Source organism: Streptomyces sp. NPDC033180 (assembly GCF_055577645.1).
The window spans coordinates 219,246-276,916 of the sequence record NZ_JBVIPU010000009.1 but is presented as its reverse complement, the minus strand read 5'-3'; the positions used below and the strand labels follow the sequence as shown (position 1 = coordinate 276,916).

The window sequence follows — 57,671 nt, the reverse complement described above, 5'->3', positions numbered from 1 at the left end:
TCGGAATCGTCCTGGCGGGCGGTGAGGGAAAACGCCTGCAGCCCCTCACGGCCGACCGGGCCAAACCAGCGGTCACGTTCGGCGGCACGTACCGCCTCGTCGACTTCGTGCTCTCCAATCTCGTCAACGGCGACATCCTGCGGATATGCGTACTCACCCAGTACAAGTCGCACTCCCTGGACCGGCACGTCACCACCACCTGGCGGATGTCCAGCCTTCTCGGCAACTACGTCACTCCGGTCCCGGCGCAGCAACGCCTCGGCCCGCGCTGGTACTTGGGCAGCGCCGACGCGATCCTGCAGTCCCTCAACCTCGTCCACGACGAACAGCCCGACTACATCGCGGTGTTCGGCGCCGACCACGTCTACCGCATGGACCCTCGGCAGATGCTCAGCCAGCACTTCGAGAGCGGCGCCGGGGTGACGGTCGCCGGAATCCGCGTGCCGCGCTCGGAGGCGTCGTCCTTCGGCATCATCAGGCCCGCCCGGGACGGCACGCGCGTCGACCGCTTCCTGGAGAAGCCCACCGACCCGCCCGGCCTGCCCGGATTACCGAACGAGGTGTTCGCGTCCATGGGCAACTACGTCTTCACCACGAAGACCCTCGTCGACGCCATCCAGCAGGACGCCGAGGACGACAACTCCAAGCACGACATGGGCGGTTCGATCCTGCCCATGCTCACCGAGCGCGGCCTCGCCCAGGTGTACGACTTCGACGACAACCGCGTGCCGGGGGAGACCCCGCGCGACCACGGCTACTGGCGGGATGTCGGCACGCTCGACGCGTACTACGAAGCGCACATGGACCTGATCTCCGACCAGCCGGTCTTCAACCTGGACAACAGGCGCTGGCCCATCTACACCCACTCCGACGGCCTGCCGCCGGCCAAGTTCTGCGCGGCCGGCATCGCCAGCGAGTCCATCGTCAGCCCCGGCTGCGTCATCCGGGGGCAGGTCACACGCTCCGTGCTCTCGCCCGGCGTGACGATCGAGGACGGGGCGGTCGTGCAGGGATCGGTCCTGCACGACAACGTCCGCGTGGGCAGGGGAGCGGTGGTGCGGGGCGCTGTGCTCGACAAGAACGTGGACGTCCCGCCCGGGGCGACGATCGGGGTCAACCCCGAGCGGGACGAAGAGCTCTACACGGTGTCGAAGGGGGGCGTGATCGCCCTGGGGAAGGGGCAGGTCGTGCCCATGTAGTGGGCCCCTGGCAGTGTCCTCTACAGCACCCGGCGTCTGCGGCCCAGCCAGGTCTGCGCGATCACGACGAGCGCCAAGAAGGCGCCGCTGACCACCTGTTGGTAGGCGGAGTCGAGCGAGCCGATCTGGTTGATGACGTTCTGGATGACCTTCAGGAGCAGCACACCGACGAGTGAGCCGCTGATGAAGCCGAATCCGCCGGTCAGCAGCGTGCCGCCGATGACGACCGCGGAGATCGCCTCCAGTTCCATGCCCGAGCCGAGGATGGTGACGCCCGAGACCAGCCACGCCGCGTTGAGCGCGCCCGCGAGGCCCGCGCAGAGGCCGGAGAGGGTGTAGACGGTGACCTTCGTGCGGGCCACCGGCGCACCCATGAGGGCCGCCGCGTCCTCGTTGCCGCCGACCGCGTACACGTACTGGCCGAAGCGGCTGCGGCGCAGGACCACCGCGCCGGCGACGAAGAGGCCGAGGGTGATCCAGACCGGGGCTCCGACGCCGAGGATCTTTTCCTGGCCGAGCGTCGCGAAGAAGGAGTCCTTGTCGACCAGGTAGGTCTTTGAGCCCTCGTCGGTGATGGACAGGAGGATGCCGCGCGCACCCAGCATCGCGGCCAGCGTCACGATGAAGGGGGCAAGGCGGGAGCGGGCGATGAGCAGGCCGTTGACCAGGCCGATGAGTCCGCAGACGGCCAGGGGCAGGAGGAGGGCCACCGCTGTCCCGTACTGCGAACCCCAGGCCGCGAGGACCCCGCCGAGGGCGAAGAGTGAGCCCACGGAGAGGTCGATGCCGCCTGTGATGATCACGAACGTCATGCCGAGCGCGACGACCGCGAGGAAGGCGGACGAGACCGCCATGTTCTCCAGGTTGTCGCCGGTCAGGAACGTGTCGAAGCTGAGCGACGCCGCGATGACGGCGACCACCAGGGTCACCAGGGCGCCGTGCTGCTGGGCGAGTGCGCTGACGCGCTCGGAGCGGCTCGCGCCGGTCTGCTCGTCCGCTGGCTTCTTCATGGGCTTGGCCTCGGATAGGACGGTGCCGGTCACCGCTTGCCCCTCTCCCGTGCCGCGTAGACGGCGAGAATGATCACTACGGCCTGGGCGATCTGTGTCCAGGAGGGCGGCAGATCGTGCTTGATGAGCGTGGCGGTGAGCAGTTGGATCAGCACGGCGCCGGCTACGGTGCCGCCGATGCGTACGCGTCCGCCGCTGAGCGGAGTGCCGCCGACCACGACCGCCGTGATGGCGGACAGTTCCATCAGGTTGCCGAGTGAGGTCGGGTCGCTCGCGGTGAGACGGGCTGTTGCCAGGACGCCCGCGATGGCGGCAAGCGCTCCGGAGCAGACGTAGACGAGGATCAGGACGCGGCGTACGGGGAGTCCCGCCAGGCGCGCGGCCGGGCGGCTGTCTCCGATGGCGAGGAGCTGGCGGCCGAAGGTGGTGCGTCGTACGACGAAGGCGACGAGGAGTGCGAGTGCTGCCGCGATCAGGACGAGATAGGGGATGCCGAGGACGTCGCCCGAGCCGAGCGATGCCATCGTCGGGTCGCGTACGTCCTTGAGCTGGGGGAGGAGCACCAGGGCGAGGCCCCGGCCGGCGACCATCAACGCCAGGGTGGCGACGATGGGTTGGACGCCGATGAAGGCGATGAGGGAGCCGTTCGCGATGCCTATGGCCGCGCCGCCTATGACCGCGACGATCAGGGCGATCCACGTTCCGTAGCCGAGGTAGAGGGAGAGGAGGGACGTGGAGAGTGCCATGACCGAGCCCACGGAGAGGTCCACGCCCTCGCTGCCGATGGCCAGTGCCATGCCGAGCGCGACGATGAGGACCGGGGCTACCTGGACTGCCTGGGTGCGGAAGTTCTCGGCGGAGAGGAAGTGCGGGGTGAGGGCGATGTTGAGGAGGAGCAGGACGGCTACGCCTGCGTAGACGCCGTAGTTCTGGAGGAGGCGGAGGTATCGCTCGCGGTCTGCCGCCGAGCGGCCCAGGGCGAGGTCAGTCATGGGAACTCCGGGTGCTCCGGGTGCTCCGGGTCAGGTGTCGGGTGCGGGTTTTCGCCTCTGGTCCGGTTGTGGGGCGGGGCCGCGCCGGTATGTCCGTCCTTGCTTCGGAATGGCGGCTGCAGGCCGTCGTCGGGTGTCGGTCACTCACCGGGGACCCCTGTCGTTGCTATCGCTCGCATCAGGGCGTCCTCTGTGACTGTGGAGCCGGTCAGTTCCTCGATCACGGTGCCGTCCTTGAGGACTACGACTCGGTCTGATCCCTCTATGAGTTCCTCCATGTCGGAGGAGATGAGGAGGACCGCAAGGCCGTCGTTCGCCAACTCGTCTATGAGCTTTTGGACTTCGGCCTTCGCGCCGATGTCTATGCCTCGGGTGGGTTCGTCCAGGAGGAGGACCTTCGGGTTCATCGCCAGCCAGCGGGCCAGGAGGACTTTTTGCTGGTTGCCGCCCGAGAGTTCGCCCACCTTCTGATGGGGGCCCGACGCCTTGATGCGCAGGCGCTTCATGAAGGTGTCCACGATGGAGTCGATCGCGGCCTCGTTCACCAGGCCGAGGCGGGAGAGGCGGGGGAGCGCCGCGAGTGCGATGTTCTCGCGGACCGAGAGGCCGGGGACTATTCCCTCGGCCTTGCGGTCCTCGGGCAGGAGGCTGATCCCGGCTCGGATGGCGGCCGGGGGTGAGCCGGAGCGGACCGGGCTACCGGCCATCAGTACGTTGCCCGAGTCGGTCGGCAGCGCTCCCGCGATCGCCTTCGCCGTCTCGCTGCGCCCCGAGCCGAGCAGGCCGCCGAGCCCCACGACCTCGCCCGGGCGGATATCGACGGACACGCCGTGCAAGTGGTGGCGCATCGTCAGGTCTCTGGCCTGGAGGACTGGTTGTGTATCGGGGGCGTGTTCTCCGGAGAACTTGGTCACGCCCTCTTCGCGGACCTCGCCGATCTCGCGGCCCAGCATGAGCGAGACGAGGCGTAGCCGGTCGAGCTCCGCGATCGGCCCCGTGTGCACCCGCTTGCCGTCGCGCAGCACGGTGACCGTGTCGCACACCTCGTAGAGCTCCTCCAGGCGGTGGCTGACGTAGATCACCGCGATGCCGCGGTCCCGCAGCATGCGGATGACGCCGAACAGGGTCTGGACCTCGCGCGGTTCGAGGGACGACGTCGGCTCGTCCATGATGACGACCTGCGCGTCTACCGAGACCGCTCGGGCCAGGGCCACCATCTGCTGTGTTCCGACGCCCAGTTCGCGCAGGGGGCGGCGTACGTCGACGCCTATACCGAGCCGTTTGAGGGCCTCTTCCGCCTCGCGGTGCATGCGGCGGAAGTCGATGAGACCGAGGCGGCCGCGCGGCTCGCGGCCGAGGAAGAGATTGCGGGCCACGCTCATCAGGGGGACGAGGTTGACCTCCTGGTAGATGGTGGAGATGCCCGCGTGCTGGGCCTCGAGCGGGGTGGCGAAGGCGACCTGGCGGTTGTTGTACGTCAGCTTGCCCGTGTCCGGTGCGTACACGCCGGTGAGGACTTTGATGAGCGTGGACTTGCCCGCGCCGTTCTCGCCGATCAGGGCGTGCACCTCACCGGCGCGCGCGGTGAAGTCGACCGAGTCGAGGGCGCGTACGCCGGGAAATGTCTTGGTGAGGTCCGATACCGAGAGGACGTCCGGCATCTCAGTACGCCTTGCCGAGGTCCGCCTCGGCGTTGGTCTTCGTGTAGGCGCTGTCCTTGATGACGATGTCCTGCGAGACCTTCGTGCCCTGGGTGAAGGTGTCCAGGGTCTGGAAGGCGAGCGGACCGAAGCGCGGGTTCGACTCGATGACGCCGTCGATCCAGCCGTCGACGATGCCCTGCACGGCGTTGCGCGTGCCGTCGACCGTCACGATCTTCACGTCACCGGCCTTCTTGCCCGCGCCCTTGAGGGCGTTGACGGCGCCGAGGCCCATCTCGTCGTTCTCGGCGTAGATCCCGGTGATGTCCGGCTTGGACTGGATGAGCTGCTCGGTGACCTGCTGGCCCTTCTCGCGGGCGAACTCGCCCGTCTGCTTGAAGACGACCTTCAGGTCGGGGGCCTTCTCCTTGATGCGGTCCTCGAAGCCCTTGGTGCGTTCGGTGGTGACGTTGTTGCCCGCGGCGCCGAGCAGGATCGCGACCTTGCCCTTGCCGCCGGTCGACTTGATCATCTGGTCGGCCGCGCGCTTGCCCTGCTCCACGAAGTCCGAGCCGATGAAGCTCACGTAGTCCTTGCAGGGCTTGGCGTTGATCTTGCGATCGATGGTGACGATCGGGATGTGCTTGGCGGAGGCCGAGCGAAGCACCGGCTCCCAGCCGTCGGAGTTCAGCGGGGCGATGACAAGGAGGTCGGCGCCCTTGGCGATGAGGTCCTGGACGTCGCTGATCTGCTTGGAGAACTGCGACTGGGCGTTGGCGGTGAGCAGCTTGACGCCGCGCTTCTTCGCCTCGGCCTTGATGGACGCCGTCTCCGCGATGCGGAAGGGGTTGGCCTCCTTCTCGGACTGGGAGAAGCCCACGGTGGCGCTCTTGAGATCGAGCTTCTTGCCGCCGTAGGCGTCTATCGCGCAGGTCGGGCCGCTTCCCTCGCTCGGTTCCGACACGACCTGGCCCGAGTCGCCCTGATCCTGTGACGCGGAGCTCTTGTCGCCGTCATCCTCGGACTTGGCGCATCCGGTGGCGAGCGCGAGGCTCGCGGCGAGGCCGGCGGCGAGGAGGGTCCTGGCTGAGGTGCGGCTAAGGCGTGTGGTCGGCTTCATGGAGTCCCCAAAACGGCACGGCCCCGGCGCTGAGAGCGCGCACGGGAGGATCGGCTCTTACGGTCAACTCGGCGGTACGGGGAGCTTTTTACATCGTTGGAAGAGGGCTGTAAACCCTCCGCGCAAGCGGAGCAGGCCGACGGCTCAGCGTCGGCCCAGCGTGCTCTCTCGCTCCACCAGGCGGAACTCCGCGGTGAGTTCACGCCCTTCGGGCTCTCCCGAGCCCTCCAGACTCCGCAGCAGCGAGGCCACCGCGAGGCGTGCGATGGCCTGCTTGTCCGGCGACACCGTGGTCAGCGTGACCGCCCCGAACTGCCCCTCGGCGATGTCGTCGAAGCCGACCACCGCCACGTCCCACGGCACGCGCAGGCCGCGCTCGTGCAGCACGCGCATGGCGCCGATCGCCACCAGGTCGTTGTACGCGAACACCGCGTCGGGCCGTACCCCCGCGTCCAGCATCCGCGCCATCGCCTTCGCTCCGTCCCAGCGGTTCCAGCCGCCGACCGGACCCACCAGGTTGTCCGGCGCGGCGATCCCCGCCTGCGTCAACTCCTCGCGCCAGCCCTGGAGTCGGAGATTCGCCGGCTGGTTCGCGGAGTCCGTGCGGGCACCGAGATACGCGATGCGGGCGCGGCCGCGGCCGATGAGGTGGCGTACCGCCGTGCGTGCTGCCGCGACGTTGTCGATCGCGATGTGGTCGTAGGGCAGGTCGTACTGGCGCTCGCCGAGCAGCACCAGCGGAACGTCGCCCTCGCGGCCGAGCAGGTCGGCCGATTCGAGCTCAAGCGGGCTCAGGATCAGACCGTCGATGACCCGGGCCCGGAAACCCTGGCTGACCAGGACCTCCTGCTCGCGTTCGCCACGGGTGTGGTCGAGCAGGACGGTGAAGTCGTGCTCGGCCGCCGCGTCGATGACCGCGCCCGCCAGTTCGGCGAAGTACGGGTTGCCGAGCTCGGGAACGGCGAGGGCGATGATCCCCGTACGGCCCTTGCGCAGGTGACGTGCCGTCAGGTTCGGTCGGTAGCCCAGCTCGTCGATGGCCTCCTGTACGCGCGCCCGCATCGCCGGGGTGACGTGCTGATACTTGTTCACCACGTTCGAGACGGTCTTGATGGAGACGCCCGCGCGCTCCGCGACGTCCTTGAGGCTAACCCGCACGTGCAGCTCCCTGCGTCGAGGTGCACCCCTGTCCTGGGGTGTTCGTCATGGCCCTGGACAGCGCGCCGGAGAGCGTGCTGTCATGCCAACTGCCGTTCCTTCCAACGTTGTACAGATTCGTTGTACAGACTGCGGCGGTCAGCCGCCACCCCCTTCCTCAGCCTTCAAGCACCGCTTCGAGCTACGGAGGATCTGTGCGCCCCATCCGACCCGGACGAGTACGGCAGCGACTGATTTTGCTGCTCACCGTCGCCCTCGCCTTCGCCGGACTCACCGCGGTTCCGGCCGCGACAGCCGCCGACGAACCCCCCGAAGTCCACGGCCTGAAGGGCGAGTACTACACCCAGTCCGCCCCCGGAGCCTTCGACTTCCACGAGCTCAAGGCCACCGGCTTCGACCAGAAGATCGACTTCGACAACCTCGACCCGCGCCTGACCTTCGCCACCGGAAAGGCCGACGACGCCACTGTCCGCTGGACCGGCAAGGTCGTCCCGGAGAAGACCGGCCCCCACACCTTCTCCATGATCGGCGACAACGGCTTCCGGCTCTGGGTCGACGGCAAGCTCGCCATCGACCACTGGGTCGACGACTGGGACAAGGAACAGACCGCCCAGCCACTCGAGTTGACGGCCGGCAAGGCCTACGACATCAAGGTCGAGTACTTCGAGCACTACGGCGGCTCCAACCTCCACCTGCGCTGGACCGAGCCCGGCGGCACCAAGGAAGCCGTCCCGCAGTCGGCCTTCCGCCTCCCCGACGGCTTCGACTATGACGGCGCCACCTCCGCGACGGTGCTCAAGGACGGCCGCACCCTGAGGCTCGACTTCGCGCAGAAGCTGACCGCGCCGCCGAGCGGCCTCGCGGACCACATCGAAGCCGTCATCGGCGGCGCCAAGTGGCCGATCAGCACGGTCAAGGCCGACCCCAAGGACTCCCGCGTGCTCCTCGTGGGTCTCAAGGAGCCGGTGGTCGGCAACAAGGAAGGCAACGCCAAGGGCACCGCCGATCTCCGCTACGACGGCAAGGGCGGCCTGGCCGGCGACGACGGCAAGGAGGTCGCAGCCTTCTGGAGCAGCGGCCCCAACCACTCCGAGCACCAGCTGCGCACCAAGTTCGCCGACGACGTGAGCCCGGACAACGCGCTGCCCGAGTACCCGCGCCCCCAGCTGACCCGCGACGCCTGGCGCAACCTCAACGGCTCCTGGCAGTTCGCGTCGGCCAAGGCCGGCGAGAAGCCCCCGTTCGGCCAGAACCTCGGCGAGAAGATCCTCGTCCCCTACCCCGTGGAGTCCCAGCTCTCCGGCGTGGAACGGCACGAGGACCGCATGTGGTACCGCAGGACCTTCACCGTCCCGCAGGGCTGGAAGGTCGGCGACGGCAAGCGCCTCAAGCTCAACTTCGGCGCCGTCGACTGGCATTCCGAGGTGTTCGTCAACGGTAAGAAGGTCACCGAACACAAGGGCGGCTACGACAAGTTCAGCGCCGACATCACCGACGCCCTGAAGCCGGGCAGGACCCAGGAACTGATCGTCGGCGTCTATGACCCGACCGACTCCAAGGACGGCGAGAACCCGCCCGTCGGCAAGCAGCGCCTCGACCCCAGCGGCATCTGGTACACCCCGTCGTCCGGCATCTGGCAGACGGTGTGGATGGAGCCGGTCGCGGTCGATCACGCCGACTCACTCAAGATCACGCCCGACGTCGCCACCAAGCAGGTCACCGTCGAGCCCAAGGGCGTGCGCGACGGAGTGCCGGTCAAGGCGGTCGCGTACGAGGGGAAGAAGAAGGTCGCGGAGGCGAGCGGACGCACGGGCACACCGCTCACGCTGAAGATCGCCGAGCCGCGCCTCTGGTCGCCGGACAACCCCTTCCTCTACGACCTGAAGGTCACAGTCGGCCGCGACAGCGTCAGGAGCTACTTCGGGATGCGCACCATCGCGGTGGAGAAGGTGAACGGCACCCCGCGCACGATGCTCAACGGCAAGCCGCAGTTCCTGATGGCCACGCTCGACCAGGGCTTCTGGCCGGACGGCCTGCACACGGCGCCGACCGACGAGGCGCTCGCGTACGACCTGAAGATGCACAAGGAGATGGGCTTCAACTCGGTCCGCAAGCACATCAAGGTAGAGCCCGACCGCTGGTTCTACTGGGCGGACAAGCTGGGCCTCATGGTCTGGCAGGACATGCCGTCGATGCGGTCCGACCGCAATCCGAGCACGTCGGCGCGCGCCCAGTACGAGCACGAGATGAAGCAGATGATAGACGAGCACGCGAACCACCCGTCGATCGTCATGTGGGTCACCTTCAACGAGGGCTGGGGCCAGTACGACGAGGGCCGCATCGCCACCCAGGCCAAGTCCTGGGACCCGACCCGCCTGGTCAACGGCATGTCGGGCCTCAACCTCGGGCGCGACGGCGGCACCGGCGACATCATGGACGAACACGGCTACCCGAGCCCGGCACTCCCGCCCAAGCCCGACGGTGAACGGGCCCTGATCAACGGGGAGTACGGCGGCCTCGGACTCGCGGTGCCCGGCCACGCGTGGTCCGTCCAGCAGAGTTACGTCGACGTCGATCCGGCGACGTACACGGACGACTACCTCACCAAGCTCGACGAGGTGCACGCGCTCGCCTGCAAGGGCGGCAACGGCGCCGTCTACACCCAGATCTCGGATGTGGAGGGCGAGTTGAACGGCCTGCTGACGTACGACCGCAGGGTCGTCAAGCCCGACGTGAAGCGGCTCAAGGCAGCGCATGAGGCCTTGATCAGCGACGCTTCGCGGCCGGACCCGGCGGGGTGCCCGGGTTCCTGACCCGGGTGCGAGGGCGCTCCGGTCCGGTCGGCGGACCGGAGCGCTCATCCCGTGGACGCTTATCCCGTGGACGCGGCCCCTTCCGCTTGGCACCATCAGCTCGTGATCACCGAGAGCGAATGGGCAGCGGCCGCGGCCCGCAACAACGCCGAGTGGTGCGACGCGGTCTGCCGCGCGCACGGCCTGGCGGGGGAGTTCGGCGCAGGGGCCTGGACCAGCGCGCGGCGGACGCCGCCGCTGTATCCGGATGCCGTCTCGCTCACCCCCGACGTCTCGCCGGGCGACCTGGTGGCGCGGATCGACACGGCGTCACCGGGCTGCTCCGTCAAGGACAGCTTCGCCTGCCTGGACCTGGAGCCGCTGGGCTTCGAGGTGCTGTTCGAGGCCCAGTGGATCCACCGGGAAGCGGGCGCACCCCCCGCTGCTGCGCACCTTGGCTGGGAACCGCTCAAGAACGCCGAGACCCTGCCCGCGTGGGAGACCGCGTGGAACGACGGCGAGGAGAGCACGGGCCTGTTCCGCCCGGGGCTGCTCTCCGACGGCACGACGTTCCTCGCCGCCTACGCCGAGGGGCGGATCGTCGCGGGCGCCATCGCGAGCCCCGGTGAGTCCGTGGTCGGCATCTCCAATCTGTTCGCGGCGGACGACGCACCGGGCGGGGAGGAGTCCGCCTGGGCCGGCTGCCTGACGGAGGCCGCCCGGCTCTGGCCCGGCCTGCCGGCCGTCGGATACGAGAGCGGCGAGAGCCTGGAAGCCGCGGTCAGCCAGGGGTTCACCCCGATCGGGCCACTGCGGGTGTGGCTGCACACCGGCTGAGAGCCGCCGTCGTCTCGCCCCCTCCCACCCCTTGACTCATGCGACGCGCGCCCCGAAGAATGATCGCGTTCCGCGCTTTGACAACGTTGTCCAAGGAGGCGTTCCCACCCATGAGATGGACCCAACGGCTACGCGGTACGGGGGTGGCGGTGGCCGCGGCCACGCTCCTCGGGGGAGCCCTCGCCATCCCGGCGGCGCAGGCCGCTCCGGCAGCGGACAGGACGGAAGCAGCGGACGGTCAACTGACCGACCTGGTCAACCCGTTCATCGGCACCGAGAACGAGGGCAACACCTACCCCGGAGCGGCCGTGCCCTTCGGCATGGTCCAGTTCTCGCCCGACACCGGGCACAACACCGGCTACGACCACTCCGACACCCACATCCGCGGCTTCTCGACCGTCCATCTCTCGGGCGTGGGCTGCGGGTTGGGCGGCGACCTGCCGGTGCTCCCCACCACGGGTGACGTCAAGGAGACGGACTACGCGAAGTACGCGGCGGAGTTCAGCCACGACGACGAGAAGGCGAGCCCCGGCTCCTACAAGGTGGGTCTCAAGTCCGGCATCGAGGCCGAGCTGACCGCCACCAAGCGCACCGGCGTGCAGCGCTACACATTCCCCGCCACGGACAAGGCCAACGTCCTGCTCAACGCGGGCCAGTCGCTGCACAGGACGGGCTCCACCAAGGTCGAGATCCTCGACAGCCGTACGGTCCGCACGGCGATCACCGGCAGCGGCTTCTGCCAGGACACCAAGCCGTACACGGTCTACACGGTCACCCGCTTCGACCGCCCCTTCACCACGTCGGGCACCTGGAAGGGCGACACCGTCACCGCGGGCTCCGAGGAGTCGTCGGCGGGCGAGGAGCGCAACGGCGCGTACGTCCGGTTCGACACCTCGAAGGACCGCACCGTCGAGGCGACCACCGCGCTTTCGTACGTCGATGCCAAGGGCGCCGCGCTCAACCTCCGCGCGGAGGGCGGGCGTTCGTACGACCGTGTGGAGAAGGCGGCCCAGCGGGCGTGGGAGGACCGGCTCGACGACGTGAAGGCCAAGGGTGGCAGCGAGACCGTGCGCCGCACCTTCTACTCGTCCCTCTACCGCTCGTTCCTCGCGCCGAACATCGGCAGCGACGTCGACGGCCGGTACACGGGCTGGGACCAGAAGATCCACCGGGCCAAAGGCTTCACGTACTACCAGAACTGGTCCCTGTGGGACACCTACCGCACCCAGGCCCAGCTACTCGCCCTGCTCGCGCCGCACGAGTCACGCGACATGGCGCTCTCCGTCCTGAAGATCGACGAGGAGAGCGGCTGGCTGCCCAAGTGGGGCTACGGCACGGTCGAGACGAACATCATGACCGGCGACCCTGTCACCCCTTTCCTCACCAACGCCTACCAGCAGGGCCTGCTCAAGGGGCACGAGGAGGAGGCGTACCGCGCGTTGAAGAAGAACGCGGACGGTGTGCCGCCCGCCGACTCCGCGCCGGTGGGCCGCGAGGCCAACAAGGAGTATCTGAGCGAGGGCTTCGCGCCCTACATCAAGGGCCGCCCGCACGCGAAGCCCGGTGACTCGGACTACGACCACGGCGCTTCCGCGACGCTCGAGTACGCCCTTTCGGACGCGATGCTGGGTCAGATGGCCGGCGACCTGGGGCACGAGGCCGATGCCGAGCGGTACGCGGACCGTGCGCGGAACTACCGGAAGATCTTTGACAGTTCGACCGGCTTCTTCCGAGCGCGGGACGCCGAAGGCGCCTTCACCGGACCCGCGGACCCGGCCAAGAGCGAGGGCTTCCACGAGGGAACGTCCTGGCAGTACCAGTGGCTCGTCCCGCAGGATCTGCCCGGCATGGTGGACCTCATCGGCGGCAAGCAGGCCACCAACGACCGCCTCGACTCCTTCTTCGCCTACGAGCAGCTCCTCAAGGACCCGGCGAAGACCGCGCGCGAGGTGTGGGTCAACGGCCCCTACGACTACTACAACGCGGACAAGTACAACCCGCAGAACGAGCCCGATCTCATCGCCCCGTACACGTATCTGTCCACGGGCCAGCCGTGGAAGACCACCGACGTGGTGCACGCCGCGCTCACCCTCTTCACGGACACCCCGACCGGCATGACAGGAAACGACGACCTCGGCACCATGTCCGCCTGGAACGTGCTCTCCTCGATCGGCATCTTCCCGGTCCAGCCCGGTACGGACACATGGGGCCTGTCGACGCCCGTCTTCGAGCGCGTCGACCTCGAGCTCGACCGCCGCTACTACCCGAAGGGGCGCCTCACGGTGAAGGCGCCGGGAACCTCGGACACCGACCGGTACATCCAGTCGGCGCGCACGGACGGCGCCGACTACGGCAAGACGTACCTGACGACCGACGACATCCGAGACACCCGCGAACTCTCCTTCAGGGTGGGCGACAAGCCCTCGGAGTGGGGCACGTCCAAGGACGCGGCGCCGCCCGCGCTGAAGTGATGTACCCGCCCGCGCTGAAGTGACGTAACCGATACGCCACTTGCGCACCATCAGGCCCGCCTCTCCCGGAGAGGCGGGCCTTCATCTGTTGTTAACTGTGCGTAGCTTGATCGTACTTGACCGTAGTCGGGCAACGGCGGTTGACTGCACCCTCATGCCATCCCCCGCATCGTCCTCGACGCGAGAGCAGCCCGTTGAACCCGTTGAAAGCGCAGACCGCTGAGTCCTCCGACCTGCTCGCACCTCTCGACCTCGCCTTCTGGAACATCGAGTCCGCCGAGCACCCCATGCACCTGGGGGCCCTCGGTGTCTTCGAGGCCGACTCGCCGGGCGCGGCCGAGCGCGCCGCCCAGCTGCTCGCCTCGCGCGCGGCCACCGTGCCAGGACTGCGGCTGCGGATCCGTTCCGTCTGGCTGCCGGTCGGCGGGGCCGTCCGGGCCGCCGCGCCCGCCTTCGACCCGCTGGACCACGTCCGCCTCGCCGCACCCGCGCGGGACTTCCACTCCGCGGCGGGCGCTCTCATGCAGCGGCCCCTGGAGCGCGGCAGGCCCCCGTGGGAGGCGCATGTCCTGCCGGGGGACGACGGCACATCCTTCGCCGTGCTGTTCAAGTTCCACCACGCCCTCGCCGACGGGCTGCGTGCCCTGATGCTCGCCGCCGCGGTCATGGACCCCACCGATCTGCCCGCCGCGCGTCCGGGGCCCACCGGGTCCGAGCCCTCCGGGTGGTCCTGGCCGGACCCCCGCAATCTGCCGGGCCTTGTCCGCGACACCGTCAGCGATGTGGGGCAGGCCCTGGACATCGGCTCGTCCGTCGCCCGCGCCACCTGGGGCGTACGGTCATCGGCCGCCCTCACGTCCCAGGCCACCGGCACACGGCGCACCGCGGGGGTGCTGCTCGATCTGGACGACGTGCACCGCGTGCGCAAGACCGTGGGCGGCACCGTCAACGACGTACTGATCGCCGTGGTCGCGGGGGCCCTGCGCCGCTGGCTCGACGAGCGGGGCGACGGCAGCGAGGGAGTGGAGCCGCGCGCCCTGGTCCCCGTCTCCCGGCGCAGGCCGCGTGGCGCGCAGCCGCCGGGCAACCGGCTCTCCGGGTATCTGGTCCGGCTGCCCGTCGGTGACCCCGACCCGGTCGCGCGGCTGCGGGCGGTGCGGGCCGCCATGGACCGGAACAAGGACGCGGGTCCCGGGCGTGGTGCGGGGGCGGTGGCCCTGCTCGCCGATCACGTGCCGCCGCTCGGGCACCGCATCGGCGGTCCCGTCGTCGCGCAGGCCGCCCGGCTGCTCTTCGACATCCTCGTGACCAGCGTCCCGCTGCCCAGCCTCGGCCTGAGCCTCGGCGGCTGCCCGCTCACCGCCGTGTACCCCTTCGCGCCGCTCGCCCAGGGGCACGCACTGGCCGTCGCGGTGTCGACGTACCGGGGCCGGGTGCACTTCGGTCTGGTCGCGGACGCGGCCGCCGTACCCGACCTGGACGTTCTCGCGCGGAGCGTGCGGGAGGAGCTCGCGGGGCTCGTCGAAGCGTGCGTAAACCGTCCGCGTTTGGTAGAGGGGGCCGTCGCTACGTAAAGTTCTCTTCTTTGGAGCTTCCGCGGTCACTCAGACGAGCCGCGGCATGAGTGACGCGAGGACAGCGGCGATGACGGTGACAGAGGACAGCCTGGAGGCTGCCGGTTCGGCCGAGCCCCAGGAGGCCGAGTCTGCTGACTCCGCCGAGACGCCGGCGTCCGCGGACTCCTTCGGTCCCGGCGTCGACCCCGAGCGGCTCGCCGTCTGCCTCAGCGTGCTCGACGAGCTCGACAAGCTGGACGTCGACCACCCCGACGCGATCGCGGTGCGCCGGGCCACGGCCGGGATCTACCGCACCGTGAAGCAGCGCCGCCGCCAGGAGCGCCGGGCCGCCAAGACCGCGCACGACAAGGCCGTCACCGAGGCCACCGCCACCGGCTCCGCCGAGCGCATCGACGACGAGACCGAGGGGCTCCTACCCTCATCGCAGACCGAGGAGGGCAGGATCGCGGGGATACTCCAGCGCCCGCGCTCCTGCTACACCTGCAAGACCCGGTACGTGGAAGTCGACTACTTCTACCACCAGCTCTGTCCCGACTGCGCCCTTCTGAACCGGTCCAGGCGCGACGCCCGCACCGACCTCACCGGCAAGCGCGCGCTGCTCACCGGCGGCCGCGCCAAGATCGGCATGTACATCGCGCTGCGGCTTCTTCGCGACGGCGCCCACACCACCATCACGACGCGGTTCCCCAAGGACGCCATCCGCCGCTTCAAGGCGATGGACGACTCGGCGGAGTGGCTGCACCGCCTGGAGGTCGTCGGCATCGACCTGCGCGACCCGGCCCAGTCCGTCGCGCTCGCCGAGCGGGTCGCCGCCGCGGGACCGCTCGACATCCTGATCAACAACGCGACGCAGACCGTACGCCGCCTGCCCTCCGCGTACGCCGCCCTGGTCGACGGCGAGGGGGCGCCGCTGCCCGCGGGGGAGCTGCCCGCCCACTCCGTCATCGGCGCCTTCAACTCCGGCGCGGTGGACGGCCTGGCCGCACTGCCCGTCGGCACCAGCGGCCTGGACGCCCAGCAGGTCGCCGACCTCGCCCTCGTCGCGGGCAACGCCAGCGTCGCCCGGCACCTGGACGGCACCGCCATCGACGCGGGCGGCCTGGTCCCGGACGTCGTCGACAGCAACACCTGGGTGCAGACCATCGAGCAGATCTCCCCGGTGGAGCTCCTCGAGACCCAGCTGTGCAACTACACCTCGCCGTTCATCCTGATCAGCGCGCTGCGTCCGGCGATGGCCGACGCCGCGAAGAAGGCGTCGAGCGGCCGCTCCTACGTCGTCAACGTCTCCGCGATGGAGGGCGTCTTCGGCCGCGGGTACAAGGGCGCGGGCCACCCGAACACGAACGCCGCCAAGGCCGCGATGAACATGGTGACGCGGACCAGCGCCCAGGAGATGTTCCAGACCGACGGCATCCTCATGACCTCGATCGACACCGGCTGGATCACCGACGAGCGCCCGCACTACGACAAGCTGCGTCTTGCCGACGAGGGCTTCCACGCCCCGCTCGACCTGATCGACGGCGCGGCGCGGGTCTACGACCCCGTCGTGCGGGGCGAGGCGGGCGAGGACCTGTTCGGCGTCTTCCTGAAGGACTACGCACCCGGCAAGTGGTAGCCGCGCGCGGGCGGCGTCAGGCCCTGTCCGTGGCCTCGCCCGCCGCCCGCAGCCGCTCGTGCACGGCATACGGGGAGGGTCGTATCGGCGGCGGCCCGCACCCTCGTCCCGCCGTCCACGAGGATGTCGGCACCTGTCACCGGCCCCCATGGCCCTAAAGGCATGGGAGGTGCCCCCACGGCCGCGTCCGAGATCAACCACGCCACGGCCCGCGCCACGTCCTCCGGTTCGCTGATGCGGCCGAGCGGCAGGCTCTCGGCGAGCCGCTCCTCGGCGCCGGCCCACACGAAGCGGGCCATCTCGGTGCGGACGAGGCCGGGGACACGGAATTGACGCGTACCCAAGGGGTCCAGCTCACCCGCGAGTTGGGCGGTCAGGTGCAGGAGCGCCGCCTTGCTGGTTCCGTACGCGCCCACGTTCGGGCCCACATGGGACGCGCCCTCGGTACACGTCACCGGGTGGGGTCGACGTCCATCAGCGCGCCGTAAGGGGCGTTCGTCGCGGCGTTGTTCACCAGTACGTCGAGCCTCCCGAACTCCCGGACCGCGAGAGCCGCGCATGCCTCGGCCCGACCGGAATCAGCCACGCCGCCCGCGCAGCCGACGGCCCGCGCGACGGCGAGCCCGATCCCTCGCGGGGCTCCGGCCACCAGGGCCACCGCGCCCTCCCGTGCCTGCGCAGAAGTCATCCCCGTACGGTCCCATGGAGATCTGGAAAGGCGCATGGGCTCGACCCGCTGGGGCGTTTGCGGCCCTCGGGCCACCCCCACAGCGTGATCAACTGTCCGAAATCCACTCCTTCGGCCGACCCCATAGAGCGCGGGCCCGCTCATTTGGTTAATGTGAGGCGAACGGACGGTCTCCAGGGGTCCACAAGCGCCCCTCTGCCGCCCCGGGACAGGCTCGCCACCACGGCCGCGCTCCCGCCCGAACAACGGCGCCACCGCGACCGAACAGCCCTTGTCCTTCCGTTACGCGACACAAAGGAGTGCGCGGTGACACCAGATCTGACGAAGCAGGAAAAGCGACCGGCGGAACGCAGCAGCGAGCGGGCCGGCAGACCACGCAAGCTCAGCAACCTGGACTCGTGGGCGAAAGCCGCCCCGATCCGCCTTGCGGGCTACGAGGACGACCTCGCGGAGCCGCACATCCTCCCCGGTATCGACTGATCCTTCGCCGCGTGCCCCCTGCCGACCCCGGCCGGCCGGGGGCACGCGGCGTTTTGGACCGGTCGCGCATGGCCCGGCGGTTGCGGGTTACTCCGGTGAGCATGGACGGAACATCGGATGCCGAGCGCAGCGTGGACCGCGCGCCGGAGGAACCGACACAGTTGCCCAAGCGGTCCTGGCGGGCGGTGCTCACCGGGGTGGTCCGGGAGTTCCAGGACGACGAGCTGACGGACCGCGCGGCGGCGCTGACCTACTACGGAGTGCTTTCGCTGTTCCCGACTCTCCTGGTGCTGGTCTCGCTGCTCGGAGTGGTCGGGAAATCGGCGATCGACTGGCTCCTCGAGAACCTGGAGGAGCTCGCGCCCGGCTCGGCGCGGGACATCATCAGCGACGCCGTGCGGCAACTGGAGGGCCGGGGCGGTGTTGGCTCGCTGATGGCGGTGGTCGGCATCGTGCTCGCGGTGTGGGCGTCGTCCGGGTACGTGGGGGCCTTCATCCGCACCGCCAACGCCGTCTACGACATGCCCGAGGGGCGGCCCATCTGGAAGGTGCTGCCGGTGCGGGTGGGAGTGACGGTGGTGCTGCTCCTGCTTGCGGTCGTCAGCGCGCTCATCGTGGTGTTCACCGGCGGTCTCGCCCGCACCGTCGGCTCGGCCCTGGGGTTCGGCGACGCGGCCCTGACGGTGTGGTCGATCGCGAAGTGGCCGGTCCTGGTCGTCCTGGTGACCTTCATGATCGCGCTGCTGTTCTGGGCGACGCCGAACGTGAAGGGCCGCGGCTTCAGGTGGATCACCCCCGGCAGTGTGATCGCCCTGGTGATCTGGCTGATCGCCTCGGCCGGATTCGCCTTCTACGTCAGCAACTTCAGCTCCTACAACAAGACGTACGGCGCGCTCGCCGGAGTGATCATTTTCCTGGTGTGGCTGTGGATCAGCAACATCGCGATCCTCCTCGGCCTGGAGTTTGACGCGGAGCTGTCCCGTCAGCGTGCCATCGCCGGCGGCCTTCCCCCCGACGAGGAGCCCTACGTACCGCCCCGCGACACCCGCGCCTGGGACGAACAGGACCGTCGCCGCATGGACGAGTGACGACGCGAGACGACGAGGGACACCGCCCGCCATGGCCGCGGCCCTCGACCATGTGCCGATGCCGGAGATCGGGGTACTCGGCCGCCGAACAGACAGGAGGTTGATGACGATGGCCCAGACAGGCCCGCACGCCACCGGCCATGACAGCGCCGGACACGGCGCCCCCCACAACAACGAGCCGGTGGGCGAGTTGGTGCAGCGCGCCTCACAGCAGCTGACGGAGCTGGTGCGCGGCGAGATGCGCCTGGCGCAGGCGGAGATGAAGGAGAAGACCAGGCGCTACGGCAAAGGCAGCGGGTTGTTCGGCGGAGCCGGTCTCGTAGGCTTCCTGACCCTGCAGGCCCTCGTCGCCACCGCGATCGCGTCGCTCGCCGTGCCGCTTCCGGTGTGGGCCGCGGGGCTGATCGTCACCGCCGTCCTCGGTCTGATCGCCGCGGTACTCGCACTGACCGGCAAGAAGGAAGTCGGCCGGGCCGCCCCGCCGATCCCCGAACAGGCCATCGGCGGCGTGAAGGCCGATGTCGCAGAGATCAAGGAGAGTGCACAGCGATGAACCAGCCCCACGACAAGCACACCGCGGGCGCCGGGGAACTGCGCGCGAAGGTCGAGCAGACCCGCCAGGACCTGGGAGAGACGGTCGAAGCGCTGGCGGCCAAGGCGGACGTCAAGGCCCGCGCCCAGGAGAAGGCGGTCGCCATCAAGGGACAGACGGCCACGAAGGCCGCGGAGCTGGGCGAGCAGGCCAGGGCGAAGGCCACCGAGGCCGCCCATGTGCTGCAGGACAAGGTGCCCGACCAGGTCAAGGACAAGGCCGCCGCCGCCACCGGCCAGGTGAAGGCCGCTGCCGGACAGGCCACCGAGGTGTGGCAGGACAAGGCCCCGGAACAGGTACGGAGCCGCCGCACCGGCTTCGTCGCGGGCGGCGCGGCGCTGGTGGTCGCGTACGTGCTGGTGCGACGCAAGAGGAAGCACGGGAGCGCGGTGTGAAGGCGTCGAAGATCGCGTACAAGCCGGTCGGGATGGCGCTCGGCGCGCTCGCGGGCGTGGCCGCCGGCGGACTGTTCAAACAGGCGTGGAAGATGGCCGGCCACGACGAGGACGCGCCCGACGCCACTGACGAGGACCGCGGCTGGGGCGAGATCCTGCTCGCGGCCACGTTGCAGGGAGCGATCTTCGCCGTGGTCAAGGCGGCCGTCGACCGCGGTGGCGCTGTCGCGACGCGTCGGATGACGGGCACCTGGCCGGGTTGACTGGAGGCGGGTCGTAATTCATCCGATGGATCGGCGAGAGGCATCGCAAATGTCCAAGTCCCCGCTGCGGCCAATGCATTGACACCCTTCAGGGGCGCTTGAATCATCGGATGTCATGACTGACATGCGCATGATGCTCGCGCCCCGCGCGCGGCTACGCCGGTTGAGAGGCGCCGCGGTGGCCCTGCTGCTCCTCGCGGCGCCCGTCCCGGCGGCTCAGGCTGCCGGGACGTCGCAGTCCGCCGCGAGTCCGCAGTCCGCCGCGAGCCCGCAGCCCGCCACGAGTCCGCAGTCCGCCGCGGACCCGCCCCGCACCGTCCCGGCGCTCGCCGACTGGACGCCGGGGAAGGGAAGTTACTCCTACGGCCCCGGCACCCGGCTCGTCGCCCGCGGGCAGGCGGCGCGCGAAGTGGCCCGCACCCTCGCCGACGACCTGCGCGCCGCGGGCGAGGGCAGCGTGCCGGTCACCGGAGGCGCCCCGCGCGACGGCGACATCGTGATCGCCGTCGCACCCGCGCGAAGACCACTCGGCGCCGAAGGATACGAACTCCGTGCGGGCAAGCGCCTGGAGATCACCGGCGCGACCGAGGCCGGCGCCTTCTACGGCACCCGCAGCCTTCTCCAACTCCTGGCCCAGAGCGACCGCGTACCGGCGGGACGCACGGTCGACGTGCCCCAGTACAAGGAGCGCGGAGTCGGCGTCTGCGCCTGCTACATCCACATCTCGACGCCCTGGCTGGAGAACCTCGTACGCGACATGGCGTACAACAAGCAGAACCAGCTGCTCCTCGAACTCAAGGTGAAGAGCGAGAAGCACCCCGAGGCCAACAGCTGGGGCTACTACACCAAGAGCGAGATACGTCGCCTTGTCGCCCTCGGCGAGAAGTACCACGTCACGATCATCCCGGAGATCAACTCGCCCGGCCACATGGACCCCTGGCTGGAGAAGCGCACCGACCTCCAGCTCACCGACTCCGACGGGAAGCCGCAGCCGTCGCGCCTCGACATCACCAAGGACGAGGCCTTCGCCTACTACACGAGCCTCATCGACGAGTACGCCGAGGTGTTTCCCGCGAAGTCCTGGCACATGGGCGCCGACGAGTACATGCTCGGCTCCGACTTCGCCAAGTACCCCCACATCCTCGAATTCGCGAAGAAGAAGTACGGCGAGAAGGCGACCCCGCAGGACGCCTTCGTCGACTTCATCAACCGGGTGCACGCGTACGCGACCGGCAAGGGCAAGCAGCTGCGCATCTGGAACGACGGCCTGACCGGCGCGAACACGGTGCCGGTCGCGGCGGGGACGAGCGTGGAGCACTGGCTCGACGTGAAGACGAAGCCCAGCCAACTCATCGCCCAGGGCTACCCGTTGCAGAACGCGGCCTACTCCCTCTACCTCGTCCGCGGCGGCTTCCACACCGACACCAAGGCGCTGTACGACAAGGCGTGGGACCCCCGCAGCTTCGAGGGCGAGAAGCTCGGGTCGCGGGCCGGCATCACCGGGGCGAAGATCAGCCTGTGGCCCGACAACGGCCGGGGCGAGACCGAGAACGAGGTCGCGGCCTCCATGGCGATGCCGCTCAGCCATGTCGCCCAGGTCACCTGGGGCGCCGCGCACCCGGACCCGACGTACGCCGACTTCAGCGCGCGCGCCAAGTCCGTCGGACACGCGCCCGGTTGGCGGGACCTGACGAAGGTGCCGGTGGCCGATGGCACGTACACCCTGCGGGACACCGAGGGGCGCGCGGAACCCGTCGACCACGAGATCAAGCGCACCGCCGACGGCTACGTCACGCTGAAGTCCACGACTGACGGCACCTGCCTGGAGACCCGCGGCGGAAAACTCACGCTCAACGTGCCGCTGGAGCCTGGAAGTTCGGTCACGGGGCAGACCTGCGACGCGGCGAACACCTTGCAGCGCTGGCAGTTGACGAAGGCGCCGGACGGCTACCTGCTGACGAACGCGATCACGCGGATGTCCGTGTACGTGGCGGACGACGGGCGGCTCCAGCAGTACCCGGCGGATCAACAGCGCCCGGCCGCATGGACCTTGACCGCCCACTGACCCCCGCTCCAGGCCCGAGACCCTAGCCCCGACAGGGAGACCCGCCCACCCATGACTGTCAGCAGACGTCTCTTCGTGACCGCCGCCGTCACCACGGCCGTCGCCGCGTCGAGCAGCTCCCTCGCGCTCGCGGCGCCCGGCTCCATCGGGACGGCCGCCGCCGCTCCCGAGCCGCCCTACCGCATCCCGATCAGCCCCAAGGACTCCCCGGACGAAGTCGTTGCCAAGGCCTCCCAAGTCCGGCCGACAGAACGGCAGATCGCCTGGCAGCGGCTGGAACAGACCGCGTTCCTGCACTTCGGGGTCAACACCTTCACCGGCCTCGAATGGGGCACGGGTGACGAGGACCCCGACGTCTTCCAGCCGTCGGGCCTCGACACCGACCAGTGGGCACGGGCCCTGCGCGACGGCGGATTCCAGCTCGCCATCCTCACGGTCAAGCACCACGACGGCTTCGTGCTCTACCCCTCCCGCTACACCGAGCACAGTGTGGTGAGCAGCAGTTGGCGGGACGGGAAGGGCGACGTGCTGCGCTCCTTCGCCGACTCACTGCGCCGGTTCGGGATCAGGGTGGGCGTCTATGTCTCGCCCGCCGACGAGAACCAGTACCTCCACGGCGTCTACGCCAACGGCAGCGCGCGCTCGCGGCGCACCATCCCCACGCCGGTCGAGGGCGACGACCGGGCGGATGCCGCAGCCGCGCGGTCGTTCACCCTCGACGCGACCGACTACGGCGCGCACATGCTCAACCAGCTGTACGAGGTGCTCACCGAGTACGGGCCCATCGACGAGGTGTGGTTCGACGGGGCGCAGGGGCGCATCCCGCCGGAGAAGGTCGAGACGTACGACTGGGACAGCTGGTACGCGGTCATCCGCGCCCTGGCTCCGAACGCGACGGTCGCCGTGCGCGGCCCAGACGTCCGGTGGGTCGGCAACGAGGGCGGACTCGCGCGCGAGAACGAGTGGAGCGTCGTACCCGTCAAGGACTCGGGGAACGGCAGCATCGACTACGCCCTGAAGTACGACGCGCCCGATCAGGGAAGCCGGGAGGCGCTCGCGGAGGCGAGGGCGGTCGCCCAGTACGTGCAGTGGTGGCCGGCGGAGTGCGACGTCTCGATCAGGCCGGGCTGGTTCTACCACGAGGACGAACAGCCCAAGTCCGTCGAGCAGTTGACGGACATCTGGTTCCGTTCGGTGGGCCGGAACTCCGTGCTGCTGCTCAACATCCCACCGGACGGGCGCGGCCTGCTCCCGGAGGCGGACGTGGCACGGCTGCGAGAGTTCCACGAGCGGATCGGGCGCGAGCTGCCCGAGGACTTCGCCCGGGGAGCGCGGGCCCGCGGCGACGGCCGCCGCCCGTCGCACGCGGTCGACGGTGACCCCGACACGGCGTGGGCATGCCCCGCGCCTTCCCGGGGGACGCTCACCGTCGACCTCGGCAAGGCGCGCGAGATCGACCGCATCCGGCTCGGGGAAGACATCCGGCGAGGTCAGCAGCTGGAGAAGGCGGTGATCGAAGCGCGGATCCCCGACAGGTCCGGATGGTCGCTCGTGGCGGAGGCGGACACGGTGGGAGCAAGCCGGGTCCTGACGCTGGCGGCGCCGGTCCGTGCACGGGAGTGGCGGCTTCGGGTGACGGGGTCGCGCGGGACGGTGCGGCTCGCGGAGTTCGGTCTTTATCGGTCGCGGGTGTAGGGGTTCCTCCGGGATCCGCGCGGACGGAAGCTCCCGCATCCGTCTGCGCGGCCCCTGGCGCCGGGGGCCCCGCACCGCGGCCCGCGAAGTCCTGCGTACCGCCCCGGTGTTACCGTCGCGGCCATGTCCAAGAGCGAGATAGACGCCGTGACCGCCGAGTTCTTCGGCGCCTTCGACAACCGGGGTGGCAGGACTGCCGACGTGGCCCGCATCCGCCGGCTGCTGATACCAGGTGGCGTGATCGTCGTGACCGGCCCCGACTTCAGGGTCTACACGGTGGGGGAGTTCATCGAGCCCCGCCAACGGCTCCTGACCGAGGGCAGGTTGGTGGACTTCTCCGAGTGGGAGACTTCCGAACGGACCGAAGTCGAGGGCGACATCGCCTCACGGTTCGGCACGTACCGCAAGGCAGGGACGCTCGACGGCACGGCGGTGCAGTCGCCGGTGCGGAGGGCCTGTTCAGAAACAGAAAGGCTGTGGCCCCTGCTGTGGCCCCTGCTGTGACCACTGTCGGGATGGGACATCGTGGGCCTTCTCGCTCGCGGGTGAGGTGGTGGTTCAGGAACGGGAAGTGAGGGGCAGACCCGCGTCGCCCGCGGCGCGGAACCCGTCGTCGACCGCGACGACCTGCCGGCCGGCGGCGTCCAGGAGCGAGGCGGCGATCGCGGCGCGCATCCCTCCGGCGCAGTGGACCCACACCGTGCCGTCCGGCAGCTCGTCCATCCGCAGACGCAGTTCGTGGACCGGGATGTGCACCGAGTCCGCGATGTGCCCGGCGGCGCGTTCGGAGGCGCGGCGCACGTCGAGCACAAGCGTGCCCGAGCCGCACCGGCGGGCCTCGGCGAGGTCGGCGAAGGTGGCGCGCGGGAACGACGCCGGCTGTTCCCCCTCGCGGAGCCAGCTCGCCGGGCCACCAGTGGCGGCAGCGGCCGGGCGGTCGATGCCCACCCGTGTCAGTTCGCGCTGCGCGTCGGCGATCTCTTCGGCCGTCTCGGCCAGCAGCGTGACGGGCTTGCCCCAGGGGATCAGCCAGGCGAGATACGTGGCGAGCTTGCCCTCGCCCTCGAAGTTGAACGACCCGGCCACGTGTCCCTCGGCGAAGGCGATCCGGTGACGGAGGTCCACCACCCACTCCCCGGCAGCCAGCCGCTCGGCGAGCTGTCCTGCGTCGGCGGGCGCGGGCGGGACCTCAGCCCCCGGCGACCCGCCCCGTGCTCTCCCGTTCGATGAGGGTCGGCAGTGGCACCTGGACCGTGGCCGCGGGGCCGTTGTCCAGGAGGGACAGGAGTGCGCGCGCCGCTGTCCGGCCGAAGGAGACCGTGTCGCGGGACAGGGCCGTCAGCCATGGGTGGACCATCCGGCACAGGGCCGAGTCCTCCCACGCGATCACCGACACGTCCCCCGGCACGGTGAAGCCGAGCGAGGCCGCCGCGGCCACCCCGGCGACGGCCATCACGTCGTTGTCGTACACGAGAGCCGTCGGCGGTGTTCCGTCGGAGAGCACCCGCCGGGTCACCGCGGCGCCCTCCGCGTCCGAGTAGTCCGTGGTCACCGAGCGGACCTCGGACAGGTCGCGCCGCTCAGCCTCGGCCCGCAGCGTCCGGATCCGCCGCTCCGTGTGGGCGAGGCCCGGCAGTCCCGCGATGTGCACGATGCGGCGGTGGCCGAGGGAGTGCAGGTGGTCCACGACCGAGGCCATCGCGCCCGCGTCGTCGGCCCACACGGTGGAGAGGCCGACATGGTGCGCCTTCGGGTCCGGCACGCCGCCCGTCACCACGGCGGGCAGCCCGAGATCGTCGAGGAGCGCCGGGCGGGGGTCATCCGTGCGGGGGTCCACGACGAGGACGCCGTCCACCCGGTGCTCGGCCCACCACCGCTGATAGACCGCGCACTCGGCGGCCACGTCCTCCACCACCTGGAACAGCAGGCCCAGTTGACGCTCCGCCAGGACCTCCTGGATGCCCGAGATCAGCTGCAGGAAGAACGAGTCGACGCCCAGCGTCCCGGCGGGCCGCGCCACCACGAGACCCACGGTCGCCGAGCCCTCACCGGACAGCGCGCGCGCCGCCGCGCTCGGGTGCCAGCCCAACTGCTCGGCGACCCTGCGCACCCGGTCACGGGTGACGTCGGAGACTCCGGGCCGGTCGTTGAGCGCGAAGGACACGGCGCTCTCGGAGACTCCGGCACGGCGCGCGATGTCCTTCATGGTCGGCCGGCGTGCCGGGGACCGCTTGCCTTGCACCGGTGTTGCCCCTTTCCCGTGAAGCGCATACTAATGCGCTTGAGCCAGCACACTCTAAAGCGCATTAGTCGATCGCCGCAAGAAGTTCAACGCACCCCGTTGACCTGCATAGTTGGCGAGGTGGGCAGGATTATTCAACGAATCCATTGACTTTTTACCGGAGTTCCATGCAGGGTCTGCCTCACGCTGGGCCGAGCAAAGGAGCCGTTTCACCGTGCGCATCTCCCACCACCCCCGCATCCCCAGAAGGGCAGCCGCCGCTGCCGCCGTCCTCGCCGTGCTCCTGCCGCTGAGCGCCTGTGGCGACGGAGGCGACGGCGGCGGCTCGACCGACGCGTCCGGCAAGATCGAGGGCGAGATCACCTTCCAGACCTGGAACCTGAAGGCCAACTTCAAGTCGTACTTCGAGGGCGTCGTCGACGGTTTCGAGAAGAAGTACCCGGGCACGAAGGTGAACTGGGTCGACCAGCCCGGTGAGGGCTACGCCGACAAGATCAGCGCCGACGCCGCGGCCGGCACCCTCCCCGACGTCGTCAACGTCTCGCCCGACCTGGTGGCCCCGCTCGCCAAGGCCGGTCTCGCGCTGGACCTCGACAAGGCCGCAGGGAAGTACGAGAAGGAGTATCTGCCGGGGGCGTGGAAGAGCCACCAGATACCGGGCACCGAGGGGACGTACGCCTTCCCCTGGTATCTGAACACCGGGCCGCTCTTCTACAACAAGCGGATCTTCAAGGACGCGGGGCTCGACGCCGACAAGCCCCCGACGACGTACGACGAACTCTTCGACAGTGCACTGAAGTTGTCGAAGGAGAGCAACGGCAGGACCGCCACACTCGCCAACATTCCCGCCATCGAGGACTTCGGGCGCTACGGCGTCCCGCTGATGGACAAGGAAGGGACCCGGTTCACCTTCAACGGCCTCAAGGGCGTCGAACTCCTCACCGAGTACAAGAAGTTGTACGACGCGAAGGCCCTGGACGGTCAGGCACTCAATGCCACGCCCGAGTCGACGGGCAAGAAGTTCCTCACCGAGGCCGTCGCCATGAACCCCGGGAGCGCCCTGGACCTCGGCAAGTTCAAGAAGGAGGCGCCCGGGCTCTACAAGAACATCGGGATCACCCCGCAGATCACCAACACCGGCAAGGACAACATGTACGTGATGGGTGTGATGGTGAACACCCGCACCAAGCAGACGCCCGCCGCCGTGGCCTTCGCCCACTACGTGACGGACGCTCAGCGCCAGATGTCCTTCGCCAAGAAGGTGGCGATCTTCCCCAGCACGGAAGGCTCGCTCGACGACCCGTACTTCACCAAGCAGGACGGCGCCGATGACACGCGCGTGCGGGTCGCCGCCGCCAAGTCCATCAAGACCGCGGTGAACTACACACCCGTCCTGTTCAGCGAGCAGATGAAGATCGAGCTGCGCAACGCCGTCGCCCGTGCGCTGCAAGGCAAGGAGAGTCCCGAGGAAGCGCTTGACAACGCTGTCAAGAGCTGCGACCGGCTGCTGAAGCAGAGCTGAGAAGACGACACGGGACCACCACCATGAAAAGCTCCAGCGCCGCCGCCGCCGTCCCCCGCGCCGCAGCCGACCGCGGCCCTCGCAGCCGCATCAGGCGTCAACTTCCCGCCAGCCCCTGGCTGTTCGCCGCCCCAGGGCTGCTGGTCGTCGGCATCTTCATCCTCTATCCGTTCGTCAGCACGCTCATCAACTCCTTCACCGACAAGCGGACCCTGATCCCGGGGGAGTACGTCGGGCTGGACAACTTCCGGGAGCTGCTGCACGACGACATGTTCTGGATCGGGCTTCGCAACTCGACGCTCTACATCGTCGGGGTCGTGCCCGCGCTCGTCCTGCTGCCGCTGCTGCTCGCGATGCTCGTCCAGAAGCACATCCCCGGCATGACCTTCTTCCGGTCCGCCTTCTACACGCCGGCGGTCGCGTCCATCGTCGTGGTGGGTCTGATCTGGGTGTGGATGCTGGATGAACGGGGCCTGGTCAACGCGGTGTTGGAGGCAGTGGGCGTCGGCTCGGTCGGCTTCCTCAGCGACCAGTGGCTGCTCCTGCTGAGCGCCATGGCCGTCACGGTCTGGAAGGGCCTCGGCTACTACATGATCATTTATCTGGCGGCCCTCGCCAATGTGCCGCGCGAGCTGCACGAGGCCGCCTCGGTGGACGGCGCGGGCGCGGTGCGCCGCTTCTTCACCGTCACCGTGCCCGCCGTGCGTTCCACGATGGTCCTGGTCGCCGCGCTGTCCTCGGTCGCCGCCTTCAAGGTGTTCTCCGAGGTCTATCTGATGGCCGGGCCCAACGGCGGCCCGGCGGGCGAGGACACCACGCTCGTGATGCTGGTGCAGCGCGTCGGCACCGGCCTCACCGGCCGCGTCGGGTACGCGTCGGCCATCTCGGTCGTCGTCTTCGTCGTCACCGTCGCGCTGATGCTGCTCGTGCTGCGCGCGGACCGGAAGGAGGACTGACCCGTGAGCATCGCGACCGACACGCGCAAGACCGGCCGAGCGGCGGCAGGGAAGACGGAGGGGCAGGCGCAAAAGGAGGGCTCCCGCGGGCGGGGCCGGATCACCGACGAGAACGGCCGCCGGATGCCCGTGTGGGAGATCGTCCTGCGCTACGTGCTCCTGCTCGCCGTACTGGCGTTGATGATCGGACCCATCCTCTGGCAGCTGTCCACATCCCTGAAGGGGCCGCACGAGAACATCTTCAGCTCCCCGCCCGAGTTCCTGCCGAGCAGCCCGACCTTCCACAACTACGAACGGGTCGCCGACACCATTCCCGTCTGGGACTACGCCTTCAACTCCCTGAAGGTGGCCGTCGCCAACGTCGTGACCAACTGCGTGGGTGCCACCCTCGCCGGCTACGCCCTCGCGCGCCTGCGCTACCGGGGACGCAGGGCGGCCACGCTCGTCTTCATCCTCGCCATGCTGGTGCCCGTGGAGGGCATCATCATCGCCCAGTTCACGACGATGCGGGAGCTGGGCCTGAACAACACCCTCATCGGGGTGCTGCTGCCCGGCTGCGTCTCCGCGCTCAACGTCCTGCTGATGCGCAACGCCTTCCTGAACCTGCCGTACGAGATCGAGGAAGCCGCGTACGTCGACGGCGCGAACGTCTGGCAGCGGTTCCTGCGGATCGCCCTGCCCGCGGTCAAGGGCACGCTCGCCGTGGTGGCGATCTTCGCCTTCATGGGCGCCTGGGACGACTTCCTGTGGCCGCTGATCGTGCTGAGCGATCCGGACCGGTTCACCCTGACCATCGGCCTGAACTATCTGCACGGCACCTTCGCCAACGACGAACGCCTCGTCGCCGCGGGCACGGTCATCGCGGTGCTTCCGCTGATCGTGCTGTTCGCCTGTCTCCAGCGGTACTTCTTCCGCGGGGTGGGCGAGGGAGCGGTCAAGGGCTGAAGCCCGCATCGCCCTGCCCGTCGCCGTGACCAGTACACCCCCACACTTCCGAGAACCAGGACTCGCATGCCCCGTATGACTCATGTGCCTCGTGTGTCTTCCGACGCGCCGCGCTTCGGAGCGAACTACACCCCCAGCCAGGGGTGGTTCCACCACTGGCTCGACTTCGACATCGACGCCGTGCGTGCCGACCTCGACGCGATCGCCGGACTCGGCCTCGACCACATCCGGGTCTTCCCGATCTGGCCGTACTTCCAGCCCAACCGCGGCCTGATCAGGCCGCGCGCCGTGGAGCAGCTCGTCGCCCTCGCGGACGCCGCGGCCGAGCGCGGGCTCGACGTCAACGTCGACGGACTGCAGGGGCACCTGTCGAGCTTCGACTTCCTGCCCGCGTGGACGCAGACGTGGCACCGGCGGAACATCTTCACCGACCCCGATGTGGTGGAGGGGGAGGTCACGTACCTGCGTACGCTCGCCGCCGCGCTCGCCGACCGGCCGAACTTCATCGGCATGACCATCGGCAACGAGGTCAACCAGTTCTCGGCGGGCCCGCACCCCGATCCGGACCGCATCACGCAGGACCAGGCGGGGGAGTGGCTGCGACGTGTCCTCGCCGCGTGCGAGGAGGGCGCTCCGGGGAAGCTGCACCTTCATGCCGAGTACGACGCCGCCTGGTACCAGGACGACCAGCCCTTCACTCCGGCCCAGGCGGCGCGGCTCGGCGGCGCGACCGCCGTGCACTCCTGGGTGTTCAACGGCACGGCACAGCGACACGGGCGGGAGGGACTCGCCACCGCGCGGCACGCGGCGTACATGATCGAACTGTCCAAGGCGTGGGCGGACGATCCCCACCGTCCGGTGTGGCTCCAGGAGGTGGGCGCACCCGCTCCCCTCATCCCCGCCGAGCACGCGGCGTCCTTCACCGAGGCGACGGTGGAGGCGGCGCTGGACTGTGCGGATGTGTGGGGCGTGACGTGGTGGTGCTCGCACGATGTGTCGCGTTCGCTGGCGGACTTCCCTGAACTCGAGTACAGCCTGGGCCTGTTGACGAACGGGGGTCAGGTCAAGCCGGGGGGCGAGGTGCTGGCTCGGCTCGCGAAGGAGTGGCGGGGGCGGGAGTACGCGCCTGCCGTTCGGACGACTGCGGTGGTCGTGGACGACGCCACCTCGCGGCGGTCCGCGTGTGCACCCGGGGGTGCGGTGTTCGACGCCTTCATGGGTCTTGTCGCGGACGGGGTCCGGCCTACGACGGTCCTGGCGAGCCGGGCGGGGGACTCGGCGCACTTGGCTGCGCGGGGCATCACGGAAGTCGTGCGGCCGGGGGAGGTCGGCTAGGCCCGAGACCTGCCCCCGACCCCGCCCCTTCCCGGCTGTGTCTATTGGTGGCTCCGCCGCGCAGGGGGCTCCGGCCCCAGACCCCCCGGTCCTCAAAGCCGGACGGCTGAAAGATTTCCCCGTACCGGCGGGCGTCTCAGCCTGTCCGGCGTTTGAGGACGAACTCGGCGGAGCCGGCGATTGACGGTACGCAAAGCCTCCGTACAGCCCACCCCGATCAACCCTCGGAGAGAACATGCACGACGACCGCACCCTCATAGAAGCCCGGCTCAAGCGCGTCCTCGACGAGCGCATCAGGCCCGCCGTCCACCCCGAGTCCGTCCCCCTGGACGTCGCGGTGTGGAACGCCCCCGGCGAACCCGTGCCCGTCGAGGAGGGGCTCGCGGCGCACCCCGAGCCGACGGCGGTCGGCGCCCCCTGGGGCGCCCCCTGGGCCACCAGCTGGTTTCAGGTGAACGGCACCGTGCCCACGGAGTGGGCGGGGAAGACCGTCGAGGCCATCCTCGACCTCGGCTTCGACGAGAACATGCCCGGCTTCCAGTGCGAGGGCCTGGTCTACCGCCCCGACGGCACCCCGGTGAAGGGCCTCAACCCCCGTAACCAGTGGGTGCGGATCGCCACGTCGGCGACCGGCGGCGAAGACGTCCACCTGCACATCGAGGCAGCCTCCAACCCCGTCATCCTCGACTACCACCCCTTCCTGCCCACCCAGCTCGGCGACAAGGAGACGGCCGGCAGCGAGCCCCAGTACAAGCTCGCCCGCATGGACCTCGCGGTCTTCGACGAGACCGTGTGGCAGCTCGTCATCGACCTTGAAGTGCTCGGGGAGCTCATGCACGAGCTCCCCGAGGACTCCGGTCGGCGCTACGCCCTCGTCCGTGCCATCGGCCGCGCCCTGGACGCCGTCGACCTCCAGGACGTCAACGCCAGCGCACCCGCGGCCCGCGCCGAGCTCGAGGCTGTCCTCGCCACCCCCGCCGAGCCCTCGGCCCACCGCATCAGCGCCGTCGGCCACGCGCACATCGACTCCGCGTGGCTGTGGCCGCTGCGCGAGACGGTGCGCAAGGTCGCGCGTACGACGTCGAACATGACCGCGCTCATCGAGGACGAGCCGGACTTCGTCTTCGCCATGTCGCAGGCGCAGCAGTGGGCGTGGGTCAAGGAGCACCGGCCCGAGGTGTGGGCGAAGGTCAAGAAGGCGGTCGCCGACGGACGCTTCGTGCCCGCGGGCGGCATGTGGGTCGAGTCGGACACGAACATGCCGGGTTCGGAGGCGATGGCCCGTCAGTTCGTGCACGGCAAGCGGTTCTTCCTCGACGAGTTCGGCATCGAGAACGACGAGGCGTGGCTGCCCGACACCTTCGGCTTCGCCGCCGGACTGCCGCAGATCATCAAGGCGGCGGGCTCCAAGTGGCTGCTCACCCAGAAGATCTCCTGGTCGCAGACCAACCGCTTCCCGCACCACACCTTCAACTGGGAAGGCATCGACGGCACTCGCATCTTCACGCACTTCCCGCCCGTCGACACCTACAACTGCTCGATGAAGGGCAGCGAGATCGCCCACGCGGCGAAGAACTTCAAGGACAAGGGAGTCGCCAGGCACTCCCTCGCGCCGACGGGCTGGGGCGACGGTGGCGGCGGCACCACCCGCGAGATGATCGCGAAGGCGGGACGGCTCCGGAACCTGGAGGGCTCGGCGACCGTCGAGTGGGAGACCCCCGCCGCGTTCTTCGAGAAGGCCGAGGCCGAGTATCCCAACGCCCCTGTCTGGGTGGGCGAGTTGTACCTGGAACTCCACCGCGCCACGCTCACCAGCCAGGCGGGCACCAAGCAGGGCAACCGCCGCAGCGAGCACCTGCTGAGGGAGGCGGAGCTGTGGGCGGCGACGGCTGCCGTCAGGTCGCCAGAATTCACGTATCCCTACGAGGAGTTGGACCGCATCTGGAAGACGGTGCTGCTCCACCAGTTCCACGACATCCTGCCCGGCTCGTCCATCGCCTGGGTGCACAGGGAGGCGCGCGCGACGTACGCGAAGGTCGCCGAGGAGCTGAACGGCATCATCGACGCGGCCCAGCGGGCGCTGGCAGGGGAGGGCGGCGGCGCGGGCGTCCTCGTCTTCAACTCCACCCCGCACACCCGGGACGGAGTCCCAGCGGGCGGCGCACGCCCTGCCGCCATCGACGGCCAGGCGGCGATCGCCTCCCGCGCGGACGGTGGCTACGTCCTGGACAACGGCCTGCTGCGGGTCGAGATCGACGCGCGCGGACTGATCGTGTCGGCGTACGACATCAAGGCCGACCGGGAGGCCGTCGCACCCGGCCAGGCGGCGAACCTGCCGCAGATCCACGCCGACTTCCCGAACATGTGGGACGCGTGGGACGTCGACGAGTTCTACCGGAACACGGTCACGGACCTCACGGAGGCGGAAGCGGTCGAACCCGCGGAGGACGGCGCGTCGGTCCGTGTCGTACGGACCTTCGGCGGTTCGCGGCTCACCCAGGTGCTGTCCCTCGCCCCCGGCTCGATGAGCCTGGACATCGACACGGAGGTCGACTGGCACGAGACGGAGAAGTTCCTGAAGCTGGCGTTCCCGCTGGACATCCACGCGGAGCGGTACGCCTCGGAGACGCAGTTCGGCCACTTCTACCGGGCCACGCACACCAACACGAGCTGGGAGGCCGCCAAGTTCGAGGCGTGCAACCACCGCTTCGTGCATGTGGAGGAGCCGGGCTGGGGTGTCGCCCTGGTCACCGACTCGACGTACGGCCATGACGTGACGCGCACGGTGCGTTCCTCCGACGCCGGCACGACCACCACGGTCCGCGCCTCGCTCCTGCGCGCCCCGCGCTTCCCCGACCCCGAGACGGACCAGGGTGTCCACCGCTTCCGGCACGCGCTGGTCCCGGGTGCCGGGATCGGCGACGCGGTGCGGGAGGGCTACCGGATCAACCTGCCCGAGCGGCGGATCGCGGGCGGCGCCGAGGTGGCCCCGCTGGTGACGGTCGACAACGACGCCGTCGTCGTCACGGCGGTCAAGCTCGCCGACGACGGTAGCGGTGACGTGGTCGTCCGCTTCCACGAGGCGCGAGGCGGACGCGCGAAGGCGACGCTGGCCGCGGGCTTCCCGGTCGGCTCCGTCGAGGTGACGGACCTGCTGGAGCGGCCCCTCGCGGATGCCGCGGCTCCGGAGCGCTCGGGCAACGAAGTCGCCCTGACGCTGCGTCCGTTCGAGCTGGTGACGCTGCGGCTGACACGGGGGTGACGGTGCTCTGCTGCTGAGCGGATGCCGTACCTCTTGGTGGAGTGCAGTGATGAAGTGAAGTGACGCCTGGTTTGGTCGGGTTGGAGGTGAGAGGGGACGGCCCACCTGACCAGGTGTCACATGACGCGTCCTTGAGACTGCCGACGATCAGGCTGACAGCGTGCCGCGTCCGCCCTACCGTCACTCTGCGTCCGTCACGCTCCGTCCGCCACTGTGCGTCCGTCACCGTTCGTCCCGCAGCCGAAGCAGGTACGTCGCTGTCAGCGCGACGGCGCGGTCCACGTCCTGCGAGAGCTTCACGAGGGCGGTTGACGCCGTCGGCCCGGGGACGCCCGCCAGCGCCTGGGTCAGTCGTCCGCGTGCGGGCGCTTCAGTGGTGTCGTGGGCGAGGCGGTCGATGAGCATGGTCGCGATCTGATCCGCCGTCGCGGTGTCGCTCGCCAGTACGCTCAGCGCATCGGCCGCGTCGGTGTCGTTCCTTCCCTCCACGATCATGTCGACGAGCGTCGGGATCGCCTTGGCCGTTCCCCGGGACCCGAGTGCCAGAGCCGCATACGCCCGGACCACCACATCGGGGTTCGCGAGGGCATCCCGCAGCCGTGCGGTGGCCTCGTCACCGGGCAGCTCGGCGAGGGCCTGCACGGCGCGTTCCCGCACCGCGGCCACCGGTGAGCCAAGGCCCTCCGCCAGGAGGGCCAGGCCGCCGTCGCCGGATCGGGCCAGCGCCCAGCGAAGGGCCCCGGCGACATTCGGCTCCGTCTCGCTCAGGGCCGCCTCGACCAGAGCCTCCACCGGTACCGGAACCTCATCGACCGAGGAGAGGGCCGCGCGCTGGCGTGCGTCGGCGCTCTTCGATCCCAGGGCCTGGAGGAGCGCGACGACCTGGAGGACGTCCTCCCAACCGGTGGGGTCCGCGGCATCGATCCGGCGCAGCCGCGTGAGCAACTCGGTTTCGGCCGCGATGCGTTCACGCGTCTGACGGACGAGGTCGCCGACGAGCGCACCAGGCGTGAAGCCGGGATCGTCGAGCGCGCGCCCGATCTCACGCAGCGAAAGACCCAGCGACCGCAGGCTCTCGACATGGAAGATCCGCCGGATGTCCTCCCCGGCATACTCCCGATAACCGGAGCCGGTACGGCCCGAAGGCCGCACCAGACCGAGCGACTCGTAATGCCGGAGCATGCGGGCACTGACCCCGGACCGTCGCGCCACCTCACCGATCAACACGCCTCATCGTCCCTCCCGGCCGGACCCGCCGAGGGCCACGACGCGCTTCGCCTCCTCGATCGCGAACTCGAATCCGGCGTCCGGGTCGCGCAACAGCCGCTCTGTGGCCATCGCGTGCGCACGCATGCTCGGGCCGGGGGCCGTCGTCGCGGCACGCAGAGCGGGCACGATCGCGTCCCCCAGCGCGACCAGCGCTCGGCTGAGACTCAGCTGAGTCTCGCGCCCGCCGCGCCCGAGCTGCGTCGCAAGAACCACGGCCAGCGCGGCCTCCTCGCCTTCCGGCACGAGCACCACCGCGGCCCGCCAGGCGCTCCGCGCCACCTCGTCGTCGGCGTCGGACAAGAGCTTCCGCGTGATGGCCGGCCACGCCTGCCGGTCCCCGATCTTGGACAGCGTGTGCAGCGCCTGGCTCCGAGCCTGCGCACGGGGCGAACGGACTTCGCGACGCAGCGCGGGGAGCGTCATGGAGACCGGGTGGCGGGTGAGTGCCCAGGTCAGCATGTCGCGGACGAAGAACTCGGGCTCGATGGCGCAGCGCTCGACGAGCTTGTCGACGAAGCGCGGGTCGGGCGCCGTGCCGACGGCGAGGGCTGCCCGCAGTCGCACGGACGACCGGTCGTCCTCCAGCCCTTGGAGTCCTCGTGTCGCATCCGTGTCCTGCCTCGTGATCGTCATGGAGACCACCTCCTCGGCCACCAGTGAAGGCCTTGTCACTGTGTCAAGGTCAACAGTTCACGGCCCGCCCCGCCGGACAGCCCTGGCCGTACACGGCCATATATGTGCTGTCTGATGTGTCGCTAGATCGCGGTGAAACCGCCGTCAGCGGCGACCACGGCTCCCGTGACGAAACTGGAGCGGGGCGAGACGAGGAAGCACAGGACCTCGGCGATCTCCTCGGGCTGCGCCACACGTCCCAGTGGCTGCGCGGCGGCGAAGGACGCCAGGTAGGCGCGGCTGTCGGGGCGGATCGTGTCGAGGAAGTCCGTCTCGATGACGCCCGCGGCCACGAGGTTGGCACGGATGCCCAGCGGGCCGCCCTCGACGGCGAGCACCTTGGTCAGTTGGGCCAGAGCGCCCTTCGACGCACTGTAGGCGGCGCCTTCGGGCAGGGCGACGGTGGAGGCGTACGAGCCGGTGCTGACGATGGCGCCGCCGCCGCGGCTCTTCATGGCCCGGAACGCCTCGCGGGCGCAGAAGAAGGAGCCGCGGGCGTTGACCGCCATCACGGTGTCCCAGTCCTCGGCCGTGGTTTCGGTGACGGGCTTGTTCTGGGTGCGCCCGGCATTGTTCACGAGGATGTCCAGTCCGCCGAAGGCGTCCAGGGCCGTTGCCACGGCGCGGTGGGGGGTCTCCTCCTGGGTGATGTCGCCGCCGATAGCGACGACGCCCGGAAAGTCCTCCGCCAGGTTCTTGACGTCGGGACGGAGGTCGAGGGCGACGACCCGGGCGCCGCGGGCGTGGAGGAGCGCCACGGTTTCCCGGCCCACCCCTCGTGCGGCTCCGGTGACGAGGGCGATCTTCCCAGCGAACTCGGTGGATTCGGACGGTGCGGCGGATGCGGATGCGGTTGCGGGTGCAGGTGTCATGGTGCGGTCCCTGGAGCAGGTGAAGGTGAGTGTCGTTCAGTGCGCGGTGAGCCCGCCGTCGACCACCAGCTCCGCGCCGGTGACGAACGAGGAGTCGTCGCAGGCCAGGAAGAGGATCGCGGGGGCGACCTCGTCGGCGCGGCCGGCTCGGCGCATCGGGGTGCGTCGGATGTCCGGCTGCTGGTCACCTTGGTCGTCCAGGAGGTCCTGGATCATCGGCGTGGCGATCACCCCAGGATGCACCGAGTTGATCCGTACTCCCTGCCGGGCGTACTCGACCGCGGCGGTCTTGCTCAACAGGCGCACGGCCCCCTTGGACGCCTGGTAGGCCGCAGCCACACCGCTCCCCACCAGGCCGAGTACTGACGACGTATTGACCACCGACGCGTTGCCGCTCGCACGCAGGAGCGGCATCGCCGCCTTCATGCCGAGCCATGTGCCCTTCTGGTTCACGTCAATGACGCGGTCCCACGCCTCTTCCCGCGTGTCCTCGATACCTGGCCAGTCCACAATGCCGGCGAGGTTCACGAGCACGTCCAGCGTTCCGAACCGGTCGCGTACGACGGTGATCACTTCGTCCCACTCCCGCGCGGAGGAGACATCGAGGCGGGCAGCGACGACCTCGGCGCCGCGTGCCTCGATCCGGTGGGACAGCTCCCGCAGGGGGTCTTCGGCGACATCGGTGATCACCAGCCGGGCGCCTTCGCCGGCGAAGAGCTCGGCGGTCGCTGCGCCGAGGCCGCCGGTCGCGCCCGTTATCAGTGCGACCTTGCCGTCAAGTCGTTGTCCTGTCATGGGTTGGTCCTTGCCTCTCGTTGGTGTCGACGGTGGTTGCCGGTCACCGTGTACCGGCCGGTGTACGTGCCGGCCTGCTCACCGCGGGCTTCGGCGTACCGGCCGTCCGGCAGCAGCTCCTGCCGGACGTGACCACTGTGGTCCTTCCCGCTCCACCGAGTCTGGGCAGGTCAGGGGCCATCAACCAGGACGCGTGCTGCCTGGGCATGACACACCCAGGCTGCACACCGAGCCCTCGCCTAGCCTGAACACATGGACGACAACCACCTGGGAGACTTCCTGCGCGCACGCCGCGCCGACCTGCGGCCGGAGGCCGTCGGCATGGCGAGTCACGGGCCCCGCAGAGTCGCCGGACTGCGCCGCGAGGAGGTCGCCGTCCTGGCCGGGGTCAACGCCGACTACTACACCCGCCTGGAACAAGGCCGCGAGCGCAATCCCTCACCCCAGGTGGTCGACGCACTCAGCCGCGCACTGCACCTCGACACGGACGCCCGCGTGCACGTGTACCGGCTGGCCGGGGCCACGCCGAACGACCGGCCTTCCGCCCATGCCACCGAGCGGGTGAGCCCAGCGCTACGACAGCTGATGGACGGCTACCCGAACACTCCAGCGTTCGTGATGAACCGGACCCTGGACCTCCTCGCCGCCAACGCCCAGGCCGATGCCCTCTACGCCCCGTTCGATCCGGCGGACAACTTGGCCCGCATGACCTTCCTCGACCCCGCGGGCCGCAACTTCTACAGGGACTGGGACCGGGCAGCACAGGCCACTGTCGCCAACCTCCGCGAGGCAACCGGATTCGATTCGGACAACCCACGGCTGCGCGAACTCGTCCGCACCCTCACCGAGGACAACGCGGACTTCAACCGTCTCTGGAACGCCCACACCGTGCGTGGCAAGACCCAGGACGCCAAACACCTCCTCCACCCGGACGTCGGCCCCCTCACCCTCACCTACCAGGCTTTCGACGTACGCGACGCCCCCGGCCAGCAGCTCGTCATCTACCACGCCGAACCAGGCAGCCCCAGCGCCCAGTCCCTCGATCTGCTCGGTTCCATCCACGCCACCCGCGGCCGGCCCGCCCCTCGGTCCCACCGCTGATCAGATCACGCCGTACGCCGGACAGTTCCGGCCGTACGTCGAACAGGACCTAGCCGTCCAGCTGTGTCCGCAGCCACTCCTCCACCTCTCCCACGTGCGCCGCCGCCGCGGCTCTCGCCGCCTCCGGGTCCCGGGCCACCAGGGCGCGGTGGATGCGCGCGTGCTCCCGGCGGGTGCGTTCGAAGGCGCCCTCTTCCTGGTAGCCGCGCCACACCCGTGCGCGGAACGTCCGCGACGACAGGCCCTCCAGGATCGCCGCCATCGTGTCGTTGCCCGCCGCGAAGGCGATCGCGCGATGGAACGCCAGGTCGTGGGAGAGGATCTCCTCCGGGTCCTCCGTGGCGTTCATCGCCTCCAAGTGCTTTTCCACATCCGCCAGTTGATCCGCCGAGATGCGCGCCGCCGCCAGCGCCGTCGCCGTGGACTCGAGGACCCGGCGTACCTCCAGAAGCTCCACGAGCCGTGGTCCGCGGGACAGGTCCGCCACGACGCCGAAGGTCTCCAGGAGATCTCCGGCCTCCAGCTGTGTGACGTAGATGCCCGAGCCGTGCCGGGCCTCCAGGACCCCCATCACCGTGAGGGCGCGGATCGCCTCCCGCATGGAGCTGCGCGAGATACCCAGCTGGGTGGCCAAATCCCGTTCCGTGGGCAGCCGTTGGCCCGGTTCGAGGCGGCCCTCGCCGATCATCGCCTTGATCTGCTCGATGGCCCGACCGGTCACGGTGCCCTTCTGCGGGGCGGTCTGGTCCACGTAACGCTCCTCCACTGGCCGAGTGCGCCGCAGTCTAACCAGAGATGTGGTCGGACCACTACGGCCTGAAAGTGGGAAAACTTGGCGTCGAGGGGTGTTGTGAGCGCCAAGTGGTCTGATAAATATTCGCCCATCAGTCGCTAGGACTCCCGATCCACGCTCGATGAGGAGCCGTCAGATGGCCGGCAGAACAGTGCGCAACAGGTCCAGCAGGGCGGGGATTTCGCGGACGGCGCGGATCGCCGCCGCGACGGCCTGCGCGTCCCTCGTGCTCACGGCATGCGGCAGTACGAAGGACAGCGCGGCGCCCGCGGGCGGCGAAGGCGGCGGCGAGGGCAAGGTCGGCGTGATCCTGCCCCTGCTGACCTCGCCGTTCTGGCAGTCGTACAACGACTACGTGCCGAAGATGGCGAAGTCCGAGGACGTCGACGCGATGAAGACCGTCAACTCCAACAGCGACCCCTCGCAGCAGATCACCGACATCAACAACCAGCTCAATCAGGGGGTGAAGGGGCTCGTCGTCGCACCGCTCGACAGCGCCGCCATCTCCGCAGGGCTGGACCAGGCCGAACGCAAGGGCGTCCCCGTGGTCGCCGTCGACGTCGCCCCCGAGCAGGGCAAGGTCGCGATGGTGGTGCGGGCCGACAACGTCGCGTACGGCGAGAAGGCCTGTGACTACCTCGGCGGGCAGGTGAAAACCGGCAAGGTCGTCCAGATCATGGGAGATCTCGCCTCCGTCAACGGCCGTGAGCGCTCCGAGGCGTTCCGCACCTGTGTGAAGAAGAAGTACCCCAAGCTCAAGGTTCTGGAGATCCCCGCCAAGTGGGAGTCCGACACGGCCGCGTCGAAGCTGGACACGCTGCTCAACTCCAACCCCGACATCAAGGGCATCTACATGCAGGCGGGCGGCGTCTATCTCGCGCCCACCCTGCAGACCCTGAAGTCCAAGGGGATGCTGAAGAAGGCGGGCGAGAAGGGGCACATCACCGTCATCTCGAACGACGGCATCCCGCAGGAGTTCGACGCCATCCGCAAGGGCCAGATCGACGCCACCGTCTCGCAGCCCGCCGACGCGTACGCCAAGTACGGGATGTACTACATCAAGGCCGCGATGAACGGGAAGAAGTTCAAGCCGGGCCCGACCGACCACGACTCGACCATCGTGAAGCTGCCCAGCGGCATCCTCGAGGACCAGCTGCCCGCACCGTTGGTCACCAAGCAGAACGTGGACGACTCCAAGCTGTGGGGCAACACGGTCAAATGAGTACGCCGATGACCAAGCCCCATGCTGCCGGTCCGACGCCGCTCGTCGAAGCGACCGGCATAGTCAAGCGGTACGGACCCACCGTCGCGCTGCAGGACGGACAACTGACCGTCCTGCCCGGTGAGTCCCACGCCCTCGTCGGCCGCAACGGCGCGGGCAAGTCCACCCTCGTCACCATCCTCACCGGACTCCAGGCCCCGGACGCGGGCACCGTCCTCTTCGACGGCGAGCCCGCGCCACCGCTCACCGACCGCGACGCCTGGCGCCGCAAGGTGGCCTGCGTCTATCAGAAGCCAACGGTCGTGCCCGACCTGACCGTTGCCGAGAACCTCTTCATCAACCGGCAGCCCGAAGGACGCGGCGGCTTCATCAGCTGGCGCAGGCTGCGGGCCCAGGCGGCCGAGGTGCTCGACACCTGGGACGTACGGGTCGACCCGGACGCGCGGACCGCCGACCTCAAGGTCGAGGACCGGCAGATGGTCGAGATCGCGCGGGCGCTCAGCTTCGGGGCGCGCTTCATCGTCCTGGACGAGCCCACCGCGCAGCTCGACAACCGTGAGATCGAGCGGCTCTTCACGCGCATGCGGGCGCTCCAGGAGTCCGGCGTCACCTTCCTCTTCATCTCGCACCACCTCCAGGAGGTGTACGAGGTGTGCCAGACCGTCACGGTCCTGCGCGACGCCCGCTGGATCACCACCGCGCCCGTGGCCGACCTGCCGCGGGCCGCCCTGGTCGAGGCGATGGCGGGCGAGGCCCTGCGGGAGAAGGAGGCCGCGGAGGAGTCCGTCGCCCGGACCGAGGTCCCCGCCGACGCCCCCGTGATGCTCGACGTCAGGGGCCTCACCAGCGAGTCGTACGCGGACATCGACCTGACCGTCCGCAAGGGCGAGGTCGTCGGCCTCGCCGGATCCAGCGGCAGCGGCAAGATCAACCTGGCGGAGACCATCGCGGGACTGCACATGCCGACCGGTGGCAGCGCCCAACTGGAGGGCAGGCAGCTGCCGTTCGGGGACGTCGCCGCCACGCTGCGGGCCGGTGTCGGCTGCGTCCCGCGCGACCGGCACGATCAGGGACTGGTCTTCGGGATGACTATCGGCGACAACGCCACGATGACCGTGCTCGACCGGCTCGGGAAGTACGGCTTCGTCCGTGCCGAGCGCAAGCGCGGGTTCGCCGAGGAGCTGATCGACCGCCTCGACATCCACGCCGAGGGGCCCGACCAGCCCGTGTCGGACCTCTCGGGCGGCAACGCCCAGAAGGTCGTCATGGCGCGCGCCCTCGCATCCGACCCGCGGCTGCTCGTCCTCATCAACCCCACCGCGGGCGTGGACGTGAAGTCCAAGGAGTCACTGCTCGCCCGGATGGACAACGCACGCGAGGACGGCACCGCCGTCCTCGTCGTCTCCGACGAGCTGGACGACCTGCGGCGCTGCGACCGCGTCCTGGTCCTCTTCCACGGCCGGGTCGTCGCGGAACACGAGGCGGGCTTCGCCGACCACGCCCTGATCGCATCCATAGAGGGGGTTGGCCCCGAAAGGGGCGCGGGACTGTCACATATGCGGCTCCGCCGTGTGAGCGCGACAGGCCCCCACTGGCCCGCGGCCGAAGAACAAGGAGACCACAGTGGCTGACACCAAGGCCCCGGCCGCACAGGCTGCCCCCGCAAGGAAAAGCACCGCCGAAAGCCGCGCGGCGAAGAGCATCCTCCTCCGCCGCGCACGCGAACTCGCCCTGGTTCCAGCGCTGTTGCTCCTCATGGTCCTGGGAGCCCTGCTCAATGACTCCTTCCTGACGGAGCGAAACCTCATCTCGATCCTCGGCGCCTCTGCCGCCCTCGCGATGGTCGTCCTCGCCGAGTCCCTCGTTCTGATCACGGGCAAGTTCGACCTGTCCCTGGAGTCGGTCGTCGGCATCGCGCCGGCCGTCGGTGCGCTCCTCGTCCTGCCCGCCGCCCAGGCCGGGTTCGGCACGGACATGCCCGTGGCTGCCGGGCTCCTCGCGATCCTGCTCGTCGGCGGAGCCATCGGCGCCTTCAACGGCATCCTCGTGGTGAAGCTCAAACTCAACGCGTTCATCGTCACGCTCGCCATGCTGATCGTGCTGCGCGGACTGCTCGTCGGCGCGACCGAGGGCAAGACGCTCTTCGGCATGCCCGACGCCTTCTACACCCTCGCCACCACGACGTTCCTGACCATCCCGCTCTCGGTGTGGCTGGCCGCCGTCTCCTTCGGCGTCGCGGGCTTCGTGCTCAAGTACCACCGCGTGGGGCGTGCCCTGTACGCGATCGGCGGCAACGCCGACGCGGCACGCGCCGCCGGCATCCGCGTCGAGCGCGTGATGCTCGGCGTGTTCATCGTCGCCGGGTGCCTCGCCGCCGTCGGCGGACTGATGCAGACCGGTTACGTCGGCGCGATCAACGCCAATCAGGGCCAGAACATGATCTTCACCGTGTTCGCCGCCGCGGTCATCGGTGGCATCAGCCTCGACGGCGGCAAGGGCACCATGTTCGGCGCCCTCACCGGCGTCCTGCTGCTCGGCGTCGTACAGAACCTGCTCACCCTCGCCCAGGTGCCGTCCTTCTGGATCCAGGCCATCTACGGCGGAATCATCCTGGTCGCCCTGATGATCGCGCGCGTCACCACCGGCCGCGCACAGGACTGACCCCGCTCCGGGTTCCCCGTCTCCTTGCCCCTTTCCGGAAAGGCCTCCTGTGTCCCCGACTTCCGCCCGCATCACCGCGGTTGACACCTATGACGTACGGTTCCCGACCTCGCGGGAGCTGGACGGATCCGACGCGATGAACCCGGACCCCGACTACTCCGCCGCGTATGTGGTCCTGCGCACCGACGCGGACGACCCTCTGGAGGGGCACGGCTTCACCTTCACCATCGGGCGCGGCAACGACGTGCAGGTCGCCGCGATCGAGTCGCTGCGCCACCACGTGCTCGGCCGGTCCGTCGAGGAACTCTGCGCCGATCCGGGGACGTTGAACCGAGACCTGATCGGGGACAGTCAGTTGCGCTGGCTCGGGCCCGAGAAGGGCGTGATGCACATGGCCATCGGCGCCGTCGTCAACGCGCTGTGGGATCTGGCGGCCAAGCGCGCGCGCAAGCCGCTGTGGCGGTTCCTCGCGGACGCCGAGCCGCAGTGGCTGGTATCCCAGATCGACTTCCGCTACATCGCCGACGCCCTCACTCCCCAAGACGCGCTGCACATACTCCAGTTGGGCAGACACGGAGCCGTCGAACGCGAAGCCCTGCTGCGCAGGCGCGGCTACCCCGGCTACACCACGTCACCGGGCTGGCTCGGCTACAGCGATGAGAAGCTGACCCGTCTCGCCCGCCAGGCCGTGGCGGACGGCTTCACCCAGATCAAGCTGAAGGTCGGCGCGGACCTGGCGGACGACGTACGCCGCTGCCGTACCGCCCGCGAGGCGATCGGGCCCGGCATCCGGCTGGCGATCGACGCCAACCAGCGCTGGAACGTCGGCGAGGCCGTCGAATGGACGCGCGCCCTGGCGGAGTTCGACCCGTACTGGGTGGAGGAGCCCACAAGCCCCGACGACGTCCTGGGCCACGCGGCGATCCGCAAGGCGGTCACCCCGGTCAAGGTCGCCACCGGCGAGCACGTGCAGAACCGCATCGTCTTCAAGCAGCTCCTCCAGGCGGGCGCCATCGACGTACTCCAGATCGACGCCGCCCGCGTCGGCGGCGTCAACGAGAACCTCGCGATCCTGCTGCTCGCCGCCAAGTTCGGCGTCCCCGTCTGCCCGCACGCCGGCGGCGTCGGCCTGTGCGAACTCGTCCAGCACCTGTCGATGTTCGACTACGTGGCAGTGTCCGGCACCACCGAGAACCGCGTCATCGAGTACGTCGACCATCTCCACGACCACTTCATCGACCCGGTCGTGCTGCGCGAGGGCCACTACATGGCTCCCACTGCGCCGGGGTTCTCGGCCTCCATGCGGGCCGAGTCACTCGCCGAATTCACCTATCCGGACGGCGCCTTCTGGGCCGCCGACCTCGCTCAGGGCAAAGGAGCAGCCGCGTGACCACATCCCAGGACTTCGAGGGCCTGAAGGCCCTGGTCACCGGGGGAGCCTCCGGCATCGGGCGGGCCACCGCCGAGCTGCTCGCCGCGCGCGGCGCCCAGGTCGCCGTTCTCGACCTGGAGCCCGGCTCCGTGGAGAAGCCCCTCACCGGCCACCGCGCCGACGTCTCGGACGACGCATCGGTCCGCGAAGCCGTCGCCGCCGCCGTGGCCGGCCTCGGCGGACTCGACGTACTGATCAACAATGCGGGGATCGGCGCGCAGGGCACCGTCGAGGACAACGACGACGACCAATGGCGCAAGGTGCTCGACGTGAACGTCCTCGGGATCGTGCGCACCACCCGCGCCGCCCTGCCGCACCTGCGGGTCTCCCTCCACGCGGCGATCGTCAACACCTGCTCGATCGCCGCCACCGCGGGCCTCCCGCAGCGCGCCCTGTACTCGGCGTCGAAGGGAGCGGTGCTCTCCCTGACGCTCGCCATGGCCGCGGACCACGTACGCGAAGGGATACGCGTCAACTGCGTCAATCCCGGCACCGTGGACACCCCGTGGGTCGGCCGCCTCCTGGACGCCGCGCCCGATCCGGCGGCCGAGCGCGCCGCACTCGAAGCCCGGCAGCCGACCGGCCGTCTGGTGAGCGCGGACGAAGTCGCCGGCTCCATCGCCTACTTGGCGAGCCCGCTCTCCGGCGCGACCACCGGCACCGCACTCGCCGTCGACGGCGGCATGCAGGGCCTGCGCCTGCGCCCGGCGGCCCAGTGAGCGGCATGGCCAGGCGCGTCATCGGACCCGGCGGTGTCGAGGTGACCGAGCTGTCCTTCGGCGCCGCCGGCCTCGGCAACCTCTACGCCCCGATCACCGACGAGGAGGCCGCCGGGGCGGTCGACGCCGCATGGGACGCGGGCATCCGCTACTTCGACACGGCGCCGCACTACGGTCTCGGTCTGTCCGAGCGCCGGCTGGGCGAGGCACTGCGGGCCCGGCCCCGCGAGACGTACACGCTCTCGACGAAGGCGGGCCGACTCCTCGAAGCGGTGGAGAGCTCCAAGGGCGACGACCTCGCCCACGGCTTCGCCGTGCCCGCCACGCACCGCCGTGTCTGGGACTTCAGCGCGGACGGCATCCGCCGCTCCCTGGAGGCGAGCCTGGCCCGCCTGGGCCTTGACGTCGTCGACGTCGTCTACCTCCACGACCCGGACGACCACGCGGAACAGGCCCTCCGCGAGGCGTATCCGGCGCTGGAGCGGCTGCGCTCCGAAGGAGTCGTCGGCGCGATCGGCGCGGGCATGAACCAGACGGCGATGCTCACCCGCTTCGTCCGCGACACCGATGTCGACGCCGTGCTGTGCGCGGGCCGCTACACGCTCCTGGACCAGAGCGCCCTGGCCGAGCTGCTCCCGGCCGCGCACGAGCACGGCAAAGCGGTGGTGATCGGCGGCGTCTTCAACTCGGGCCTGCTCGCCGACCCCGGGCCGGGCGCCACCTACGACTACACGACGGCGCCCCGCGCCCTCCTGGACCGCGCCCTCCACCTGAAGTCGATGGCCGAGCGGCACGGCACCACGCTGCGCGCCGCCGCCCTGGCCTTCCCCCTGGCCCACCCGGCGGTGACCACCGTCCTGGTCGGCGCACGCTCGCCGTACGAAGTCCGGGACGCGGCAGAGCAGTTCGCGGCCGTCGTCCCCGAGGACTTCTGGAAGGAAGCCCGCGCCGAAGGTCTGCTGCCCGCCCACGTGCCCGTACCCGCCCACGTGCCCGGACCCGTACCCGTCCCCGGAGAGGCCCCCGCGTGAGAATCGCCCTGCACACCAAGGTCCGCGCCGACCGCGTCGCCGCGTACGACGCCGCGCACCGCGAAGTGCCCGCCGAGCTGGTCGCCGCCATCCGCGCGGCGGGCGCCACCTCCTGGACGATCTGGCGCAGCGGCACCGACCTCTTCCACGTCCTGGAGTGCGAGGACTACGCCCGGATGCTCGGCGAACTGGACAAGCTGCCGGTCAACATCGCCTGGCAGGCGCGCATGGCCGAGCTGCTCGATGTCGTCCACGACTACTCGGTCGTGGGCGCGGAGGCGGGACTGCCCGTCGTATGGGAGCTGCCGTGACCCCGCACATCGTCGACGCCCACCACCACGTGTGGGACCTCTCCGCACGTGACCAGGAATGGATCACCGGCGAGGCACTCGCCCCGATCCGCCGGAACTTCTCCCTCGCCGACCTCCTGCCTCAGGCTCGCGCCGCGGGGGTCGCCGCGACCGTGCTCGTCCAGACGGTCACCGTCGCCGGGGAGACCCCCGAGTTCCTCGCCCTGGCGGCGGCCGGCGACCTGGTGGCGGGCGTCGTGGGGTGGACCGATCTCACCCGCCCGGATGCCGGTGACACGCTCGCGTCGATGCGTGAACTCCCGGGCGGGCAGCGCCTCGTGGGCATCCGGCACCAGGTGCAGGGCGAGGCCGACCCGCAGTGGCTGCTGCGGCCCGACGTGCGCCGGGGCCTGGCCGCGGTCGGCGCGGCCGGCCTCGCCTACGACCTCGTGGTGCTGCCCCACCAGCTCCCGGCCTGCGTCAAGGCGGCTCAGGAGCACCCCGAACTCACCTTCGTCCTGGACCACTTGGGCAAGCCGCCCATCGCCTCCGGCGCCCTCGAACCCTGGGGCGCCGCGGTCCGCTCGCTCGCCGCGCTCCCCAACACCGTCTGCAAACTCTCCGGCCTGGTGACCGAAGCCGACCCGAAGAACTGGACGGTGGATGATCTGCGCCCGTACGCGGACACCGTCCTGGACGCCTTCGGGCCTGAGCGGCTGATGTTCGGCTCGGACTGGCCCGTCTGCACCCTGGCCGCCACCTATGCCGAAGTCGTCGACGCCGCGCGTGAGCTGACCGACCCGCTGAGCGACAGTGAACGCGCCGCCCTCTTCGCCGGAACCGCGACCCGCGTCTACGGCCTCTGACTCACCGGGGCGAGGACACCCGCGTCGGCGGCAGGAACTCCCGCACGTACGTCCGCTCCCAGCAGGCGCCCGTCTCCCGCAGCTCACGCCGGGTCGTGAAGCGGTAGCGGTAGAGCCGGGCGCGGATGTACGCGGGAGGCGCCTCCGGCGGGAACGGGACGTGGCGCAGCAGTCGCAGCGTGTCCCGGTCGCCGTCCAGGAGCCGCTCCACCAGCGGGCCGAACCACGACCGCGCGTAGGCGGGGGAGAGCGCGGCGAACCACATCATCCAGTCCAGCCGCAGATGGTAGGGCGCGAACTGCCGCGGCCGGCGGCGCACATCTCCCGGCTTGCCCTTGAACCCGTACTCCCGCCACTCCGACTCCTGACGGGGTGTCGTGTCCGCCGTGCCCTCGATGACCACTTCCTGGCGGACGCGGCTGACGCTGCCGAACGCACCGTAGGCGTTGACGAGATGGAACGGGTCGAAGGAGTAGTTCATGATCTGCCCACGCGAGAACAGATTGCGCGCGGGCCGGTAACTCAGCCCCAGGACCAGGGCCGTCGCCGCGATCACGACCACCTCGTACCAGAGCGGGGGAGCGGGCGACGTCGACGGCGCTCCCGTACCGCCCAGGTCCACCACGGACACGGCGAGCACGATCGTCAGCCAGTTCAGCCAGGCGAAGTTGCCCGACAGGACGAGCCACAGCTGGGTGGCGATCATCAGGCAGGCCGCGGCCGTCGCGATCGGCTGTGGCGTGAACAGCAGGACGGGCACGACGAGTTGGGTGAAGTGGTTCGCCGCGACCTCCACCCGGTGGACCGGCTTCGGCAGATGGTGGAAGAACCAGCTCAGCGGTCCCGGCATCGGCTGTGTCTCGTGGTGGAAGTACAGGCAGGTGAGCTTGCGCCAGCAGGCGTCGCCGCGCATCTTGATCAGCCCGGCCCCGAACTCGACACGGAACAGGACCCAGCGCAGCAGGAAGAGGACGAGCACCGGCGGCGCCGTCTCGTCGTTGCCGAGGAAGACGGCGAGGAAGCCCACTTCCAGGAGCAGGGACTCCCAGCCGAAGCCGTACCAGGTCTGCCCCACGTTCACGATCGAGAGGTACAGGGCCCACGGCACCACCCACAGGAGCATGCCGCCCCACAGAGGCAGGAGACTGTCGGCGCCCGCGAGCAGCGCGAGCGCGCAGGCGCAGCCCGACCACGCGACGAGGGCGAAGAAGCGGTCCGAGTAGTGCAGCTGGAAGAGGCTCGGCGCCCGGCGCCACGGCACACGCTCGACGTAGCGTGGCACCGGCAGCATGCCGCGCTCCCCGATCAGCGCGCGGAACTGCAGCGCCGCGCCCAGGAACGCGACGAGATAGAGCGCGGCGAGAGCCCGCTGGAAGACGAGGCGGCCGAGCCAGTACTGATCCGCTGTGAACCATTCCACAAGGCCATCTTGCGCCCGAACCGGCCCGGCTCCCCTCCCGGCTCGCGCCCCGGACGCACCAGCCGCCTCCCGGCTTGCGCACCGGCTCCGACTGCCCCAGAGAATAGGGCGAAAGTCCCCGAAAACAGGCGGGAGAGCACGGTGCGTGTGCCCATCAGGCCCACCAGGGCCCATGCGACGGCCTTCGCGATATCCGCGGCCCTCGCCGTCGCGGGATGTTCCGGCAAAGGCGGCGAGAACACCGCCGACGCGGGCTCCGAGCTTTTCATGCAGCCGGCCGCCGCCCAGGGCCCCGATCCGTTCACCGACTCCACCGCGACATCCACGGCGAGTCCCTCGCCCGTCACCCGTTCGCCGCAGCCCTCACCGACCGGTACCTCATCGCCCACGGCCCAGGGCGTGCGCTCCCTCTCGGGCGGTACACCAGGGCTCTACGGCGGCACGCAGTCCCTCGCCAGCTGCGACGTCGACACCCAGGTCCGCTTCCTCACCGCCGACCAGGGCAAGGGCCGCGCCTTCGCCCAGGCGTCGGGCGTCTCCCAGGCCGGCATCCCGGGCTTCCTGCGCGGCCTGACGCCGGTCGTGCTGCGGGCCGACACCCGCGTCACCAACCACGGCTATCGCGACGGCGGCGCCACCAGCTTCCAGTCCGTGCTGCAGACCGGCACCGCGGTCCTCGTCGACAACCGGGGGCTGCCGCGCGTGCGGTGCGCCTGCGGGAACCCGCTGAAGCCGCCGGTCGCAGTCAAGGGCACCCCGAGCCACCAGGGCAAGCCGTGGTCCGGCTACCGCCCGGCGCAGGTCGTGGTGGTGACTCCGGCACCGAAGATCATCGTGAACATCACCATCGTGCACATCGTCGACAACACCTGGATCGAGCGGAGGATCGGTGACGAGCACGGCGGCCATGACCACACCGTGCCGCCTCCGACACCGTCCCCGAGCACGCCGTCCCCGAGCACGCCGTCCCCGAGCACGCCGTCCCCGAGCACGCCGTCCCCGAGCACGCCGTCCCCGAGCGACCCGGACGACAGCGACACCCCGAGTGACAGTGACAGTCCGAGTGACAGCGACTCGCCCAGCGACAGCGACACCCCGACCGACGGCGACTCGCCCAGCGACAGCGACACCCCGAGTGACAGTGACAGTCCGAGTGACAGCGACTCGCCCAGCGACCGTGACACCACCTCCACGGACTGCCCCACGCTCGCTCCCGCCACGGGCGTGGAGCCGCCCACCGGCACCCCGCCCGAGATCCCGCCGGGTTGCCCCACGCCCCCGAGCGGCTGAGCGTGCGCGCTCGGGCCCGACAGCGAAGAATCATGAAGTGTCATGACGCTCACGTCACTGCCGGACGACTGGCCAGCGGATCCCCGGTCGATCCTGGCGTTCAACCGCACAGGCTGCTTCGACTGGGACCTCGACAGCGGCCTGATGCACCTCGACGCCGCCGGCCACGACGTCTTCGACGTACGGCCCGACGAGTACGACGGTCACCCGACGACTCTCGGCGTCCGGGTCCCGCCGGTCGAGGCACACCGCCTCGACGCCTACGTCTCGCACGCGCTCAAGGACGGCAGCCGGACCTACGGCATCTACTTCCGCATCCGGCTGCGCGAAGGCGGACTCCGCTGGACCCATACCCAAGGCTTCATCCAACGTGACGACACGGGTAAGCCGCACCGCATCGTGGGCATCGTCCGCGACGCCACCCAGGAACTGGGCGACAGCACGGCCCGGCATCAGCGCGCCGACGAGGAGGAGGACCGGCGCCGCCGCACGAGCATCGTGCAGGGCACCACGGCGGCCCTCGCGCACGCGCGCACCGTCCGTGACGTCATCGACGTGCTCAAGGACACCCACGGCCTCGCACACCTGGGCGCGTCGAACCTGGTCATGGGCCTGGTCGAGGCCGGGCGGATCCGGCTGGTCGCGGAGGGGCCCGTGGGCAGCTTCGTGCCGGGCACCAAGTTCACGCGGATCGACGAGCGGTTTCCGATGAGCGACGCCGTGCGCACGCTCTCGCCGCGCTTCATCGAGACGGCGGCCGAGTTCGCGGCCTCGTACCCGGAGCTGTGGCCGCACATAGACGAGATGGGCATCACGGCGGCCGCGTATCTGCCGCTGATCGCGCAGGCCAAGCCGATCGGCGTGCTCGGCCTGCTCTACCAGGACAAGACCGGCTTCACCGGGGAGGAGCGCAACGTCCTGGTGGCGCTCGGCAGCGGCATCGCGCAGAGCCTCCAGCGCGCCATGTTCTACGAGCAGGAGAAGGACCTCGCCCAAGGGCTCCAGCAGGCGATGCTGCCGCGCACCATCCCCGGCGTGCCCGGCGCCGACGTCGCGGTCCGCTACCGTTCGGCGGCGCTCGGCCGGGACATCGGCGGCGACTGGTACGACGTGATCCCGCTGCCCGGCGGCCGGGTCGGGGCGGTCATCGGCGACGTACAGGGCCACGACACCCACGCGGCGGCCGTCATGGGCCAGCTGCGCATCGTGCTGCGCGCCTACGCCGCCGAGGGGCACACGCCCGCCACCGTCATGGCCCGCGCCTCGGGGTTCCTGCACGAGCTGGACACCGAACGCTTCGCCACCTGCCTCTACGCGGAGGCCGACCTGACGTCGGGCGTGGTCCAGCTGGTGCGGGCCGGGCACATCGACCCGCTCCTCCAGCAGACCGACGGAAGCTGTCGCAGGGTGCCGGTCGACGGGGGGCTGCCGCTGGGTCTCTCGGCCGAGTTCGGCCGCCTCGAATACCCGGTCACCACCTTCGAACTCGACGCGGGCCAGACCCTGTTGCTCTTCACCGACGGCCTCATCGAGGAGCCGGGCGCCGACCTCGACGACGGTCTGCGGGCCCTGGGCGAGCTCGCCTGCTCGGGGCCGCGCGACCTCCAGCAGCTCGCGGACCGGCTCTGCGAGATCGTGGACGAGCGGGGCGGCGAGGACGACGCAGCGCTGCTCCTGCTGCGCCGCCGCCCGGTCGACGCCCCCCGGTCCGGCGGCCGCCTGCAGCAGCATGTGGGCTCCGGGGACCCGGAGGCCTTGGTCGAGGCCCGGCACATGATCCGGGCCGCGGTGCGCGCCTGGGGCGCCCGGGACCGTGCCGACGACATCGAGCTGGTGGCGGACGAGGTGATCACCAACGCGCTGATGCACACCGACGGCGCGGCGATCGTGACCCTGCGGGTGATCACCGGCACCCCCGACCGGCGGCTGCGCGTCGAGGTCGAGGACTCGTCCAGTGCACTGCCGCGCCGCCGGGAGGCGGGGGAATCGGGGGTGTCGGGGCGGGGGTTGATGCTGGTGGACATGCTCGCGGACGGGTGGGGTGTCGAGTCGCGCGGCGGCGGCAAGTGCGTGTGGTGCGAGTTCATCGTGCCCTCGCGGGAGAGCCAGGGTTAGGAGCGAGTGGATGCCGGAACTCCCCGAGGTCGAGGCGCTGCGCGCCTTCCTCACCGACCACCTCGTCGGCCACGACATCGTCCGGGTGCTGCCCGTGGCGATCAGCGTCCTCAAGACGTACGACCCGCCGCTCGGCGCCCTCGAAGGACGCACCGTCACGGCTGTCGCGCGCCACGGCAAGTTCCTCGACCTCGACGCCGACGGCCTGCATCTGGTCACCCACCTCGCCCGCGCGGGCTGGCTGCACTGGAAGGACCGTCTCCCCGACGCCCCGCCCCACCCGGGCAAGGGCCCCCTCGCCCTGCGCGTCGCCCTGGAGACGGGGGAGGGCTTCGACCTGACGGAGGCGGGCACGCAAAAACGCCTCGCGGTGTACGTGACCGATGCCCCGGAAGAGATCCCGGGCATCGCCCGCCTCGGCCCCGACCCACTGGCCCCGGACTTCGACGAGGATCGTTTCGCCGGTCTCCTGGCGGACGAACGCCGGCAGATCAAGGGCGCGTTGCGGGACCAGACCCTGATCGCGGGCGTCGGGAACGCGTACAGCGACGAGATCCTGCACGCGGCCCGCATGTCCCCGTTCAAGCTCACGTCGAGCCTCACGGAGGAGGAAGTCCATGGGCTGTACGCGGCGCTGCGGGCCACGCTGAACGAGGCGGTGGAGCGCTCGCGCGGTGTGGCGGCGGGCCGTCTCAAGGCGGAGAAGAAGAGCGGCCTGCGCGTCCACGGCCGTACCGGCGAGCCGTGCCCCGTGTGCGGCGACACCATCCGCGAGGTCTCCTTCAGTGACTCCTCGCTGCAGTACTGCCCCACCTGCCAGACGGGCGGGAAGCCGCTCGCGGACCGGAGGATGTCGCGGCTGCTGAAATAGCCGTGCGCGTGAAGGGGTGTTCAGGGAGCGCGGAGAATTCCAGGGAGCAGGGGGGCGGCAGGCAGCTCAGGGCCGCCGTAAAGTCAGCAGGCGCCGACCGTCCGTCGTGCGCACCTCGTAGCGGGCGATGTCATCGCGGGGCAGCGCCGCGCCGCCCTGCGTCGACAGCTCGGCCGATGGCTCGCCCGCGGGCACCTTCCACGTCGTCACCGTCTGCTCGGAGCCGTCGGTACCGACAGCCACGAGCTCACAGACGTGGGCGCCTTCCGCGTCGCGGATACGGAGCCCGATGTCCGTGCCCCAGTCACGGCCCCGCGCGGTCAGGGTCGCCGAGACGCCGGTGCGGCCGTCGCGGGCGGAGATCTGTTCCGGCCCCGGCCCGTCGGCCCGCAGAACCGCCGTCGCGGGAGCCGCGAGCGCCAGTGCGACGCTTGCCGCGACCGCGCAGAGCCACCGCCTGCGCCCGGCTCTGCGCAGCCGTCCGGCCTCGGCGAGCAGCCGCTCGGCGAGGCCGGGGCGCGGCACGGCCAGCGGTTCGACGTGGGGCGGAGTGAGACGGTCGTAGGCAGCCAACTGCTGTGCTGTCGGGCCGAGTTCAGCCACCAGGGCCCGGCACTCGGGGCAGTCCATGAGGTGGTCGTCGAAGCGGAAGGTGTCCGCAGCGTCGAGGACACCGAGCGCGTAGGCGCCGGCGTCGCGATGCCGCTCCAGGGACCTCATGGCGTTCCTTGCGTGACGAGTCGGGCAGGGGGGCGAGTCGGGCAGGGGTGCTTCCTGCCCTCCCGTACGCAGCGGACCGCCGAATCACTCAAGACGCCGGACGCGAACACGCGCGCGGGCCGTCAGACGTCTCGGTCGCGGTGTCGATCCGCCCCTGCCGTGGCGTCAGAACAGATGGATCGCCAGGTGTCCGAGCGGCAGCCCAAGGCGCCAGGCCGCTGTCCACACCTTGGGCCCGTCGTCCTCGCCGCACGGCGACCCGCCGCCGGGCACCGCGTCCAGATCGGGCGCGAGCAGCTCCGTCTCCTCCAGCCACCGCCACGCCAGGTCGGCGAGGTCGAGGTCGGGCGTGGGCTCACCGGAGGCGACCGCGTCCGCGGCGAGCACGGCCATCCGCTCACCCACCCAGTCCTGCCACGGCTGGTCGTAGGCCGTCAGGGCCAGCCAGGTCTCCAGCTGGGAGACGACCCGGATGCCCGACAGCTCGCCCTTTGTGTCGGAAAGGAAAATAGTGAGGGCCAGAGCGTCACGCCCCGCGCGGTATTCGAAAGATGTCGGCGGCATCAAATCGCCGGTACGCAGTAATTCGTCCGCGATGTACTCGGCGTACAACCACGCCATCGGCACGGCCAGTTCGCCATCACTAGGGCCCTCCGTGTTTCCTCGGCTCTCGTGCAGCATCCCGTCTCGCCTTCCTCCGATCCGTGCCCGTCGCCGGCCTCTGGCCCCAATCCGGAACACGGATGAGGACAGCCGATTACCCGAAGGGGGCTCTGAGCAAGGCGCTTTACGGAGGCTTGACTCAGCCCCCGGTTTCGTCGCAGGTCGGAGCCGGTGTGTTCTTCGTGTCACATGGCCGGATGATTTAAGTCCTTTTCGGGGACTATGACGGCATTGCTGCTTGACTCGACAGTGTGTCCGAATGTGGATTCGTTTCGCCGATATCCCCCATTCTTGGAGCCTGGTCGATGACGCAGCGCACACCGCAGGGAAAGGCCGTGCTGGCCGCCGTAATGATCGGAGCCACTCTCGCCGCGACCGCCGCCTGTACGGCGAATACGGAGCCCGCACAGGAACGGAAACCGCAGCCGCCCCCCGCGCCGTCGGCGGCCGGTGGCGGCCAGGGCGCTCAGCGCGCCTTCACGCTCGTCGCCTCCGGGGACGTGCTGCCGCACTCCTCGATCATCGACAGGGCCAACGCCGACGCGGGCGGCGACGGGTACGACTTCGTGCCGATGCTCAAGGACGTCAAACCCGTAGTCTCCAAGGCCGACCTGGCGATCTGCCACATGGAGACGGTCTACGGCGAGAACGGCGACTACACCGGCTACCCCAGCTTCAAGTCCCCGCCCCACATCGCGCGTGCACTCAAGGCCACCGGCTACGACTCCTGCTCCACCGCCTCCAACCACACACTCGACGACGGCGCCGACGGAGTCCGCCGGACGCTCGGCGCGCTCGACAAGGCAGGCGTCAAGCACGCGGGTTCGGGCCGCACGGAGGCCGAGGGCAAGTCCCCCGCCTGGCTGCGCGCGGGCGGCGCGAAGGTGGCACAACTCGCGTACACGTACGGCACGAACGGTACTCCGACGCCCGAGGGCAAGCCCTGGACGGTCAACCTCATGGAGCGCGAGCGGATCATCGCGGACGCGCGCGCCGCGCGGAAGGCGGGCGCGGACGTGGTCGTCGTCTCGGTCCACTGGGGCACGGAGTGGCAGGACGCCCCGGACAGCCGCCAGCTGAGCCTCGGCAAGCAGCTGACGGCTTCCCGTACGCAGGGCCGCCCCGACATCGACCTCATCCTGGGCACCCACGCGCACGTCCCGCAGGCGTACGAGAAGGTCAACGGGACCTGGATCATCTACGGCATGGGCGACCAGATCGCCGGCGACATGATCAACCACGAGGGTGCGAACGACCCGCGGGGCAACCAGGGCACGATCGGCCGCTTCACGTTCGCCCCGCCCGCGGCGCCCGGCGGACGCTGGGAGGTCGACAAGGCCGAGTTCATCCCCCAGTGGTTCAACACGGGCACGGGACGCGTGACCAACCTGAACGCGGCACTGGACAGCGGCGAGGACGTCGCCGACATCCGCGACCGGATCCGCCGGGTCGTCCTGAGTCGGGGCGCGGCGAAGGACGGCCTGGTCATGGGCCAGTAGACGGGGCGCGGCCCGGGCCGGCCGGGGGAGTGTTCACCGCTCTGGGGGGGGGGCGGACCGAACCGTCAGCTCGGCCGCCCTCCCCGGGAGTCATAGTCATCTCACCCGACCCGCACCAGCCACCCTCGCCCCGGTTCCACCCGCACCGCCTCACCCGCGGCGAACCTCCGCTCCGGCTGGAATCCCTCGATCGCGGGCGCGTACGCGGCCACGGGCCCCGAGGCCGCGGTGAGGACGACGTCCACGGGCTCCTCGGCCCACGAGGCGAGCGCCGTCACGGTTCCTCCGGGCCCCTCCCACGTGGTGGCGAGGACATCGTCACGGCCGGTCCTCACCGGCGGCGCGTCCGTGGTCCACCACCCCGTCATCTCCGCCGCCGGGAGCCGGAGTCGGTCGAAGGCCCGCCACAGCGGCCGTACGTCCGTCATGGGCGCCCGCGCGGTCATGCCGAAGACGAGCCCGCGCCAGGGATTCCCGCCGCCCTCCAGCATCTCGCCCATCAGACCGAAGGGAATGCCCGAGATCTCGACGAGCCAGTACGCGGGATCGGCGCCGGCGGACCCGTCCGCGCCGTCGTAGTCGAAGAGCTCCCCCAGCCAGAGCCGGTCGACGTAGGGCAGCAGCTCCGCGTACAGATTGGCACTGGAGGCGAACCCGTCCGGCTCGCGGTACTGGTTGCAGGAGTGCAGGTCGACCAGCGGCGGCGCCTCCCCGGTCGCGGACAGGACCTTCCTGACCCGCTTCATGGTCGTCCGGTCGTACGCCACGTCGTCGAGGTAGAGCCCGTCGACGCCGACGACCCGCCGCAGCCGCTCGATGCCGCTCACATAGGAGTTGTGCCACCGCGAGTCGCCGGACGTGACCACCGCGACATCGCCCACGTCGGGTGCCACCCACCCGGGCACGTAGTCCCGGCCCAGATGCTCCCGCAGCCACGCGTGCCCGCCTCCCGGCCCCGGCGCGAAGATCTCGTCACCCAGGGCGGCAAGCACCGGCAACTCAGGTGTGTGGCGCGTCAGTTCGCGGACCGTGTCGTACACCTTGACCTGGATGCCGAGCCGGTGCGCCTCCTCGGTGTACGAGCGCAGGGCGTCCGCGCCGAGGAGCGGGTCGTTGATGTACGGGTTGGGCGGCGTGGCGTGGTGCAGATTGGCGACGTTCGCGCCGTACTCGGCGATCTCCGTGGGCGAGGCGTACGCGTGGAAGTAGCGCTCGGACACCTGCCGCGCCGGTTCGAGCGGCTTGAACGGCGTCAGGAGCAGCCGGAACTCGAAGCAGCGGCTCTCGCCCGCGCGCAGCGCGAGCGGCCCGCTGAAGGCACGGAGGCGGCGCACCCCCTCGCTCGTCCGCAACCGCACCCCGCCCGCCCCGTCTCCCGCCCAGGAGCGCGGGGTACGCAGGGGCTTCTCGCGGTAGTAGTTGGTGTTGAGC

Annotated in this window: 47 protein-coding genes and 3 pseudogenes (2 of these 50 cut by a window edge); 32 read left to right on the top strand and 18 right to left on the bottom strand. The window is 70.0% G+C overall.

Going from position 1 to position 57,671, the window contains the following annotated elements; all coding sequences use genetic code 11:
* Window positions 1-1,199, top strand: the 3' portion of a protein-coding gene (glgC, locus tag ACZ5WE_RS24750; RefSeq protein WP_467692271.1) for a glucose-1-phosphate adenylyltransferase. 22 nt of this gene lie to the left of the window's left edge; the window shows 1,199 of its 1,221 coding nt (coding positions 23-1,221); its start codon lies off the left edge, out of view; it ends in the stop codon at window positions 1,197-1,199.
* Between the two features lie 20 nt (window positions 1,200-1,219).
* Here glgC and ACZ5WE_RS24745 read toward each other — a convergent pair whose 3' ends face one another.
* The 5 genes from ACZ5WE_RS24745 to ACZ5WE_RS24725 form a co-directional block, all read right to left on the bottom strand.
* Entirely contained in the window at window positions 1,220-2,209 is a 990-nt protein-coding gene (locus ACZ5WE_RS24745; RefSeq protein ID WP_467692356.1) for an ABC transporter permease, read from the bottom strand.
* Between the two features lie 29 nt (window positions 2,210-2,238).
* The gene (locus tag ACZ5WE_RS24740; RefSeq protein WP_467692269.1) at window positions 2,239-3,201 is read right to left on the bottom strand and encodes an ABC transporter permease; all 963 of its coding nucleotides are present in this window, start codon (window positions 3,199-3,201) and stop codon (window positions 2,239-2,241) included.
* Window positions 3,202-3,341: 140 nt separating this feature from the next.
* Window positions 3,342-4,862: a sugar ABC transporter ATP-binding protein gene (locus ACZ5WE_RS24735; RefSeq protein ID WP_467692267.1), complete on the bottom strand. Its 1,521-nt coding sequence runs from the start codon at window positions 4,860-4,862 to the stop codon at window positions 3,342-3,344.
* Between the two features lies 1 nt (window position 4,863).
* Window positions 4,864-5,961 carry an ABC transporter substrate-binding protein gene (locus ACZ5WE_RS24730; RefSeq protein WP_467692265.1) on the bottom strand — a complete coding sequence of 366 codons (1,098 nt, stop codon included), beginning with the start codon at window positions 5,959-5,961 and terminating at the stop codon, window positions 4,864-4,866.
* A 144-nt stretch (window positions 5,962-6,105) separates the two neighbouring features.
* A complete protein-coding gene (locus tag ACZ5WE_RS24725; protein ID WP_467692263.1) occupies window positions 6,106-7,119 on the bottom strand; it encodes a LacI family DNA-binding transcriptional regulator in 1,014 nt (337 codons plus the stop codon).
* A 203-nt stretch (window positions 7,120-7,322) separates the two neighbouring features.
* Between ACZ5WE_RS24725 and ACZ5WE_RS24720 the strand changes: the two genes are divergently transcribed.
* The 5 genes from ACZ5WE_RS24720 (at window position 7,323) to ACZ5WE_RS24700 (ending at window position 16,411) form a co-directional block, all read left to right on the top strand.
* The gene (locus tag ACZ5WE_RS24720; RefSeq protein ID WP_467692354.1) at window positions 7,323-9,932 is read left to right on the top strand and encodes a PA14 domain-containing protein; all 2,610 of its coding nucleotides are present in this window, start codon (window positions 7,323-7,325) and stop codon (window positions 9,930-9,932) included.
* Window positions 9,933-10,037: 105 nt separating this feature from the next.
* Window positions 10,038-10,748, top strand: a complete 711-nt coding sequence (locus ACZ5WE_RS24715; protein ID WP_467692352.1) for a hypothetical protein — start codon at window positions 10,038-10,040, stop codon at window positions 10,746-10,748.
* Between the two features lie 110 nt (window positions 10,749-10,858).
* A complete protein-coding gene (locus ACZ5WE_RS24710; RefSeq protein WP_467692261.1) occupies window positions 10,859-13,219 on the top strand; it encodes a GH92 family glycosyl hydrolase in 2,361 nt (786 codons plus the stop codon).
* 194 nt (window positions 13,220-13,413) lie between these two features.
* On the top strand, window positions 13,414-14,793 hold the full coding sequence (locus ACZ5WE_RS24705) for a wax ester/triacylglycerol synthase family O-acyltransferase (RefSeq protein ID WP_467692259.1): 1,380 nt from the start codon (window positions 13,414-13,416) through the stop codon (window positions 14,791-14,793).
* Between the two features lie 70 nt (window positions 14,794-14,863).
* The gene (locus tag ACZ5WE_RS24700; protein ID WP_467692257.1) at window positions 14,864-16,411 is read left to right on the top strand and encodes an SDR family NAD(P)-dependent oxidoreductase; all 1,548 of its coding nucleotides are present in this window, start codon (window positions 14,864-14,866) and stop codon (window positions 16,409-16,411) included.
* Between the two features lie 16 nt (window positions 16,412-16,427).
* On the opposite strand, the pseudogene ACZ5WE_RS24695 reads toward ACZ5WE_RS24700, so the two are convergent.
* Window positions 16,428-17,099: pseudogene (locus ACZ5WE_RS24695) on the bottom strand (SDR family oxidoreductase).
* 306 nt (window positions 17,100-17,405) lie between these two features.
* On the opposite strand from ACZ5WE_RS24695, the gene ACZ5WE_RS24690 reads away from it, so the two are divergent.
* The 8 genes from ACZ5WE_RS24690 to ACZ5WE_RS24655 all read left to right on the top strand — a co-directional run bounded on the left by ACZ5WE_RS24690 (window position 17,406) and on the right by ACZ5WE_RS24655 (window position 24,181).
* A complete protein-coding gene (locus tag ACZ5WE_RS24690) occupies window positions 17,406-17,579 on the top strand; it encodes a hypothetical protein (protein ID WP_344526424.1) in 174 nt (57 codons plus the stop codon).
* 101 nt (window positions 17,580-17,680) lie between these two features.
* Entirely contained in the window at window positions 17,681-18,667 is a 987-nt protein-coding gene (locus ACZ5WE_RS24685; protein ID WP_467692255.1) for a YihY/virulence factor BrkB family protein, read from the top strand.
* A 181-nt stretch (window positions 18,668-18,848) separates the two neighbouring features.
* The gene (locus ACZ5WE_RS24680; RefSeq protein WP_467692350.1) at window positions 18,849-19,220 is read left to right on the top strand and encodes a phage holin family protein; all 372 of its coding nucleotides are present in this window, start codon (window positions 18,849-18,851) and stop codon (window positions 19,218-19,220) included.
* Window positions 19,217-19,654: a DUF3618 domain-containing protein gene (locus tag ACZ5WE_RS24675; RefSeq protein WP_467692253.1), complete on the top strand. Its 438-nt coding sequence runs from the start codon at window positions 19,217-19,219 to the stop codon at window positions 19,652-19,654. The genes ACZ5WE_RS24680 and ACZ5WE_RS24675 overlap by 4 nt, the downstream gene beginning before the upstream one ends.
* Window positions 19,651-19,917 (top strand): DUF4235 domain-containing protein, encoded by a 267-nt coding sequence (locus ACZ5WE_RS24670; protein WP_467692251.1) that lies wholly within the window; start codon window positions 19,651-19,653, stop codon window positions 19,915-19,917. The genes ACZ5WE_RS24675 and ACZ5WE_RS24670 overlap by 4 nt, the downstream gene beginning before the upstream one ends.
* Before the next feature lie 124 nt (window positions 19,918-20,041).
* Window positions 20,042-21,982 (top strand): family 20 glycosylhydrolase, encoded by a 1,941-nt coding sequence (locus ACZ5WE_RS24665; protein WP_467692348.1) that lies wholly within the window; start codon window positions 20,042-20,044, stop codon window positions 21,980-21,982.
* Between the two features lie 51 nt (window positions 21,983-22,033).
* Window positions 22,034-23,677, top strand: a complete 1,644-nt coding sequence (locus tag ACZ5WE_RS24660) for an alpha-L-fucosidase (protein WP_467692249.1) — start codon at window positions 22,034-22,036, stop codon at window positions 23,675-23,677.
* A gap of 123 nt (window positions 23,678-23,800) precedes the next feature.
* On the top strand, window positions 23,801-24,181 hold the full coding sequence (locus ACZ5WE_RS24655; protein WP_467692247.1) for a DUF4440 domain-containing protein: 381 nt from the start codon (window positions 23,801-23,803) through the stop codon (window positions 24,179-24,181).
* 54 nt (window positions 24,182-24,235) lie between these two features.
* Here ACZ5WE_RS24655 and ACZ5WE_RS24650 read toward each other — a convergent pair.
* Window positions 24,236-24,934, bottom strand: a pseudogene (locus ACZ5WE_RS24650) (rhodanese-like domain-containing protein); the annotation flags it as partial.
* Window positions 24,867-25,883, bottom strand: coding sequence for a LacI family DNA-binding transcriptional regulator (locus ACZ5WE_RS24645; RefSeq protein ID WP_467692246.1), 1,017 nt, complete (start codon window positions 25,881-25,883; stop codon window positions 24,867-24,869). The gene ACZ5WE_RS24645 and the pseudogene ACZ5WE_RS24650, both read right to left, overlap by 68 nt.
* A gap of 250 nt (window positions 25,884-26,133) precedes the next feature.
* On the opposite strand from ACZ5WE_RS24645, the gene ACZ5WE_RS24640 reads away from it, so the two are divergent.
* The 5 genes from ACZ5WE_RS24640 (at window position 26,134) to ACZ5WE_RS24620 (ending at window position 33,939) form a co-directional block, all read left to right on the top strand.
* Window positions 26,134-27,441 carry an extracellular solute-binding protein gene (locus ACZ5WE_RS24640; RefSeq protein ID WP_467692244.1) on the top strand — a complete coding sequence of 436 codons (1,308 nt, stop codon included), beginning with the start codon at window positions 26,134-26,136 and terminating at the stop codon, window positions 27,439-27,441.
* 23 nt (window positions 27,442-27,464) lie between these two features.
* Complete coding sequence (locus ACZ5WE_RS24635; protein ID WP_467692242.1) at window positions 27,465-28,397, top strand: carbohydrate ABC transporter permease; 933 nt, start codon at window positions 27,465-27,467, stop codon at window positions 28,395-28,397.
* Between the two features lie 99 nt (window positions 28,398-28,496).
* Entirely contained in the window at window positions 28,497-29,342 is an 846-nt protein-coding gene (locus ACZ5WE_RS24630; protein WP_467692346.1) for a carbohydrate ABC transporter permease, read from the top strand.
* A 75-nt stretch (window positions 29,343-29,417) separates the two neighbouring features.
* Window positions 29,418-30,677, top strand: a complete 1,260-nt coding sequence (locus ACZ5WE_RS24625) for a glycoside hydrolase 5 family protein (protein ID WP_467692240.1) — start codon at window positions 29,418-29,420, stop codon at window positions 30,675-30,677.
* Between the two features lie 235 nt (window positions 30,678-30,912).
* Window positions 30,913-33,939 (top strand): alpha-mannosidase, encoded by a 3,027-nt coding sequence (locus tag ACZ5WE_RS24620; RefSeq protein ID WP_467692238.1) that lies wholly within the window; start codon window positions 30,913-30,915, stop codon window positions 33,937-33,939.
* 222 nt (window positions 33,940-34,161) lie between these two features.
* Here the strand turns inward: ACZ5WE_RS24620 and ACZ5WE_RS24615 are convergent, their stop codons facing one another.
* The 5 genes and pseudogenes from ACZ5WE_RS24615 to ACZ5WE_RS24595 all read right to left on the bottom strand — a co-directional run.
* Window positions 34,162-35,166 (bottom strand): MerR family transcriptional regulator, encoded by a 1,005-nt coding sequence (locus ACZ5WE_RS24615; RefSeq protein ID WP_467692236.1) that lies wholly within the window; start codon window positions 35,164-35,166, stop codon window positions 34,162-34,164.
* A gap of 3 nt (window positions 35,167-35,169) precedes the next feature.
* Complete coding sequence (locus tag ACZ5WE_RS24610) at window positions 35,170-35,841, bottom strand: HEAT repeat domain-containing protein (protein WP_467692235.1); 672 nt, start codon at window positions 35,839-35,841, stop codon at window positions 35,170-35,172.
* A gap of 122 nt (window positions 35,842-35,963) precedes the next feature.
* On the bottom strand, window positions 35,964-36,752 hold the full coding sequence (locus tag ACZ5WE_RS24605) for an SDR family NAD(P)-dependent oxidoreductase (protein ID WP_467692233.1): 789 nt from the start codon (window positions 36,750-36,752) through the stop codon (window positions 35,964-35,966).
* A gap of 36 nt (window positions 36,753-36,788) precedes the next feature.
* Complete coding sequence (locus ACZ5WE_RS24600; protein ID WP_467692231.1) at window positions 36,789-37,547, bottom strand: SDR family NAD(P)-dependent oxidoreductase; 759 nt, start codon at window positions 37,545-37,547, stop codon at window positions 36,789-36,791.
* Between the two features lie 32 nt (window positions 37,548-37,579).
* Window positions 37,580-37,681 (bottom strand): annotated as a pseudogene (locus tag ACZ5WE_RS24595) (Atu4866 domain-containing protein); the annotation flags it as partial.
* A 118-nt stretch (window positions 37,682-37,799) separates the two neighbouring features.
* Here ACZ5WE_RS24595 and ACZ5WE_RS24590 point away from each other — a divergent pair.
* Window positions 37,800-38,648 (top strand): helix-turn-helix transcriptional regulator, encoded by an 849-nt coding sequence (locus ACZ5WE_RS24590; RefSeq protein WP_467692229.1) that lies wholly within the window; start codon window positions 37,800-37,802, stop codon window positions 38,646-38,648.
* Between the two features lie 49 nt (window positions 38,649-38,697).
* Here the strand turns inward: ACZ5WE_RS24590 and ACZ5WE_RS24585 are convergent, their stop codons facing one another.
* Window positions 38,698-39,399 (bottom strand): FadR/GntR family transcriptional regulator, encoded by a 702-nt coding sequence (locus ACZ5WE_RS24585; RefSeq protein WP_467692227.1) that lies wholly within the window; start codon window positions 39,397-39,399, stop codon window positions 38,698-38,700.
* Between the two features lie 178 nt (window positions 39,400-39,577).
* Between ACZ5WE_RS24585 and ACZ5WE_RS24580 the strand changes: the two genes are divergently transcribed.
* The 8 genes from ACZ5WE_RS24580 to ACZ5WE_RS24545 are packed head-to-tail and all read left to right on the top strand — an operon-like array spanning window position 39,578 to window position 47,662.
* Entirely contained in the window at window positions 39,578-40,663 is a 1,086-nt protein-coding gene (locus tag ACZ5WE_RS24580) for a sugar ABC transporter substrate-binding protein (protein WP_467692225.1), read from the top strand.
* Window positions 40,664-40,671: 8 nt separating this feature from the next.
* Window positions 40,672-42,294 (top strand): sugar ABC transporter ATP-binding protein, encoded by a 1,623-nt coding sequence (locus ACZ5WE_RS24575; protein ID WP_467692223.1) that lies wholly within the window; start codon window positions 40,672-40,674, stop codon window positions 42,292-42,294.
* The gene (locus ACZ5WE_RS24570; RefSeq protein WP_467692222.1) at window positions 42,287-43,324 is read left to right on the top strand and encodes an ABC transporter permease; all 1,038 of its coding nucleotides are present in this window, start codon (window positions 42,287-42,289) and stop codon (window positions 43,322-43,324) included. The genes ACZ5WE_RS24575 and ACZ5WE_RS24570 overlap by 8 nt, the downstream gene beginning before the upstream one ends.
* A 49-nt stretch (window positions 43,325-43,373) precedes the next feature.
* Window positions 43,374-44,714: an L-fuconate dehydratase gene (locus ACZ5WE_RS24565; protein WP_467692220.1), complete on the top strand. Its 1,341-nt coding sequence runs from the start codon at window positions 43,374-43,376 to the stop codon at window positions 44,712-44,714.
* Entirely contained in the window at window positions 44,711-45,475 is a 765-nt protein-coding gene (locus ACZ5WE_RS24560; RefSeq protein WP_467692218.1) for an SDR family NAD(P)-dependent oxidoreductase, read from the top strand. The genes ACZ5WE_RS24565 and ACZ5WE_RS24560 overlap by 4 nt, the downstream gene beginning before the upstream one ends.
* 5 nt (window positions 45,476-45,480) lie before the next feature.
* Window positions 45,481-46,506 carry an aldo/keto reductase gene (locus tag ACZ5WE_RS24555; protein ID WP_467692216.1) on the top strand — a complete coding sequence of 342 codons (1,026 nt, stop codon included), beginning with the start codon at window positions 45,481-45,483 and terminating at the stop codon, window positions 46,504-46,506.
* Complete coding sequence (locus ACZ5WE_RS24550; RefSeq protein ID WP_467692214.1) at window positions 46,503-46,817, top strand: L-rhamnose mutarotase; 315 nt, start codon at window positions 46,503-46,505, stop codon at window positions 46,815-46,817. Before ACZ5WE_RS24555 ends, ACZ5WE_RS24550 begins: the two co-directional genes overlap by 4 nt.
* The gene (locus ACZ5WE_RS24545; protein ID WP_467692212.1) at window positions 46,802-47,662 is read left to right on the top strand and encodes an amidohydrolase family protein; all 861 of its coding nucleotides are present in this window, start codon (window positions 46,802-46,804) and stop codon (window positions 47,660-47,662) included. Before ACZ5WE_RS24550 ends, ACZ5WE_RS24545 begins: the two co-directional genes overlap by 16 nt.
* A 1-nt stretch (window position 47,663) precedes the next feature.
* Here the strand turns inward: ACZ5WE_RS24545 and ACZ5WE_RS24540 are convergent, their stop codons facing one another.
* Entirely contained in the window at window positions 47,664-49,082 is a 1,419-nt protein-coding gene (locus ACZ5WE_RS24540; RefSeq protein ID WP_467692210.1) for a lipase maturation factor family protein, read from the bottom strand.
* Window positions 49,083-49,223: 141 nt separating this feature from the next.
* Between ACZ5WE_RS24540 and ACZ5WE_RS24535 the strand changes: the two genes are divergently transcribed.
* The 3 genes from ACZ5WE_RS24535 to ACZ5WE_RS24525 are packed head-to-tail and all read left to right on the top strand — an operon-like array spanning window position 49,224 to window position 53,358.
* Complete coding sequence (locus ACZ5WE_RS24535; protein ID WP_467692208.1) at window positions 49,224-50,372, top strand: DUF6777 domain-containing protein; 1,149 nt, start codon at window positions 49,224-49,226, stop codon at window positions 50,370-50,372.
* A gap of 42 nt (window positions 50,373-50,414) precedes the next feature.
* Complete coding sequence (locus ACZ5WE_RS24530) at window positions 50,415-52,487, top strand: SpoIIE family protein phosphatase (RefSeq protein ID WP_467692206.1); 2,073 nt, start codon at window positions 50,415-50,417, stop codon at window positions 52,485-52,487.
* A 10-nt stretch (window positions 52,488-52,497) separates the two neighbouring features.
* Window positions 52,498-53,358, top strand: a complete 861-nt coding sequence (locus ACZ5WE_RS24525; RefSeq protein ID WP_467692204.1) for an Fpg/Nei family DNA glycosylase — start codon at window positions 52,498-52,500, stop codon at window positions 53,356-53,358.
* 66 nt (window positions 53,359-53,424) lie between these two features.
* Here ACZ5WE_RS24525 and ACZ5WE_RS24520 read toward each other — a convergent pair whose 3' ends face one another.
* Both ACZ5WE_RS24520 and ACZ5WE_RS24515 read right to left on the bottom strand, forming a co-directional pair.
* Window positions 53,425-54,078, bottom strand: coding sequence for a zf-HC2 domain-containing protein (locus ACZ5WE_RS24520; RefSeq protein ID WP_467692202.1), 654 nt, complete (start codon window positions 54,076-54,078; stop codon window positions 53,425-53,427).
* 165 nt (window positions 54,079-54,243) lie between these two features.
* Window positions 54,244-54,759 (bottom strand): hypothetical protein, encoded by a 516-nt coding sequence (locus ACZ5WE_RS24515; RefSeq protein WP_467692200.1) that lies wholly within the window; start codon window positions 54,757-54,759, stop codon window positions 54,244-54,246.
* A 287-nt stretch (window positions 54,760-55,046) separates the two neighbouring features.
* Here ACZ5WE_RS24515 and ACZ5WE_RS24510 point away from each other — a divergent pair, with 287 nt between their 5' ends.
* Entirely contained in the window at window positions 55,047-56,240 is a 1,194-nt protein-coding gene (locus ACZ5WE_RS24510) for a CapA family protein (protein WP_467692198.1), read from the top strand.
* A gap of 101 nt (window positions 56,241-56,341) precedes the next feature.
* On the opposite strand, the gene ACZ5WE_RS24505 is transcribed toward ACZ5WE_RS24510, so the two are convergent.
* A protein-coding gene (locus ACZ5WE_RS24505) for a glycoside hydrolase domain-containing protein (RefSeq protein ID WP_467692196.1) crosses the window boundary here: on the bottom strand, window positions 56,342-57,671 show its 3' portion. It continues 1,595 nt past the right edge of the window; 1,330 of the gene's 2,925 nt are visible here — the last part of the coding sequence; its start codon lies off the right edge, out of view; the stop codon is at window positions 56,342-56,344.

Coding starts and splice junctions, on each gene's coding strand:
- ACZ5WE_RS24530 (WP_467692206.1), top strand. CDS start 50,415: ATGACGCTCACGTCACTGCCGGACGACTGGCCAGCGGATCCCCGGTCG.
- ACZ5WE_RS24745 (WP_467692356.1), bottom strand. CDS start 2,209: ATGAAGAAGCCAGCGGACGAGCAGACCGGCGCGAGCCGCTCCGAGCGC.
- ACZ5WE_RS24515 (WP_467692200.1), bottom strand. CDS start 54,759: ATGCTGCACGAGAGCCGAGGAAACACGGAGGGCCCTAGTGATGGCGAA.
- ACZ5WE_RS24735 (WP_467692267.1), bottom strand. CDS start 4,862: ATGCCGGACGTCCTCTCGGTATCGGACCTCACCAAGACATTTCCCGGC.
- ACZ5WE_RS24525 (WP_467692204.1), top strand. CDS start 52,498: ATGCCGGAACTCCCCGAGGTCGAGGCGCTGCGCGCCTTCCTCACCGAC.
- ACZ5WE_RS24580 (WP_467692225.1), top strand. CDS start 39,578: ATGGCCGGCAGAACAGTGCGCAACAGGTCCAGCAGGGCGGGGATTTCG.
- ACZ5WE_RS24710 (WP_467692261.1), top strand. CDS start 10,859: ATGAGATGGACCCAACGGCTACGCGGTACGGGGGTGGCGGTGGCCGCG.
- ACZ5WE_RS24740 (WP_467692269.1), bottom strand. CDS start 3,201: ATGACTGACCTCGCCCTGGGCCGCTCGGCGGCAGACCGCGAGCGATAC.
- ACZ5WE_RS24600 (WP_467692231.1), bottom strand. CDS start 37,547: ATGACAGGACAACGACTTGACGGCAAGGTCGCACTGATAACGGGCGCG.
- ACZ5WE_RS24635 (WP_467692242.1), top strand. CDS start 27,465: ATGAAAAGCTCCAGCGCCGCCGCCGCCGTCCCCCGCGCCGCAGCCGAC.
- ACZ5WE_RS24590 (WP_467692229.1), top strand. CDS start 37,800: ATGGACGACAACCACCTGGGAGACTTCCTGCGCGCACGCCGCGCCGAC.
- ACZ5WE_RS24510 (WP_467692198.1), top strand. CDS start 55,047: ATGACGCAGCGCACACCGCAGGGAAAGGCCGTGCTGGCCGCCGTAATG.
- ACZ5WE_RS24675 (WP_467692253.1), top strand. CDS start 19,217: ATGAACCAGCCCCACGACAAGCACACCGCGGGCGCCGGGGAACTGCGC.
- ACZ5WE_RS24520 (WP_467692202.1), bottom strand. CDS start 54,078: ATGAGGTCCCTGGAGCGGCATCGCGACGCCGGCGCCTACGCGCTCGGT.
- ACZ5WE_RS24665 (WP_467692348.1), top strand. CDS start 20,042: ATGCGCATGATGCTCGCGCCCCGCGCGCGGCTACGCCGGTTGAGAGGC.
- ACZ5WE_RS24575 (WP_467692223.1), top strand. CDS start 40,672: ATGACCAAGCCCCATGCTGCCGGTCCGACGCCGCTCGTCGAAGCGACC.
- ACZ5WE_RS24730 (WP_467692265.1), bottom strand. CDS start 5,961: ATGAAGCCGACCACACGCCTTAGCCGCACCTCAGCCAGGACCCTCCTC.
- ACZ5WE_RS24610 (WP_467692235.1), bottom strand. CDS start 35,841: ATGACGATCACGAGGCAGGACACGGATGCGACACGAGGACTCCAAGGG.
- ACZ5WE_RS24645 (WP_467692246.1), bottom strand. CDS start 25,883: ATGAAGGACATCGCGCGCCGTGCCGGAGTCTCCGAGAGCGCCGTGTCC.
- ACZ5WE_RS24625 (WP_467692240.1), top strand. CDS start 29,418: ATGACTCATGTGCCTCGTGTGTCTTCCGACGCGCCGCGCTTCGGAGCG.
- ACZ5WE_RS24660 (WP_467692249.1), top strand. CDS start 22,034: ATGACTGTCAGCAGACGTCTCTTCGTGACCGCCGCCGTCACCACGGCC.
- ACZ5WE_RS24605 (WP_467692233.1), bottom strand. CDS start 36,752: ATGACACCTGCACCCGCAACCGCATCCGCATCCGCCGCACCGTCCGAA.
- ACZ5WE_RS24655 (WP_467692247.1), top strand. CDS start 23,801: ATGTCCAAGAGCGAGATAGACGCCGTGACCGCCGAGTTCTTCGGCGCC.
- ACZ5WE_RS24620 (WP_467692238.1), top strand. CDS start 30,913: ATGCACGACGACCGCACCCTCATAGAAGCCCGGCTCAAGCGCGTCCTC.
- ACZ5WE_RS24545 (WP_467692212.1), top strand. CDS start 46,802: ATGGGAGCTGCCGTGACCCCGCACATCGTCGACGCCCACCACCACGTG.
- ACZ5WE_RS24700 (WP_467692257.1), top strand. CDS start 14,864: ATGACGGTGACAGAGGACAGCCTGGAGGCTGCCGGTTCGGCCGAGCCC.
- ACZ5WE_RS24555 (WP_467692216.1), top strand. CDS start 45,481: ATGGCCAGGCGCGTCATCGGACCCGGCGGTGTCGAGGTGACCGAGCTG.
- ACZ5WE_RS24685 (WP_467692255.1), top strand. CDS start 17,681: ATGGACGGAACATCGGATGCCGAGCGCAGCGTGGACCGCGCGCCGGAG.